Origin of the sequence: Panacagrimonas sp. (assembly GCF_965216805.1) — a bacterium.
Lineage (GTDB): Bacteria > Pseudomonadota > Gammaproteobacteria > Nevskiales > Nevskiaceae > Panacagrimonas.
On sequence record NZ_CBDCGN010000002.1, the window covers coordinates 57672 to 114757 of the forward strand.

46 protein-coding genes, 1 tRNA gene and 1 pseudogene (2 of these 48 cut by a window edge) are annotated in these 57086 nt (G+C 66.7%); 36 read left to right on the forward strand and 12 right to left on the reverse strand.

What is annotated here, in order from left to right; all coding sequences use genetic code 11:
• The 17 genes from mraZ to lpxC form a co-directional block, all read left to right on the forward strand.
• A protein-coding gene (gene mraZ, locus ACOOHP_RS00430; protein WP_420464497.1) for a division/cell wall cluster transcriptional repressor MraZ crosses the window boundary here: on the forward strand, positions 1–196 show its end. Its footprint begins 245 nt before the window's first position; the window shows 196 of its 441 coding nt (coding positions 246–441); its start codon lies off the left edge, out of view; the stop codon is at positions 194–196.
• A gap of 126 nt (positions 197–322) precedes the next feature.
• Positions 323–1267 (forward strand): 16S rRNA (cytosine(1402)-N(4))-methyltransferase RsmH, encoded by a 945-nt coding sequence (gene rsmH, locus ACOOHP_RS00435; RefSeq protein WP_420464498.1) that lies wholly within the window; start codon positions 323–325, stop codon positions 1265–1267.
• A complete protein-coding gene (gene ftsL, locus ACOOHP_RS00440) occupies positions 1264–1593 on the forward strand; it encodes a cell division protein FtsL (RefSeq protein WP_420464499.1) in 330 nt (109 codons plus the stop codon). The genes rsmH and ftsL overlap by 4 nt, the downstream gene beginning before the upstream one ends.
• Positions 1590–3347 (forward strand): peptidoglycan D,D-transpeptidase FtsI family protein, encoded by a 1758-nt coding sequence (locus tag ACOOHP_RS00445; protein ID WP_420464500.1) that lies wholly within the window; start codon positions 1590–1592, stop codon positions 3345–3347. Before ftsL ends, ACOOHP_RS00445 begins: the two co-directional genes overlap by 4 nt.
• Positions 3344–4849 carry a UDP-N-acetylmuramoyl-L-alanyl-D-glutamate--2,6-diaminopimelate ligase gene (locus ACOOHP_RS00450; protein ID WP_420464501.1) on the forward strand — a complete coding sequence of 502 codons (1506 nt, stop codon included), beginning with the start codon at positions 3344–3346 and terminating at the stop codon, positions 4847–4849. Before ACOOHP_RS00445 ends, ACOOHP_RS00450 begins: the two co-directional genes overlap by 4 nt.
• Entirely contained in the window at positions 4846–6207 is a 1362-nt protein-coding gene (locus ACOOHP_RS00455; RefSeq protein WP_420464502.1) for a UDP-N-acetylmuramoyl-tripeptide--D-alanyl-D-alanine ligase, read from the forward strand. Before ACOOHP_RS00450 ends, ACOOHP_RS00455 begins: the two co-directional genes overlap by 4 nt.
• 2 nt (positions 6208–6209) lie before the next feature.
• Positions 6210–7295, forward strand: coding sequence for a phospho-N-acetylmuramoyl-pentapeptide-transferase (gene mraY / locus ACOOHP_RS00460; RefSeq protein WP_420464503.1), 1086 nt, complete (start codon positions 6210–6212; stop codon positions 7293–7295).
• Positions 7295–8731 carry a UDP-N-acetylmuramoyl-L-alanine--D-glutamate ligase gene (murD, locus tag ACOOHP_RS00465; protein ID WP_420464504.1) on the forward strand — a complete coding sequence of 479 codons (1437 nt, stop codon included), beginning with the start codon at positions 7295–7297 and terminating at the stop codon, positions 8729–8731. Before mraY ends, murD begins: the two co-directional genes overlap by 1 nt.
• A complete protein-coding gene (ftsW, locus tag ACOOHP_RS00470; RefSeq protein WP_420464505.1) occupies positions 8710–9921 on the forward strand; it encodes a putative lipid II flippase FtsW in 1212 nt (403 codons plus the stop codon). The genes murD and ftsW overlap by 22 nt, the downstream gene beginning before the upstream one ends.
• On the forward strand, positions 9918–11000 hold the full coding sequence (murG, locus tag ACOOHP_RS00475; protein ID WP_420464506.1) for an undecaprenyldiphospho-muramoylpentapeptide beta-N-acetylglucosaminyltransferase: 1083 nt from the start codon (positions 9918–9920) through the stop codon (positions 10998–11000). Before ftsW ends, murG begins: the two co-directional genes overlap by 4 nt.
• A complete protein-coding gene (gene murC, locus ACOOHP_RS00480; RefSeq protein WP_420464507.1) occupies positions 10997–12418 on the forward strand; it encodes a UDP-N-acetylmuramate--L-alanine ligase in 1422 nt (473 codons plus the stop codon). Before murG ends, murC begins: the two co-directional genes overlap by 4 nt.
• Positions 12415–13407: a UDP-N-acetylmuramate dehydrogenase gene (murB, locus tag ACOOHP_RS00485; RefSeq protein ID WP_420464508.1), complete on the forward strand. Its 993-nt coding sequence runs from the start codon at positions 12415–12417 to the stop codon at positions 13405–13407. The genes murC and murB overlap by 4 nt, the downstream gene beginning before the upstream one ends.
• 184 nt (positions 13408–13591) lie before the next feature.
• Positions 13592–14566 (forward strand): D-alanine--D-alanine ligase, encoded by a 975-nt coding sequence (locus ACOOHP_RS00490; RefSeq protein ID WP_420464509.1) that lies wholly within the window; start codon positions 13592–13594, stop codon positions 14564–14566.
• Positions 14563–15312, forward strand: coding sequence for a cell division protein FtsQ/DivIB (locus tag ACOOHP_RS00495; protein WP_420464510.1), 750 nt, complete (start codon positions 14563–14565; stop codon positions 15310–15312). The genes ACOOHP_RS00490 and ACOOHP_RS00495 overlap by 4 nt, the downstream gene beginning before the upstream one ends.
• Complete coding sequence (gene ftsA / locus ACOOHP_RS00500; protein WP_420466919.1) at positions 15312–16544, forward strand: cell division protein FtsA; 1233 nt, start codon at positions 15312–15314, stop codon at positions 16542–16544. The genes ACOOHP_RS00495 and ftsA overlap by 1 nt, the downstream gene beginning before the upstream one ends.
• Positions 16545–16723: 179 nt before the next feature.
• The gene (gene ftsZ, locus ACOOHP_RS00505) at positions 16724–17935 is read left to right on the forward strand and encodes a cell division protein FtsZ (RefSeq protein ID WP_420464511.1); all 1212 of its coding nucleotides are present in this window, start codon (positions 16724–16726) and stop codon (positions 17933–17935) included.
• A 95-nt stretch (positions 17936–18030) separates the two neighbouring features.
• Entirely contained in the window at positions 18031–18948 is a 918-nt protein-coding gene (gene lpxC, locus ACOOHP_RS00510) for a UDP-3-O-acyl-N-acetylglucosamine deacetylase (RefSeq protein ID WP_420464512.1), read from the forward strand.
• 48 nt (positions 18949–18996) lie between these two features.
• Here the strand turns inward: lpxC and ACOOHP_RS00515 are convergent, their stop codons facing one another.
• Complete coding sequence (locus ACOOHP_RS00515; protein WP_420464513.1) at positions 18997–19317, reverse strand: DciA family protein; 321 nt, start codon at positions 19315–19317, stop codon at positions 18997–18999.
• Between the two features lie 33 nt (positions 19318–19350).
• On the opposite strand from ACOOHP_RS00515, the gene ACOOHP_RS00520 reads away from it, so the two are divergent.
• Both ACOOHP_RS00520 and secA read left to right on the forward strand, forming a co-directional pair.
• Positions 19351–20286 carry a M23 family metallopeptidase gene (locus ACOOHP_RS00520; protein WP_420464514.1) on the forward strand — a complete coding sequence of 312 codons (936 nt, stop codon included), beginning with the start codon at positions 19351–19353 and terminating at the stop codon, positions 20284–20286.
• Positions 20287–20422: 136 nt separating this feature from the next.
• Entirely contained in the window at positions 20423–23203 is a 2781-nt protein-coding gene (gene secA / locus ACOOHP_RS00525; RefSeq protein ID WP_420464515.1) for a preprotein translocase subunit SecA, read from the forward strand.
• Positions 23204–23206: 3 nt separating this feature from the next.
• On the opposite strand, the gene ACOOHP_RS00530 is transcribed toward secA, so the two are convergent.
• Positions 23207–23884 (reverse strand): hypothetical protein, encoded by a 678-nt coding sequence (locus tag ACOOHP_RS00530; RefSeq protein WP_420464516.1) that lies wholly within the window; start codon positions 23882–23884, stop codon positions 23207–23209.
• A 46-nt stretch (positions 23885–23930) separates the two neighbouring features.
• Between ACOOHP_RS00530 and ACOOHP_RS00535 the strand changes: the two genes are divergently transcribed.
• The gene (locus tag ACOOHP_RS00535; protein WP_420464517.1) at positions 23931–25991 is read left to right on the forward strand and encodes a S46 family peptidase; all 2061 of its coding nucleotides are present in this window, start codon (positions 23931–23933) and stop codon (positions 25989–25991) included.
• A 44-nt stretch (positions 25992–26035) separates the two neighbouring features.
• Here the strand turns inward: ACOOHP_RS00535 and ACOOHP_RS00540 are convergent, their stop codons facing one another.
• Together ACOOHP_RS00540 and ACOOHP_RS00545 are read right to left on the reverse strand one after the other, a co-directional pair.
• Entirely contained in the window at positions 26036–27019 is a 984-nt protein-coding gene (locus ACOOHP_RS00540; RefSeq protein WP_420464518.1) for an NAD-dependent epimerase/dehydratase family protein, read from the reverse strand.
• Positions 27020–27062: 43 nt separating this feature from the next.
• The gene (locus ACOOHP_RS00545; RefSeq protein ID WP_420466920.1) at positions 27063–28202 is read right to left on the reverse strand and encodes an acetyl-CoA C-acyltransferase; all 1140 of its coding nucleotides are present in this window, start codon (positions 28200–28202) and stop codon (positions 27063–27065) included.
• A gap of 249 nt (positions 28203–28451) precedes the next feature.
• Here ACOOHP_RS00545 and ACOOHP_RS00550 point away from each other — a divergent pair, with 249 nt between their 5' ends.
• A complete protein-coding gene (locus tag ACOOHP_RS00550; protein ID WP_420464519.1) occupies positions 28452–28964 on the forward strand; it encodes a hypothetical protein in 513 nt (170 codons plus the stop codon).
• On the opposite strand, the gene ACOOHP_RS00555 is transcribed toward ACOOHP_RS00550, so the two are convergent.
• From ACOOHP_RS00555 to ACOOHP_RS00565, 3 genes are read right to left on the reverse strand one after another with little or no spacing between them, the layout of a single operon-like run.
• Complete coding sequence (locus ACOOHP_RS00555; RefSeq protein ID WP_420464520.1) at positions 28954–31182, reverse strand: penicillin acylase family protein; 2229 nt, start codon at positions 31180–31182, stop codon at positions 28954–28956. The two genes, ACOOHP_RS00550 and ACOOHP_RS00555, sit on opposite strands and share 11 nt — an antisense overlap.
• A 51-nt stretch (positions 31183–31233) precedes the next feature.
• Positions 31234–32223 (reverse strand): MBL fold metallo-hydrolase, encoded by a 990-nt coding sequence (locus ACOOHP_RS00560; protein ID WP_420464521.1) that lies wholly within the window; start codon positions 32221–32223, stop codon positions 31234–31236.
• Complete coding sequence (locus ACOOHP_RS00565; protein ID WP_420464522.1) at positions 32214–32849, reverse strand: DNA-3-methyladenine glycosylase family protein; 636 nt, start codon at positions 32847–32849, stop codon at positions 32214–32216. Before ACOOHP_RS00565 ends, ACOOHP_RS00560 begins: the two co-directional genes overlap by 10 nt.
• Before the next feature lie 172 nt (positions 32850–33021).
• Here ACOOHP_RS00565 and ACOOHP_RS00570 point away from each other — a divergent pair, with 172 nt between their 5' ends.
• From ACOOHP_RS00570 to ACOOHP_RS00585, 4 genes are all read left to right on the forward strand, one after another.
• Positions 33022–35052: a sensor histidine kinase gene (locus ACOOHP_RS00570; protein ID WP_420464523.1), complete on the forward strand. Its 2031-nt coding sequence runs from the start codon at positions 33022–33024 to the stop codon at positions 35050–35052.
• 136 nt (positions 35053–35188) lie between these two features.
• The gene (locus ACOOHP_RS00575; protein ID WP_420464524.1) at positions 35189–37480 is read left to right on the forward strand and encodes a TonB-dependent receptor; all 2292 of its coding nucleotides are present in this window, start codon (positions 35189–35191) and stop codon (positions 37478–37480) included.
• Positions 37481–37550: 70 nt separating this feature from the next.
• Entirely contained in the window at positions 37551–37793 is a 243-nt protein-coding gene (locus tag ACOOHP_RS00580) for a CopG family transcriptional regulator (RefSeq protein ID WP_420464525.1), read from the forward strand.
• A complete protein-coding gene (locus tag ACOOHP_RS00585; protein WP_420464526.1) occupies positions 37771–38175 on the forward strand; it encodes a PIN domain-containing protein in 405 nt (134 codons plus the stop codon). Before ACOOHP_RS00580 ends, ACOOHP_RS00585 begins: the two co-directional genes overlap by 23 nt.
• A 234-nt stretch (positions 38176–38409) precedes the next feature.
• Here the strand turns inward: ACOOHP_RS00585 and ACOOHP_RS00590 are convergent, their stop codons facing one another.
• A complete protein-coding gene (locus tag ACOOHP_RS00590) occupies positions 38410–38580 on the reverse strand; it encodes a hypothetical protein (RefSeq protein ID WP_420464527.1) in 171 nt (56 codons plus the stop codon).
• Positions 38581–39081: 501 nt separating this feature from the next.
• Here ACOOHP_RS00590 and ACOOHP_RS00595 point away from each other — a divergent pair.
• Positions 39082–42663: a YadA-like family protein gene (locus ACOOHP_RS00595; protein ID WP_420464528.1), complete on the forward strand. Its 3582-nt coding sequence runs from the start codon at positions 39082–39084 to the stop codon at positions 42661–42663.
• A 68-nt stretch (positions 42664–42731) separates the two neighbouring features.
• On the forward strand, positions 42732–43436 hold the full coding sequence (locus ACOOHP_RS00600) for a response regulator transcription factor (protein WP_420464529.1): 705 nt from the start codon (positions 42732–42734) through the stop codon (positions 43434–43436).
• Between the two features lie 671 nt (positions 43437–44107).
• On the opposite strand, the gene ACOOHP_RS00605 is transcribed toward ACOOHP_RS00600, so the two are convergent.
• Positions 44108–46711 carry a protein kinase domain-containing protein gene (locus ACOOHP_RS00605; RefSeq protein ID WP_420464530.1) on the reverse strand — a complete coding sequence of 868 codons (2604 nt, stop codon included), beginning with the start codon at positions 46709–46711 and terminating at the stop codon, positions 44108–44110.
• Between the two features lie 247 nt (positions 46712–46958).
• Here ACOOHP_RS00605 and leuS point away from each other — a divergent pair.
• From leuS to lptE, 3 genes and pseudogenes are all read left to right on the forward strand, one after another.
• Positions 46959–48035, forward strand: a pseudogene (leuS, locus tag ACOOHP_RS00610) (leucine--tRNA ligase); the annotation flags it as partial.
• On the forward strand, positions 48021–50021 hold the full coding sequence (locus ACOOHP_RS00615) for a DUF559 domain-containing protein (RefSeq protein WP_420466921.1): 2001 nt from the start codon (positions 48021–48023) through the stop codon (positions 50019–50021). The pseudogene leuS and the gene ACOOHP_RS00615, both read left to right, overlap by 15 nt.
• A 136-nt stretch (positions 50022–50157) precedes the next feature.
• Complete coding sequence (gene lptE / locus ACOOHP_RS00620) at positions 50158–50697, forward strand: LPS assembly lipoprotein LptE (RefSeq protein WP_420464531.1); 540 nt, start codon at positions 50158–50160, stop codon at positions 50695–50697.
• Here the strand turns inward: lptE and ACOOHP_RS00625 are convergent.
• The gene (locus ACOOHP_RS00625; RefSeq protein WP_420464532.1) at positions 50606–51874 is read right to left on the reverse strand and encodes a (Fe-S)-binding protein; all 1269 of its coding nucleotides are present in this window, start codon (positions 51872–51874) and stop codon (positions 50606–50608) included. The two genes, lptE and ACOOHP_RS00625, sit on opposite strands and share 92 nt — an antisense overlap.
• A gap of 44 nt (positions 51875–51918) precedes the next feature.
• On the opposite strand from ACOOHP_RS00625, the gene ACOOHP_RS00630 reads away from it, so the two are divergent.
• The 5 genes from ACOOHP_RS00630 (at position 51919) to ACOOHP_RS00650 (ending at position 55076) form a co-directional block, all read left to right on the forward strand.
• Complete coding sequence (locus ACOOHP_RS00630) at positions 51919–52626, forward strand: DUF481 domain-containing protein (protein WP_420464533.1); 708 nt, start codon at positions 51919–51921, stop codon at positions 52624–52626.
• Positions 52627–52642: 16 nt separating this feature from the next.
• The gene (locus ACOOHP_RS00635; RefSeq protein ID WP_420464534.1) at positions 52643–52984 is read left to right on the forward strand and encodes a (2Fe-2S) ferredoxin domain-containing protein; all 342 of its coding nucleotides are present in this window, start codon (positions 52643–52645) and stop codon (positions 52982–52984) included.
• Entirely contained in the window at positions 52981–53697 is a 717-nt protein-coding gene (locus ACOOHP_RS00640) for a DUF481 domain-containing protein (protein WP_420464535.1), read from the forward strand. The genes ACOOHP_RS00635 and ACOOHP_RS00640 overlap by 4 nt, the downstream gene beginning before the upstream one ends.
• 85 nt (positions 53698–53782) lie before the next feature.
• A complete protein-coding gene (def, locus tag ACOOHP_RS00645; RefSeq protein WP_420464536.1) occupies positions 53783–54313 on the forward strand; it encodes a peptide deformylase in 531 nt (176 codons plus the stop codon).
• A 265-nt stretch (positions 54314–54578) separates the two neighbouring features.
• The gene (locus ACOOHP_RS00650) at positions 54579–55076 is read left to right on the forward strand and encodes a hypothetical protein (RefSeq protein WP_420464537.1); all 498 of its coding nucleotides are present in this window, start codon (positions 54579–54581) and stop codon (positions 55074–55076) included.
• 139 nt (positions 55077–55215) lie between these two features.
• Here the strand turns inward: ACOOHP_RS00650 and mltF are convergent, their stop codons facing one another.
• Positions 55216–56673 carry a membrane-bound lytic murein transglycosylase MltF gene (gene mltF / locus ACOOHP_RS00655; protein ID WP_420464538.1) on the reverse strand — a complete coding sequence of 486 codons (1458 nt, stop codon included), beginning with the start codon at positions 56671–56673 and terminating at the stop codon, positions 55216–55218.
• A 74-nt stretch (positions 56674–56747) separates the two neighbouring features.
• Here mltF and ACOOHP_RS00660 point away from each other — a divergent pair.
• Positions 56748–56837: transfer RNA gene (locus ACOOHP_RS00660), tRNA-Ser, on the forward strand.
• Positions 56838–56981: 144 nt separating this feature from the next.
• On the opposite strand, the gene ACOOHP_RS00665 is transcribed toward ACOOHP_RS00660, so the two are convergent.
• Positions 56982–57086: the 3' portion of a DUF1330 domain-containing protein gene (locus ACOOHP_RS00665; protein ID WP_420464539.1), read on the reverse strand. 309 nt of this gene lie beyond the right edge of the window; the window shows 105 of its 414 coding nt (coding positions 310–414); its start codon lies off the right edge, out of view; the stop codon is at positions 56982–56984.

Genomic DNA, 57086 nt, shown 5'->3' on the forward strand with positions numbered 1-57086 from the left:
CGAGATCGACAAACAAGGCCGCGTGCTGCTGCCGCCGATGCTGCGGCGTTACGCGCGCTTCAACGGTTCGGGCGTGTTGATGGGTCAGATTCGGCGCTTCGATCTGTGGCCGGAGGAACTCTGGAACGAGCGCTTCGGCGAGGGTTCCGCGCTCGGCGAGCGCGTGACCGATGCGTTCCGGACCTTGAAGCGGTGACGGGCGCCGATGCTGCAATCATCTGCCGCCATCCCCTGCGTCCCGGCGGTGCTGGGCCATTCGACCTCGTTTCGTGGCGGTCATGGCATCCCGGCGACGGTGCCCCGGCGCGGACGTATTGAGCCGATGCCTGCGCACCGCCCGGTGATGCTTGATGAAGCGCTCGCCGGGCTCGCGCTCAAGGCTGGCGGAACTTACGTGGACGCCACGTTCGGGCGCGGCGGTCATAGCGCGGCGATCCTGACGCAGATCGGCCCGCACGGCGTTCTGCACGCGCTGGACCACGACCCTGAAGCCTGTCGTGCAGCGGCCTCGCAATTCGCCGGGCGCACCCGCTTTCACTTTCACCGGCGCAATTTTTCGGCGCTGGGTGCCTGGGCGCGCGAACAGCAGCTGGTGGGAAAGGTCGACGGTCTGCTGCTGGATCTGGGCGTGTCCTCCCCGCAGCTCGACGATGCGGCCCGCGGATTCTCGTTCGTCCACGACGGGCCGCTGGACATGCGCATGGATCCGGACGCGGGCATGCCCGCCGCGCACTGGCTGGCCACTGCCGAGGAGGGCGAGATCGCCGAAGTCCTGTGGACCTACGGCGAGGAGCGTGCCAGCCGCCGCATCGCGCGAAGACTGGTGGCGGCGCGCGCCGAGGCGCCGATCACGCGCACCACGCAGCTGGCGGAGCTGATTGCGCGTGCGGTGCCGGGCCCGCGCCAGAAAATTCATCCGGCCACGCGCAGCTTCCAGGCCATCCGCATCCACATCAACGGCGAGCTCGACGCGCTCAAGACTGCGCTGGACGCCAGCCTCGACTTGCTGGCTGGCGGCGGCCGGCTCGCCGTGATCAGCTTTCACTCGCTGGAAGATCGCATCGTCAAGCGTTTCGTCCGCGAGGCCTCTAGCGCGAAGCATGAAGCGTTCGACCCGACGCAGGTCCTGTACGACGCGCGTCTCGGCTCGGGTCCGACGGCGCCGGCGTTTCGCGTCGTCGGGCGCGTGTTTCCGTCGGACGCCGAATGTGCCGACAACCCGCGTGCGCGCAGCGCGGTGCTGCGGGTGGCGGAGCGTCGCCCGTGAACTACACCTGGCAGCGGCTGTACCTGGGACTGATCGAAGCGCGGCCGCACGGGATGATGCTGCCGCTGGTGCTGGCCGTGCTGGTGATGGGTTCGGCGCTATGGGCGGTACGCATCAAGCACGACAACCGCAGCCTCACCGGCGCGCTCGAACAGGCGCGGGTGGAACGCGATCGCCTGCAGATGGAGTGGTCGCAGTTGCAGCTCGAGGAAGCCGCGCTGTCGCACCACGCGCGCATCGAGGCGACCGCGCGCGAAAGTCTGGGCATGTCGGAGCCGCGCAACTACGTCATCGTCAAGACCTCGCGGCTGGAGACCGCACCGTGAGCGCGCACATCCAGCACAAGTTGCGGCCGGTGGCGATCTGGCGTCGCCTGCTGGTGTTGTCGGTGCTGGCCGTCGGCGCGGTGGGCGTCACCGCCAGAGCGTTTCACTTGCAGGTGATCGAGCGGGACTACTTGACCCAGAAGGGCACCGAGCGACAGGTTCGCACGGTGACGCTGCAGGGCCATCGGGCCGCCATCCGCGACCGCCGCGGCGAGCCGCTGGCGTTGTCCGCCCCGGTGGATTCGTTGTGGTGCGTGCCCTCGGCCTTGCTGGCGTCGCCCGAACACCTGGCCGCGGTGGCCAAGGTGTTGCGTCAGCAGCCCGCGACCCTGATGCGCTTTCTGCAGGAACGGGCCAAGCGCCAGTTCGTCTACATCGAGCGCGGACTGCCGCCGGACGAGGCGCGCCGGGTGCTGGCGCTGAAAGCGCCTGGGGTGTTCTCCACACGCGAGTACCGGCGCTACTACCCGGCGGGCGAAGTGGCAGGTCAGGTGGTGGGTTTTGCCGACGTCGACGGCAGGGGTCAGGAGGGCATGGAGCTGGCGCACGACGACAGCCTGCGCGGCAAGGATGGCTCGCGCCGGGTGATCCGCGACGCCCGCGGGCGCATCGTCGAAGACACCACCGATGCGGTACCGGCGCATCCCGGCGAAGACTTGTACCTGTCGATGGACTTGCGGCTGCAGTACCTGGCCTATCGCGAACTCAAGCAGGCGGTGCGCGAACACAAGGCCAAGGGCGGGCTGGTGGTGGTCGCCGATGCGCAGACCGGCGAGATTCTGGCGGTGGCCAGCCAGCCCGGCTACAACCCCAACAAGCCGGAGGACCGCAAGCCAGGACGCATGCGCAACCGCGCCATTGTCGATTCCTTCGAGCCCGGCTCCACCGTCAAACCTTTGCTGGTGGCGCAGGCACTGGAAATAGGCGCGGTGGTGCCGGGCACCCGCATCGACACCGGCGATGGCTGGATGCAGGTGGCGCGCCTGACCGTGCGCGACATCCACGCGCTGGGCACTGCCGACATCGGGCTGATCCTGGCCAAGTCGAGCAACGTCGGCGCCGCCAAGCTCGGCATCCAGATCGGTGCCGAGAACATCTGGCAGGGCTATCAGAAGTTCGGCCTGGGCGATCGGGTCGCCTCCGGCTTTCCGGGCGAAACCGCGCCGCTGCTGCGCCCTCCCTCGCAGTGGGGGCAGATCGCCACCGCCACCGCCTCCTACGGATACGGGCTGTCGGTGAACGCCTTGCATCTGGTGCGCGCTTATGCGGCGCTGGCCAACGACGGCCTGATGCCGCAGCTCAAGCTGGTCAGCGACGGCCGCCAGGCGCCTCCGCAGCGGGCGGTGAGCGCGCAAACGGCGCGTCAGGTGCGGCACATGCTGGAGCTGGTTACCGCGCAGGGCGGCACCGGCACGCGCGCCAACATTCCCGGCTATCACGTCGCCGGCAAGACCGGCACCGTGCGCAAGGTGGCGGCCACCGGCGGTTACGACGCCAAGCGCCACCAGTCGGTGTTCATCGGCATGGTGCCGGCACGCAAACCGCGCCTGATCGGTCTGGTGATGATCGACGAACCGGCCACTGGCGATTACTACGGTGGCGTGGTGTCGGCTCCGGTGTTCTCCACCGTGCTGCAGGGCGCGTTGCGCCTGCTGCAGATTGCGCCGGACGAGTGTGCCGAAGACTGCATGCCGTCGCAGTCCGGCCCGCAGGTTGCGATGCCCGACACCCTGCCGACGAGGCCGCGTTCTTGAACGCGCAGTCCGCGTGCATGCTCAGCGATCTGCTCGCAGGCCTGACCCCGGTTGCGCCTGCGATCGCGGTGCGCGGGCTGGCGCTCGATACGCGGCAATTGCGGTCCGGCGAGGCCTTCCTGGCCGTGCGCGGCACGCACGGTCACGGTCTGGCGCACTTGCCGCAGGCGCTGGCGCGTGGCGCCAGTGCCATCGTCTGGGAGCCCGCCGATGACCAGTCGCCGCCGCAGGCGCCGGTCCCCTGCGTGGAGGTTCAAGGCCTGTCGGTGCATGTTGGGGAGATCGCCGCGCGGTTCTTCGGCAGGCCTTCGGAATCGATGTTCGTGGCCGGCGTCACCGGCACCGATGGCAAGACCTCGACCGCCCATCTGATCGCGCAGGCGCTGGACCTGCTCGGCCGTCGCTGCGGCTATGTCGGCACGCTGGGCAGCGGCAGCCTGCAGCAGCTCGATGCCGCCACGCACACCACGCCGGACCCGGTGAGCCTGCAGGGATGCCTGGCGACGTTGCGGGACCAAGGCATCGGCGCCTGCGCCATGGAAGTGTCCTCGCATGCGCTGGAACAGAACCGTGTCGGTGCCGTGCGCTTCGCCGCGGCGGTGCTGACCAACCTCAGTCGCGATCACCTGGACTACCACGGCACGCTGGAGCGTTATGCCGCGGCCAAACGACGCCTGTTCGAAGTGGCCGACGGCCGGGCGTTGATCCTCAATCGCGACGATGCGATGGGCGCCGTGTGGATCGAGGCGATCCGGCCTACGCCCGAGCGTTCGCGCCTGCGCGTGTATGGAATTGATGGCGACGCTCCCGCACAAACGATGCCGTATGCGCTGGCGCGCGATGTACGACTGCACCCGCAGGGGCTGAGTTTCGAGCTGCAGACCGAGGCGGGGCAGGTCGCCTTGCACTCGACCCTGCTGGGCCGCTTCAACGTTTACAACCTGCTCGCTGCGGTCTCGGTACTGCGCGAGGCGGGCCGTTCCCTGTCGGAAATCGCCGAGGTGCTGGCGCAGGTGAAGACCGTGCCGGGCCGTATCGAGGCGTTTCGCGGCTCCGCTACACCCGCACTGGCGGTGGTGGATTACGCGCACACGCCCAAGGCGCTGGAACAGGTGTTGGACGCGTTGCGCGCACATACCGCTGGTGCCCTGCACTGCGTGTTCGGTTGCGGAGGCGATCGCGATCGCGGCAAGCGCGCGCTGATGGGCGAGGTCGCAGCAAGGCTGGCGGATCGGGTGACGATCACCGACGACAATCCGCGCAGCGAAGATCCGGCGTTGATCGTCGAAGCGATCCTGCAGGGTGTCGCCGCCGCGGATCGCAGCCGCGTGGCGGTCCAGCACGAGCGTGCGCGCGCCATCGAGCAGGCGCTGCATCAAGCGCTCGCCGGCGACGTGGTGCTGATCGCCGGCAAGGGTCATGAAGCCACCCAGACGTATGGCGACCGTGTCGTGCCTTTCAGCGATCGCGAGTTTGTCGCGAACTGCATGGGGGCGGCATGAGCGGCATGGCGCCCCTGTCGTGGTTTGCGCAGGTCGCGCAGGCGCAGCTGATCGGCGCGGACGCCGACGTGCAGCGCGTGGTGACCGATTCGCGCGCAGCGCAGGCCGGCGACCTCTACGTGGCGCTGCGCGGCGAGCGTTTCGATGGACATGATTTCGTGGGCGGGGCTGCAGGGAAGGGCGCGGTCGGTGCAATCGTGGTTCGCAGGCTCAACGCACCGGCCGCGCAACTTCTTGTGGACGATCCGCTGCAGGCGCTGCAGGCGGTGTCCGTTGCCTGGCGACGGCGCTTCGAAGTGCCGGTGGTGGCGATCACCGGCAGCAACGGCAAGACCACCACCAAACAGCTGCTGGCCGCGGTATGCGCGGCACGCGGGCCGGTGCTGGCGACGCGCGGCAATCTCAACAATCACATCGGCGTGCCGCTGAGCCTGCTGGAACTGCGCGACTCGCATCGCACCGCGGTGATCGAAATGGGCGCCAATCGTGCAGGCGAGATCGCGCTGCTGACGTCGCTGGCGCAACCGCAGATCGGGGTGGTGACACAGGCGGGCGATGCACACCTGGAAGGCTTCGGCAGCCGCGCAGGCGTGGCGCGCGCCAAGGGCGAACTGTTCGCCGGCCTGGGTGCGGACGGCATCGCGGTGATCAATGTCGATGACGATTACGCCGATCTCTGGCGTGGCATGGCGCGCGGTCGCCAGATCGGGTTCGGTTTGAATGCGACCGCCGATGTCGGTGCCAGTGACATCGTGGCCACCGCCACCGGCACGCGCTTCGAGCTGCGTGTTCCCGGCAGCACCGCCAGCGCCGAACTGCCGCTGCCGGGTCGACACAACGTCATGAACGCGCTGGCAGCGGCGGCCTGTGCGGCGGCGCTGGGTATGGATGCACCGCAGATCGCATCAGGTCTGGCTCGGGTGCAGGCGCCGCAGGGGCGGGTGGCGTGGAAGCGCACGCCGCAGGGCGCGCGCGTGATCGACGACAGCTACAACGCCAATCCCACTTCGATGCAGGCGGCGTTGGAACTGCTGGCGCAGCAGCCCGGCCAGCGCTGGGCGGTGCTCGGTGCCATGGCCGAGCTGGGGACAGATTCGGCGGCGTTGCACCAGGCCTGCGGGGCCAGTGCCAAGGCGCTGGGGATCGAGCGTCTGTGCACGGTCGGCGCAGCCGGTGCGGACTACGCACGCGGTTATGGAGAGTCGGCCGAACGCTATGCCGACGTAACGGTATTGAGTCAGCGGTTGGCTGCACAACTGGGTGAAGGCATCACGGTGCTGGTCAAGGGGTCGCGCTCGGCGCGGATGGAATTACTGGTCGCCGCGCTGTGTGGCGAGACCGCGCGAGAGACGCACTGACGATGCTGTATCACCTTGCCATGTGGATGAAGGAGTCGGTCAGCGAGTTCAACCTGTTCGGCTATCTGACCTTTCGCAGCATTCTGGGCGTGCTCACTGCGCTGATCTTTTCGTTCATCGCCGGCCCCTGGATGATCCAGAAACTCCATGACTTCAAGTTCGGCCAGGTGATCCGCGAGGTCGGGCCGAAGTCGCATCAGGCCAAGACCGGCACTCCGACCATGGGCGGCGTGATGATCCTGGCGGCCATCACCATCGCCACCCTGGCGTGGTCGGATCTCACCAACCGTTTCGTGTGGTTCGCGCTGCTGGTCACGCTTTCGTTCGGCGCCGTGGGGTTTGCGGACGACTTCATCAAGATCAAGCACCGGCGCAACCTGGGCCTCACGGCGCGACAGAAATATTTCTGGTTGTCGCTAGCCGGCTTCGGCGTATCGGCGCTGATCTACGTCACCGCCCAGGCGCCGGTGGAAACCAGCCTGATCTTTCCGTTGCTGAAGGACGTGGCCGTCCCGATGGGACTGTTCTTCATCTTCTGGAGCTATCTGGTGATCGTGGGCACCAGCAACGCGGTGAATCTCACCGACGGGCTCGACGGCCTGGCCATCATGCCCTGCGTGCTGGTGGCTTCGGCGTTGGCGGTGTTCGCCTACTGCACCGGCAACGTCAAGATCGCGGGTTATCTGGGCATCCCGTACATCGCCGGGGTCGGTGAGCTGGTGGTCTTCTGCACCGCTCTAGCGGGCGCGGGGCTGGGCTTCCTGTGGTTCAACGCCTATCCGGCGCAGGTGTTCATGGGCGACGTCGGGGCCCTGGCGCTGGGCGCGGCGCTGGGCGTGGTGGCGATCCTGGTGCGCCAGGAACTGGTGCTGGTGGTGATGGGCGGCGTGTTCGTGGCCGAAACGCTGTCGGTGATGCTGCAGGTGGCCTACTTCAAGTACAGCGGCGGCAAGCGCATCTTCCGCATGGCGCCGCTGCACCATCACTTCGAACTCAAGGGCTGGCCCGAGCCCAAGATCATCGTGCGCTTCTGGATCGTGACCCTGATCCTGGTGCTGATCGGTCTGTCGACGCTGAAGGTGCGGTGATGGCCTCGGTCAGAAATCGGGAGTGGACCGGCGGGAGCCCCGAAGGAATCGGGAATCGCTACGACGGGGTTTCGCTGTTGATCGTCGGACTCGGTGCGTCCGGGGTCTCCGCACTCCGCTACCTCGCACGCGAAGGCGCGAAGCTGGTCGTTACCGATTCGCGTGCGGCGCCGGCTGGCGTCGAGGCGCTGCGTCGCGAGTTTCCGCAGGTCGAATTCCGGCTCGGCGCCTTCGACGCGCCGCGGCCACTGACGCAGTTTGCCGAGGCGGTGGTTTCACCGGGCGTGTCGCTCGACGAGCCCTTCGTGCACTCGCTGATCGCCGCCGGCATCCCCGTGATTGGCGACATCGAGTTGTTTGCGCGTGCGGTTTCGTCTCCCGTCTCCCGTCTCTCGTCTCCCGGCGTCATCGGCATCACCGGCAGCAACGGCAAGAGTACCGTCACCACCCTGGTCGGCGAGATGGCGCGCGCAGCCGGGCTACGTGTGAAGGTGGGCGGCAATCTGGGCACACCGGCGCTGGATCTGCTGAGCGACGACACCGAGCTGTACGTGCTGGAGCTGTCGAGTTTCCAGCTGGAAACCACCCACAGCCTGCGCTGCAGCGCGGCGGCCTTCCTCAATCTGGCGGAGGATCATCTCGACCGTCACCACGACATGGCGCGCTACGCCGCGATCAAGGCGCGCATTTTTCGCGGCTGCGAGGTGGCGGTGGTGAACCGGGACGATGCGTTTACGGGAATCGGGAATCGGGAATCGGGAGTCGCAAGAACGGTAGCGTTTGGTCTGGGCGCGCCGACACCCACGCAGCAATACGGTCTCGTGCAGCACCAAGCCGAAACCTGGCTTGCCTCGACGATTCCAGATTCCGGATTGCCGATTCCCGTGCTCCCATGTGCAGCGCTCAAGATCCACGGCCTGCACAACGTGGCCAATGCCCTCGCCACGCTGGCGCTGGCCGACGCAGTCGGGATCGCGCGCGAGGCTGCGCTGCAGGCCTTGCGCGAGTTCAGGGGTCTGCCGCATCGATGCGAGTTCGTTGCCGAACGCGGCGGCGTGACCTGGCTCAACGACTCCAAGGGCACCAACGTCGGGTCCACCCTGGCGGCGCTCAAGGGTTTGCCGGGCCCGATCGTCTGGCTCGGCGGCGGCCAGGGCAAGGGGCAGGATTTTTCACCGCTGGCGCAACCTTTGGCGGACAAGGGCCGTGCGGCGCTGCTGTTCGGCCAGGACGCACAGGCCATTGAAGACGCCATCTACGGCGCGCTGCCGGTGTATCGCGATCCCGACATGAACGCGGCGCTGTCGCGTGCCAAGACCCTGGCGCAGCCGGGTGATCAGGTGCTGCTGTCGCCGGCCTGCGCCAGTCTGGACCAGTTTCGCAACTACGTGGAGCGCGGTGAGCGCTTCAGCCGATGGGTGTGCGATCACGCATGAACCTGAGCCTGCCACGCTGGAACTCGCAGCCGCAGCAGTTGGTGTTGCCGTTGCCGCGTGCGCAGGTGGGTCTGGACCCGCTGATGTGCGCAGCGGTGGCCGCGGTGTTGTGTTGGGGTCTGGTGATGGTGGCCTCGGCTTCGGTGGCGCAGGCGCAGAAGCTCACCGGCGAGCCGTTCTATTTTTTCTATCGTCAACTGGTCTTCACCGGCATCGGCGGTCTGCTGGCCTGGGGCGCGTTCCTGGTACCGGCGCACGTATGGGAGCGCAAGAGCGGCTGGCTGGCGGTGGGCGGACTGATCCTGCTGGCGGTGGTGCTGATTCCCGGCATCGGCGTCAAGGTCAATCACGCGCGGCGCTGGATCGACCTGGAGTTCATCCGAATCCAGGCATCGGAACCGGCACGACTGGCGCTGATCACCTATCTGGCCGGTTATATCGTGCGCCGCCAGGGACGGCTGCAGAACACTCTCGGCGGCCTGCTGATTCCTTTTCTGCCGGTGCTCCTGGCCGGCGTGCTGCTGCTGTTGGAGCCCGACTTCGGCGCCACCGCCATCCTGATTGCGGTGGCCTTCATCATGCTGTTCCTGGGCGGCGCCCGCATGATCTATCTGATCGGGCTGGTGCTGGTGGCGAGTGTCGGGCTGGGCCTGCTGGCGATGGCCGAGGCTTATCGCGTGCGTCGCCTGATGAATTTCACCGATCCGTTCGCCGACATGGAGAACGGCGGCTGGCAGCTGGCCAACTCGCTGATCGCCATCGGTCGCGGCGAGTGGGTCGGCGTGGGCTTGGGCAACAGCGTGCAGAAGCTGTTGTACCTGCCGGAAATGCACACGGATTTCATCTTCGCCATCCTCGCCGAGGAGTTTGGTCTGTTCGGCGTGCTGGTGCTGTTGGGTCTGTTCTGCGTGATGGTGTGGCGCGGGTTTGTCATCGGTGCCAAGGCCGAGGCCCTGGGCGAACGCTTCAAGGCCTATCTGGTTTACGGCCTGACCACCTGGTTGGGCCTTCAGGCGCTGATCAACATGGCGGTCAACATGGGCGCGCTGCCGACCAAGGGACTGACCCTGCCCTTGATGAGCTACGGCGGATCGTCGCTGATCACCGTGATGATCCTACTGGCATTGATCCTGCGCGTGGACTACGAGAATCGCCAGGCCGAGTCGCGCAAGACGGTGCCGTCGTCATGAGCGACGCTCTGCGCTTTGTGATCATGGCGGGTGGCACTGGCGGCCACGTCTTTCCCGCCCTCGCGGTCGCGCACGAACTGCGTCGTCGCGGGCACGAGGTGGTGTGGATGGGCGCGCCGGACTCCTTCGAGGCGCGCACCGTTCCCCCGCAAGGCTATCCGCTGGAGCTGGTGCAGGTTGGCGGCCTGCGCGGCAAGGGCACTTGGACCCTGATCGGCGCGCCGCTGCGCCTGCTGCGGGCGGTCTGGCAGGCTTGGCGGATCCTGTCGCGACGGCGTCCACATGCCGTGCTCGGCATGGGCGGCTTCGCCGCCGGACCGGGCGGTCTGGCGGCCTGGCTGCGGCGCACGCCGCTGGTGATCCACGAGCAGAACGCCGCGCCGGGGCTGACCAATCGCCTATTATCGAAACTGGCGCGCCGGGTGCTCGAAGCTTTCCCCGGGACGTTCGTCGGCGCCACCACGGTCGGCAACCCGGTGCGCGACGGCTTTGCCGAACTGCCTTCGCCGTCGCGGCGCATGGTGGAGCGCGCCAGCGCGCCGCCGACGGTGCTGGTGTTGGGCGGCAGCCAGGGCGCGCGCGCGCTCAACGAGCGGATGCCGCAGGCGCTGGCATTGATGCCGCCGCAGTCGCGGCCGCAGGTGTGCCACCAGGCCGGCCGTACCCTGGAGCTGGCGCAACGCGCCTATGCCGATTGTGCGGTGCAGGCGCAGATCGAAGCCTTCATCCACGACATGCCCGCCGCCTACGCCGCAGCCGACCTGGTGGTGTGTCGTGCCGGTGCTTCGACCGTGGCCGAACTGTCCGCAGCCGGCTGTGCGGCGCTGCTGGTGCCGTTTCCGTTTGCGGTGGACGATCACCAGACCCGCAACGGCGAGCACCTGGTGCAGGCTTGCGCCGCACGCCTGATCGCCGAGGCCGAACTGAGCGCGCAGCGCCTTTGCGACGAGCTGACGGATCTGCTGTCCGACCGCATCAGGCTGATCGAAATGGCCGAGCGCGCGCGCACCACGGCCTGGGCGGACGCCACCGACACCATTGCCGACGTCTGCGTGGACGTCGCCGGGGCACGCTCATGATGGCGCCCCATCACGTGCATCCGGTGATGCGGCGGGTGCGACGCATCCACATGCTGGGCATCGGCGGCAGCGGTATGGCGGGCATCGCCGAGGTGCTGCTCAACCTGGGCTACCAGGTTTCCGGCACCGATCTGCGCGACAGCGCGGCCACGCGCAGGCTCGCCGGCCTGGGCGCGCAGATTTTCATCGGTCATGCGGAGTCCAACGCGCACGGCGCCGACGTGCTGGTGGTATCCACCGCGGTGCCGCCGGGCAATCCCGAACTGGAGTACGCCCGCGCACAGCGCGTTCCGGTGGTGCGTCGCGCCGAGATGCTGGCCGAACTGATGCGCTTCCGGCACGGCATCGCGATTGCCGGTACCCACGGCAAGACCACCACCACCAGTCTGGTGGCGGCGGTGCTGGCCGAGGGCGGACTCGATCCCACTTTTGTGGTCGGCGGCAAGGTCAAGAGCGCCGACACCAATGCACGCCTGGGCAGCAGCCAGTATCTGGTCGCCGAGGCCGACGAAAGCGACGCGTCCTTTCTGCATCTGAACCCGATGATCGCGGCCGTCACCAACATCGACGCCGATCATCTGGAGACCTACGGCGGCGACTTCGAACGGCTCAAGGACACCTTCATCGAATTCCTGCAGCGGCTGCCGTTCTACGGTCTGGCCGTGCTGTGCGCGGACGATCCGGTGGTGATGGAGCTGCAGACGCGCATCGGGCGCCCCATCCTCACCTACGGGTTCGACGCCGACGCCGACGTGCGCGCCGAAAGCGTCGTCGCCAGCGGCCATGGAAACGACTTCGTCGCGGTGTGGCGCGACGGCACGCGCGAAAACCTGCACCTGAACTTGCCCGGCCTGCACAACGTGCTCAACGCCATGGCGGCGGTGGCCATCGCGCGCGAGCTCGGCGTGAGCCTGCCCAGCATTCGCAAGGCGCTGCTGGAGTTTCAGGGCATCGGCCGGCGCTGCGAGTCGCATGGCTGGCTGACGCTGCCGCGGGGCCGCTGCTGGCTGGTGGACGACTACGGACATCACCCGCGCGAGCTCGCCGCCACCTTTCAGGCGATGCGCGCGGCGCATCCCGGCCAGCGCCTCGTGGCCGCGTTCCAGCCGCATCGCTACACCCGGACCCGTGACCTGTTCGACGACTTCTGCGAAATCCTGTCGCAGGTCGACGCGCTGCTGCTGCTGGAGATCTATCCGGCGGGCGAGGCGCCGATTGCCGGAGCCGACGCGCGCAGCCTGGCACGTGGCATCCGCGCGCGCGGCAAGGTCGAGCCGGTTTACGTCAAGGCGGTGGCAGAGCTGCCCGAAGCCCTGAGCGGGGTGCTGGAAGACGGCGACGTGCTGCTGACCATCGGCGCCGGTGACATCGGCAATGCACCGGCGCTGCTGCTGCAGCACTACGGGAGCGCTCCATGAGCGCGCGCGGCGGCGGCAAGTCGGGTCGCGGTACCGGCCTCAAGGCCGGCAAGCGCGCCCGCGCGGCATCGGCGCGGGCGTCGACGCCGGTGAGCCGCGCGCCGCAGCCGGCGTTGCGCGGCCGGCTGCTGCAGAACGAATCGCTGGCGACCCACACCAGCTGGCGCGTCGGCGGTCCCGCGGCGCGCTACTTCGAACCCGCCGACCGTGAAGACCTGATCGTGTTCGTGCGCTCGCTGCAGCCCGCCGAACCGCTGCTGTGGCTGGGTCTGGGCAGCAATCTGCTGGTCCGCGATGGCGGTTGGCCCGGCACTGTGATCTCCCTGCATGGCGCGCTTGACGGCCTCGCCGAAGCGGGTCCGTCGGAGATCTACGCCGAAGCCGGTGTGCATTGCGCGCGCCTGGCCAAGTTTGCGCAGACCCTCGGGCGCGCCGGGCTCGGTTTCATGGCCGGCATTCCGGGCACGGTGGGCGGCGCGCTGGCGATGAATGCTGGCGCCTGGGGCGGCGAGACCTGGCCGCATGTGGCCGCGGTGGAGGTGCTGTATCTGGACGGCCGCACCGCCTGGCTGGAAGCCAAGGACTTTCGCTTCGAGTATCGGCATATCGAAGCGCCGCCGGGCTTCTGCGGATTTCTCGGCGCGCGCTTTCGCGTCACCGAAGATGTCGACGGCGGCCATGAGCGCACCACGCGCGAGTGGCTGGCCCGGCGCAAGGCGACACAGCCGGTCGGCAAGCCCAGTGCGGGCAGCACCTTTCGCAATCCCCCCGGCGATTACGCGGCGCGGCTGATCGAGGCCTGCGGCCTGAAGGGCTATCGCATCGGCGGTGCCGAGGTGTCGAGCCTGCACGCCAATTTCATTGTCACCGACGACGGCGCCACCGCCGCCGACGTCGAACGTCTGATCGATCACCTCAGGCATACCGTACGCAGCCGGACCGGCGTCGATCTGAGCCCCGAAGTCCGCATTGTCGGAGCGCAGACATGAGCGCTCGTCGGCGTGTCGGCGATTCCGCCGAGTTCGGAAAGGTCGCCGTGCTCATGGGGGGGTGGGTGAGTCGCGCGTTTTGTGCGGAGCGACTCGATGTCGCTCCGCGCGCGACGAACGCCCGCGGACTTGTCCGTGGGCCGGAAGGCCAGACAAGGGTCCACCCCCACGCACGGAGGGATGCATGAGACCCAAGGTCTCCAATCCCGCCGAGTTCGGAAAGGTCGCCGTGCTCATGGGGGGGTGGTCCTCAGAGCGCGAAGTGTCGCTGAGCAGCGGTCGCGCCGTGCATGCCGCGCTGTTGGCGCGCGGGGTGGATGCGGTTGCAGTGGATGTCGACCGCGACAAGGTGCTGCGACTCGGGCAGGACGGTTACGCCCGCGCGTTCATCGTGATGCACGGCACCGGCGGCGAAGACGGCACGGTGCAGGCCGCACTCGAACTGCAGGGTCTGGCGTACACCGGCAGCGGGGTGCTCGCCTCGGCCCTGGCCATGGACAAGCTGCGCACCAAGGTGCTGTGGAAGGCCGCCGGCCTGCCGACCCCCGACTGGCAGCTGTTGCGCGGCAACGACGACGCTCTGCACGCCGGTGAAACGCTGGGCTATCCGTATTTCGTCAAGCCGGTGGCCGAGGGTTCCAGCGTCGGGATCGCCAAGGTCAAGTTTGCGACCTCGGCGGTGTCGGCGTACCGCCGCGCGGCGGGCGAACACCAGATGTTGCAGCGCGCGGTCATCGCCGAACGCTGCATCGAGGGCGGCGAGTACACCTGCGCGATCCTCGACGGCGCAGCGCTGCCGACAATCCGCATCGAGCCCGACGGCGAGTTCTACGACTACCACGCCAAGTACGTTTCCGAGCGCACCCGCTACGTCTGCCCGAGCGGCCTGCCTGCGGAGCTGGAAGCCCGCATCCAGGGCATCTGTCTGCAGGCCTTCGATCTGCTCGGCGCGCACGGCTGGGGCCGGGTGGATTTCCTGCTCGACGCGCAGCAGCAACCCTGGCTGCTCGAAGCGAATCTGGTGCCGGGCATGACCTCGCACTCGCTGGTGCCGATGGCAGCGGCGGCCGTCGGGATGGACTTCGGCGCGCTGTGCTGGGCGATTCTGGAAACGACGTTGCCGCAGGCGGTGTCGGATGCCGGCGGTGACGCGCCATGAGCCGCGCGCACAGCCTGCCGCGACCGTTGGCGCTGCCGAACTGGCGCCTGTCGCCGCTGCTGTCGTCGCTGCTGATGCTGGCATTGGTGCTCGCAGGCCTGTGGGCGCTGGTGCCGGAAGAGGCGCCGCTGACGCGTCTGGAAGTGCGTGGGCATTTCGAGCGCATGCAGGCGCACGACGTGCAGCGCGCGGTAGAGCCCTATCTGAGCAACAGCTTCTTCGCGCTGGACATGCACGCGCTGCGCGACGCGGTGGCGCAACTGCCCTGGGTGGCACAGGTCCGCGCGGAACGGCATTGGCCCGGAATGGTCAGTGTCCGCATCGTCGAGCGCCAGCCCTACGCACGCTGGAACGACGACGGCCTGCTCGATACCGAGGCGCGCGCCTTCGTGCCGCGTGCGGCACAGATTCCGGCCGGTCTGCCGTTGCTGGGCGGCAGCCCCGGACACGAGATCGAAGTGGCCCACACCTGGGAGCGGGTGTCGCGCGTGCTGGCGAACACGCCGGCGGCCCTGGCGGGATTGCAACTGGAAGCGCGCGGCGAGTGGACGGCGCGCACCGACAGCGGCATCGAGTTGCGATTCGGCCAGAGCCCGCCGGACGAAAAGCTGCCGATGTTGCGCGATGTGGTGCTGCGCACGCTCGACGGTCGCTGGCAGCAGGTGGAGTACGTGGATCTTCGTTACACCAACGGGTTCGCTGTCGGTTGGCGCGAGGCCGAAACAACCGGAGCTGATGAACCATGATGAACAAGCGCGAGTCGCGCGAGCTGCTGATGGGCCTGGACGTGGGCACGTCCAAGGTCGTTTGCGTGATCGGCGAGGTGATGCCAGGCGGGCAGATCCAGGTGGTGGGTCTGGGCCAGCAACCGTCGCGCGGACTCAAGCGCGGGGTGGTGATCAACATCGACGCCACCGTGCAGTCGATCCGCCGTGCGGTGGAAGAGGCCGAGATGATGGCCAACGCGCGCGTGCAGAACGTCTACGTGGGTCTGTCCGGCGCACACATCAAGAGCCACAACTCGGTGGGGGTGGTGCCGGTGAGTTCGCGCGAGGTGAGCCATCGCGACGTCGAGAAGGTGATCGAGGCCGGGCGCGCGATCGCGATTCCCGCCGACCAGAAAGTCATCCACGTGTTGCCGCAGGAGTTCGTGGTCGACAACCAGGAGGGCATTCTCAAGCCCGAAGGGATGTTCGGCGTGCGCCTGGAGGCCAAGGTGCACATCGTCACCGGTTCGATGAGCGCCGCGCAAAACCTGCAGAAGTGCGTGGAGTCCTGCGGGCTGCACGTGGAGAAGCTGTGCCTGCAGCACATCGCCTCCAGCAGCGCGGTGCTGTTGCCCGACGAAAAGGATCTGGGCATTTGCATGGTCGACATCGGCGGCGGCACCTCCGACATCGCGGTGTTCAAGGGCGGCTCGGTGCGTCACACCGCGGTGCTGCCGATCGCCGGCGAGCAGGTCACCAACGACATCAGCGTGGCGTTCCGCACGCCGACCGCGGCGGCCGAGGAGATCAAGGTCAAGTTCGGCTGCGCACTGCCGCAGATGGTGCAGCACGACGAGGAGATCGAAGTGCCGAGCGTGGGCGAGGGCCCACCGCGAAGGCTGTCGCGTTCGACGCTCGCGGAGGTGATCCGGCCGCGCTACGAGGAGCTGTTCCGCTTCGTGCGCAAGGAGCTGCATCGGGCGGATTGGTACGACGCCATCGCCGGTGGCGTGGTGCTGACCGGCGCGGCTTCGCTGATGCCGGGTGTCCCGGAACTGGCCGAGGAAGTGTTCGAGCTGCCCACGCGGGTCGGGCCGCCACACGAGGTCACCGGCATCCGCGACGTGGCGCACAGCCCGGCGTATGCGACCGCGGTGGGCCTGCTGATCTATGCCCGCTCTCAGACGCAATCGCGGCAGTCGCCCGGCGATCGCAACGCGCTGTCGTACTGGATCGAGCGGCTCAACAGCTGGTTCAAGGGCAATTTTTGAAGGGCGGTTTTCAGGAGCCGAGAAGGACTGCGGAATCGCGAAAAGAATGTTGTTAGAAGTGTTGCAATTAAATGATCGAGTAGTACACTTCAGAACAATCAAACTTTCTCGCTAAATCTAATCCGTTGTCACAATCGGATAGTCGAGTTCAACAAGGAATGGATCGGGCGGAGGTGGTCATGAATACGCGCACAAACGAGCTTTACGAGATCGTCGATGGGCAGCCGATGGACGCGGTCATCCGCGTCGTGGGTGTCGGCGGCGGTGGCTGCAATTCGGTCAACGAGATGGTGGTGGCGCAGATCGAAGGCGTGGAGCTGATCGCCGCCAACACCGATCGCAAGCACCTTGAGCGCTGCAAGACCACCAACATCCTGCAACTGGGACCGCGCACCACGCGCGGCCTGGGCGCTGGTAGCAACCCGGCCATGGGTCGCGAGGCGGCACTGGAATCGCGCGACCTGATCCGCGAGATGATCGAGGGCACCGATCTGCTCTTCATCACCGCCGGTATGGGCGGCGGCACCGGCACCGGCGCCGCGCCGGTGATCGCCGAGATCGCCAAGGAGCTGGGCATCCTCACCGTGGCGGTGGTGACCAAGCCCTACGCCTTCGAGCCGCCCAAGCGCACCCTGATGGCCGAGCGCGGCCTGCAGGAACTGCGCAATCTGGTGGACTCGCTGATCGTGATTCCCAACGAGAAGCTGCAGCTGGTGCTGCCGGAAGACATGACCGTGGTCGAGTGCCACCGCAAGGCCGACGAAGTGCTGAAGAACGCGGTGCAGGGCATCAGCGGCATCATCACCAGCCCGGGTGAGATCAGCGTGGACTTCGCCGACGTGCGCACGGTGATGTCCAACCGCGGCATGGCGATGATGGGCATCGGTACCGGCGACGGCGAGAATCGCGCGCTGCAGGCGGTGGAAGCGGCGCTGGCCTGCCCGTTGATCGACGACATCGAGCTGCACGACGCCAAGGGCATCCTGGTGACCCTGGCGCACAGCGGCTCGCTGAAGAAGAAAGAACTGACCGTAGTGATGGAGCGGGTCGGCCAGATCGGCAACGCCGACGTCGACATGAAGTTCGGCATCACCATCGACGAGTCCCTCGGCGACGAGTTGCGGGTGACCGTGGTCGCCACCGGCCTGGGCAGCAAGCACGTCGAACGCATGGCGCCGCCGCAGCCGCAGAAAGTGGTATCGATCACGACGCCGCGGCTGGAGCCCAGCGTGCCGCCGCTGCTGCAGCCGACCAAGGTGGACTATGAGAAGCCCGCGTTTGCCCGCGAAGGCAAGAAAGTGGCCGGCGGCGGCGGGGCACCCGCCTGGCTCAGCTCGCTGGACGAAAGCGTGCTGAACATTCCGACCTTCCTGCGGCAACAGGCGGACTGAAAAGCAGGCGCAAGGCGTCAGGACGCTCGCTGCGCGAGCTTTAGGCGTTAGCGTCACGACTAACGCCTGACGCCCGGCTGTTACACTTCGGTGCTATGGTCAGGCAACGTACGCTCAAGCAGTCGGTCCGCGCCGCCGGAATCGGCCTGCACTCGGGGCAGCGCGTGTTCATGTCGCTGCTGCCGGCGGGCCCGGACACGGGAATTCTGTTCCGCCGCGTGGACCTGTCGCCGCCGGTGGAAATTCCCGCCGACGCAGAGCTGGTGCGCGAGACCATGCTTTCCAGCAACCTGGTCAAGGACGGCGCCAAGGTCGGCACGGTGGAGCATCTGATGTCGGCGCTGGCCGGCCTGGGCATCGACAACTGCGTGGTCGAGTTGTCGGCGGCCGAGACGCCGATCATGGACGGCAGCGCCAGTCCGTTCGTGTTCCTGATCCAGTCAGCCGGGATTTTCGAGCAGGATGCGCCCAAGAAATTCGTTCGCATCAAACAACCGGTGCAGGTACAGGACGGCGACAAGTTCGCCCGTTTCGAGCCACACGACGGTTTCCGCCTTGGATTCAGCGTGGAGTTCAAGCATCCGGTGTTCAAGTCCGGCGTGCAGTCTGCGGTGGTGGATTTTTCCTCGACCTCGTACGTGCAGGAAGTGGCGCGTGCACGCACCTTCGGATTCATGCGCGAACTGGACCAGTTGCGCGCCAACAACCTCGGCCTGGGCGCCAGCCTCGACAATGTGGTGGCGCTGGACGAATTTCGCATCGTCAACACCGACGGCCTGCGCTATGAAGACGAGTTGGTGCGCCACAAGATTCTCGACGCCATCGGCGATCTCTACCTGATCGGGCACAGCATCATCGGCGCGTACACCGCCCACAAGTCGGGTCATGCGCTCAATAACAAGTTGCTGCGTGCGCTGCTGGCCGACACGTCTGCCTGGGAGCAGGTGACCTTCGAAGACGCCAAGCGGCCTGCTCCCATCGCCTACGTGCGCGGGGCCCTGGCGGGGGCCTGAGGGCCATCGGCGCCGGCCGCGTGTCTTGCGCCCGGTTTTCCGCCGCGCTTAGACTCCGGCCTTGGGGCGTCCCGGTCTCACCCTGGTCTCAAGTCGGTCGAACGGCAGTTGGTGGTGTTCTCGCAGGTAGCCCAGCAGGGCTTCGCGGCGGTATCGCAGGGCGGTCAGCGCCGCTGCGCTGTCGGAATGAGCCACTAGCGTGGTGCCGCGCAGATTGACCACGCGGATGGCACGCATCCACGGCTCGCCAGACCACTGCTGACAGGCACGATGGACCGCTTCGATGCGACGCACATGTTGTAGCAGCGGCTCAAGCTCTCCAGGGCTCCCAGCCAGTTTGCCGTGCAGCAAGGCGAGTTCGGCGCTCATTTGAAGTGGAATGACGGAAACAATATCGGCCAGATGGACATCATCGTAGTCAGCCGCAACCGGCAACGCACCTGGCGCCTTGCGCTGACCCCGCGAAACGTCCTGCTGTGGGCACCGCTGATCCTCGTACTGAGCGCAATCATGGTCGGCACCGGCACGCTGGGCTGGTTGCTGCGTGGGATCGGCCCCGGTCCGGCGGCGTCGCCGGAACTGGTGGAATTGTGGGCCCAGCAGGTTGCCGACCAGCGTCAGGAGCTGGCGCAGGCCAAGGCCCTGGCCGAACAGAACACCCGCGCGCTGTCGCAGAAAGTGGCGCAGTTGCAGGCACACGTGATGCGCCTGGACGCCGCCGGGCACCGCATGACCGAGGTTGCCGGCCTGGATGCGGATGAATTCAGCTTCGATAGCGCGCCCGCGGTCGGCGGGCCGGAAGTGGCGGAGGAACGCGAAAACTTCGATGGCGACCCGGTGCTTGGCGCGCTGGAAGCCTTCGAACGCAAGCTGCAGGCACGCGAACGACAGATGCGGGTGGTGGAGGACATCCTCATGGCCGGCCGCCTGCAGCGCGAACTCAAGCCCTCGGGATGGCCGGTGGTCGATGGCTACGTGTCGTCGATCTACGGTTGGCGCGCCGACCCGTTCAACGGACGCCGCGCACTGCATACCGGGATCGACTTTGCCGCCCCTGCCGGTGCCGAAGTACTGGCGGTGGCGGCCGGTATCGTCACCGAGGCCCTTGCCAAACCGGGCTACGGCCGCATGGTGGAGATCAACCACGGTAACGGCTATGTCACCCGTTACGGCCACAATCAGCGCCTGCTGGTAAAAGCGGGGCAGAAGGTCGGCAAGGGACAGAAGATCGCCACGGTAGGCAGTAGCGGCCGTGCCACCGGGCCGCACGTGCATTTCGAGGTGCTGCTCAACGGATACATGGTCAATCCTGCGCAGTACATCCGGGCTGCGCAGTAACCGCAGGGCGGCAAGATTCGGATCGACCGGGCTCGGATCCGCGCGACTTCGCCGCCACCGGCATAATGAGCGGGTAAAAATCCGCTCAATCCGGCGCGCCGAAGTTCGCCGCGCGCAACGCTCATTCAAGGTCAACATGCTCAACAACTGGCTCGCTCGCCTGTTCGGCAGCCGCAACCAGCGCATCGTTCGCGGCTTTCGCGGACTGGTCAAAACCGTCACCGATCTGGAACCGCGCTACGCCGCGCTCAGCGATGCCGAGCTCGCGCAGCAGACCGAGGTGTTCCGCGCGCGCCTGGCCAAGGGCGAGAAGCTCAAGGACATCCAGGCCGAGGCCTTCGCCTGCGTGCGCGAGGCCGGCAAGCGCGTGTTGGGCATGCGCCATTTCGACGTGCAGCTGATCGGCGGCGCGGTGCTCGACCAGGGCAAGATCGCCGAAATGCGCACCGGCGAAGGCAAGACCCTGGTTGCCACGCTGGGTGCTTATCTCAACGCCCTCGAAGGCCATGGCGTGCACGTGGTTACCGTCAACGATTACCTGGCGCGACGCGACTCCGAATGGATGGGCCGCATCTTCCGCTTCCTCGGTCTGAGCGTCGGCGTGATCGCCTCGGGTCAGAGCCAGGCGGAAAAACGCGAGGCCTACGCCTGCGACATCACCTACGCCACCAACAACGAGCTGGGTTTCGACTACCTGCGCGACAACATGGCCTTTCGGCCGGAGGACAAGGTCCAGCGCGGTCAGCATTACGCGATCATCGACGAAGTGGACTCCATCCTGATCGACGAGGCGCGTACGCCGCTGATCATCTCCGGCCCGACCGACGACGATCCGGACCTGTATCGCAAGATCAACGCCTTCATTCCCAAGCTGGTGCGCCAGCAGGCCGAGGACGGCGAAGGCGATTTCTGGGCCGACGAAAAATCGCGCCAGGCGATCCTGTCCGAAGCCGGGCACGAGAAGGTCGAAGACCTGATGCGCAGCAACGGCCTGCTCGGCGAGGACGACAGCCTTTACGACGCCGCCAACATCGTGCTGATGCATCACACCAACGCACTGCTGCGGGCGCATCATCTGTACCGCAAGGATGTCGAATACATCGTCCGCAACAATCAGATCGTCATCATCGACGAGTTCACCGGACGCATGATGCCGGGGCGGCGCTGGTCCGACGGTCTGCACCAGGCGATCGAAGCCAAGGAAGGGGTGAAGATCCAACAGGAAAACCAGACGCTGGCGAGCATCACCTTTCAGAACTACTTCCGCCTCTACAAGAAGCTGTCCGGCATGACCGGCACCGCGGATACCGAGGCGTTCGAGTTCCAGAGCATCTACGGTCTGGAAGTGGTCGTCATTCCCACCAACCGGCCGATGATTCGCGACGACCGTGGCGATCAGGTATTCATCTCGGCGCAGGAAAAATTCGACGCCGTCATTGCCGACATCAAGGAAGCGCACGCCAAGCAGCAACCGGTGCTGGTCGGTACCGCCAGCATCGAGACCTCCGAGTTGCTGTCGGGCCTGCTCGACAAGGCCGACATCAGGCATGAGGTCCTCAACGCCAAGCAGCACGAGCGCGAGGCCGAAATCGTCGCCCAGGCCGGACGTCCCGGCAGCGTGACCATCGCCACCAACATGGCCGGCCGCGGAACCGATATCGTGCTTGGCGGCTCGCTCGAAGCCGAGTTGAGCAAGATCGCCGAGGAAGACGTTGGCTCGCGGGAGGCAGCCAAGGCCGAATGGCAGCAACGCCATGACGCGGTCGTGGCCAGCGGCGGGCTGCTGGTGATCGGCTCCGAACGCCACGAGTCGCGGCGTATCGACAACCAGTTGCGCGGTCGCTCCGGTCGCCAGGGCGATCCCGGCGCATCGCGCTTCTACCTGTCGCTGGACGACACCCTGATGCGCATCTTCACCCCGCCGCGCATGCGCGCGATGCTCACCGGACTGGGTATGCAGCCTGGCGAGGCAATCGAGCACAAATGGGTGACCCGCGCCATCGAAACCGCGCAGCGCAAGGTCGAAGGTCACAATTTCGACATCCGAAAGAACCTGCTCGAATACGACAACGTCGCCAACGATCAGCGCAAGGCGGTGTACGAACTGCGCGACGAACTGATGGCCGCCGATCGCGTTACCCCCCTGATCGAGGAGATTCGCGGCGACGTCGTCAGCGCGGTGATCGACGCCCATGTGCCGCCGCAGTCGGTGGAGGAGCAATGGGATGTGCCGGCTCTGGAAGATGCGCTGCAGCGAGGCTTTTCGCTGTCGCTGCCGATCCGGCAATGGCTGGAAGAAGAGCAGGGCCTGGACGAGAAAGGGTTGCGCGCGCGCATCTCCGAACGCCTGCGCGAGGCCTACGAGCTGAAGAAGGAAAAGGTCGGCGCCCCGGTACTGGAGCACTTCGAGAAGGCCATCAGCCTGCAGGTGCTGGACAAGTTCTGGCAGGAGCATCTGGGTGCCATGGATTACCTGCGTCAAGGCATCCACCTGCGCGGCTACGCGCAGAAAGACCCCAAGCAGGAGTACAAGCGCGAAGCCTTCACCATGTTCAACGACATGCTGACGCGCTTCAAGCACGAGATCATTTCCATGGTCGCGCGCGTGCAGATCCAGACCGAGGAAGAAGTGCGCGCCATCGAAGAGAAGCGTCGCGCCGCCGAGGCCCGTCCCATGCAGTTCCAGCATGCCGAGGCGCCCGACGCCTCGCAGGTCGGCGCTACCGCGGCCGGTTCGGCCGAGACCGATACGACACCGCCGGCGCAGGCGCCGGGGCGTCCCTTGCCGGTCCGCGCTGCCGAGCCGGCACCGCGCCCGGAAACCTTCGTGCGCGAAGGGCGCAAGGTGGGACGCAACGACCCCTGTCCCTGCGGTTCGGGCCAGAAGTACAAGAACTGTCACGGCAAGCTCGGTTAGGCGCTAGGCGTTAGGTGCGGTGAAGTTCAAACGCACCCGGCGGCGCATCCACGCCATGCCCACCGCCGCAAAGGCTAGGCTCATCAGCAGGGCGTAGGCCCACTCCAGCGCGTTGAGCACCACGTCCTTGTCCGCCAGCAGGTGTTGCAACGGGATGCTGGCCAGACCCATCAGCAGCATCGCGGCGCACAGGGCGATCAGGGTTTTGCGCAGCAGGCCGCGATCCAGCACGCTGGCCAGCAGCATCTGCGCCAGCACCGTGAACGAGAAATACACGGTCACACCGTAACGACGCAGCCAGCGATAGAGATCGCCGTCGACGCCGAGGAATGTGGCGTAGAGCATCAGAAACAACGCGCCGATCACGCCCAGTGTCTGCATCGCAGCGATGCGCTTGCGACGGGACGCGGTCTGCGCACGCAGCCACTGCGCGGCCACCGACCAGTACACCAGCATCAGGCCCGCGATGGGCAGCATGGCCGCCTTGAACACGTGGTTGGCCATGCCGTGGCGTGCGGCACGCGAGATCGACGTGCAGCCCTCCAGGTAGGGCAGGCACAGCGGCACATGGCCGGCGTTGACGGAAATTGCATAGCACAGGTGGACGATCGCGATCGGCAGCAGGCCGATGGCCAGCGCCAGCCATGCCGGCGACAGCGCGGGAACTGCAGCCGATGCCATCGGTCTGCCTGGGCTAATCTTGCGTCCGATATCTTCAGGAGTCGTCATGCGTCGCCACCTCGCGGTCTCGATGCTGTTGTGCGTGCCCTCGCTCGTGCTCGGCGCCGAAGGCATGTGGACGCTGGACAAGCTGCCGCAGACGGCGCTCAAGGACAACTACGGATTCGAGCCCGACGCCGCCTGGATCGACACGGCGATGAAAGCCTCGGTGCGACTCGCCAGCGGCTGCTCGGGGTCCTTCGTCTCGGCCGACGGCCTGGTGCTGACCAACAATCACTGCGTGGTGGGTTGCGTGCAGGGCTTGTCGTCGGAGCAGCACGATTATCTGAACCAGGGATTCCTCGCCCACCGGCGCGAGGCCGAGCTGCAATGTCCGGCCACCGAGCTGAACCGGCTGGAGGCGATTGCCGACGTGACCGAACGCATACGCAAGGCCACCGACGGATTGCAGTCGCAGGCCTATCGCGAGGCCAAGGATGCCGAAAAGTCGCGCATCGAGTCCGAATGCGGCGACGACCCGCGCACCCGCTGCGACGTCGTGGAGCTCTACAACGGCGGGCGCTATCACCTGTATCGCTACTATCGCTACCAGGACGTGCGCCTGGTGTTTGCCCCGGAGTACGACATCGGTTTTTTTGGCGGCGATCCGGACAACTTCCAGTTTCCCCGCTACAACCTCGACGCTGCCTTCCTGCGGGCTTACGAAAACGGCAAGCCGGCGCGGGTCGCGCACTGGTTCCCCATCTCCACCAACGGTGTGGAGCCCGGAGAGCTGACTCTGGTGACCGGGCATCCGGGCCGCACCAGCCGCCTGCTGACCGTGGCGCAGCTCGAACGGCTGCGCGATCTGGATCTGTTCGAGCAGTTGCAGCACATGGCCGAACTGCGCGGCCTGCTCACGCGCTATCGCGCGGAGGGACCCGAACAGGCGCGGCAGGCGCAAGCCGATCTGACCTTTCTGGAAAATTCCATCAAGGTCTACACCGGCCAGTTCAAGGCGCTGCAATCCAGGCCGCGCATGCAAAGCAAACGCCAGGCCGAGGCCGCATTGCAGAAGGCGGCGAACGTCGAGGAGCGCGACGCCTGGCAGATCATCGCCGACGCCCAGCAGACCTACGCGGCGATGCGTGCGCCCTACGTGCTGATCGAGCGCGGCGATGGATTTCGCAGTCAGTACTTCCAGATTGCAAGGACGCTGGTGCGCGGTGCCGAAGAGCGCGACAAACCCAACGACGAGCGCCTGCGCGAATTCCAGGACGCCGGTCTGACCAGCCTGCAGCAGAAATTGTTTTCGCCAGCGCCGGTCTATCCCGCGTACGAGAAGGTCAAGCTCGGCTGGTCGTTGGCCAAGCTGCGCGAAAAGCTGGGACCCGACGATGCGTTCGTGAAGCTGGTGCTCGGCAAGGACGCGCCGGACGCGCTGGCGGCGCGGCTGGTGCAGGGCACTGCGCTTGGCGACGTGGCCGAGCGCAAACGGTTGTGGGAGGGCGGCAGTGCCGCGATCGCCGCTTCCAAGGATCCGTTCATCGAGCTGGCGCGCGCCATCGACACGCCTGCGCGTGCGATCCGCCGGAAGTTCGAGGACGAGGTCAAGTCGGTGGAGGAAAAACAGGCCGAGATCATCGCCGCGGTGCGCTTTCGCGAGCTCGGCACCGGCGTCTATCCGGACGCCACGTTCACCCTGCGGCTGTCCTACGGCGACGTACGCGGCTGGGACGAGGGCGAGCGCCGCATCGAGCCGTTCACCACCATCGACGGTTTGTACCGCCGCCAGACCGGTGCGCCGCCGTTTCGCATCAGCCCACGCTGGGCCGAGCGCGAGGCGCAGGTGGACAAGAGCACTCCGTTCAATTTCGTCACCACCAACGACATCATCGGCGGCAATTCCGGCAGCCCGGTGCTCAACCGCGACGGTCGCCTGATCGGCCTGGCCTTCGACGGCAATATCCACTCGCTGGGCGGCTCGTTCTGGTTTGACGAGGCAATCAACCGCTGCATCGCGGTAGACAGCCGTGCCATCGTCGAATCGTTGCGCCAGGTGTACCAGGCAGAAGCGCTGGTCAAAGAGATTGTGCCGACTGCGCCGGATGATCCCCCGGACCCGTAGCGCGGAGCGTGCCCGCGCCGCGATCCGCGCGCACCCCGAACGTCCTACAACAGACCCTCGGCGCGCAGCCAGGCGTGCGAGTCGCCGATCATCTTGCGCAAAGGACTCGAGGTGTAACCCAGCTCGGTCGTCGCGCGACGGTCGTTGCAGCGATAGGTGGCGGCGAAGACCTCGATGACTTCGGGTGTGTAGATCGGCCGCTGGCCGGTGTGGATGGCGATGTCCGACTCGATCTGCGCATAGCGCAGCACCAGTTCGCTCGGCAGGCGATGCGCCTTGAGCGGCATGCCCAGCAGTTCGGCCATGACGCCGAGCACCTCCCACAGGTCGGCTTCGGCACCGCCCAGGATGTAGTTGTGGCCACGTTGTCCTTTCTCGGCAGCGGTGATGTGCGCGGCGACCACATCGTCGACGTGGCACCAGGTCATCAGGCCGGTGTCCGGTACATAAGGAAGCAGGCCGTCGCGCACCAGGAAGAAAAAGGCACCCCAGGTCGTGCGATCAAAAGGACCGAAGATTCCACCGGGATTCATGATCACCGCGGGCAGGCCGCGCTGCACACCTTCACGTACCACTTCCTCTGCGGCCCACTTGGTACGTGAGTAGTTGATGCGGGACTGAGCCCCGAGCTGCGCGCTGCGCTCGGTGATTAGCCCCGGCCGATCGCCGTAAGTACCCAGCGTCGAGGTGTAGACCAAGCGCTTGGCCCCGCGTTGCAGCGCGGCTTCGACCAGATGGCGGGTGCCGTCGACATTGTTCGCCGTCTGCTGCGCATTGTTCTGCGCCCAGAAATTGAGATCGGACGCGACATGAAACACCGCGTCCACCCGCTCCGGCATCGCCGCCAGCAACGACGCGCTGTCGGTGAGATCGCCGGAGACCCGCTCGACCGGCAGGCGCTGCAGATAGGTCAGATCCGAGGACGGGCGGTGCAGCGCGGTGACCCGCCAGTCTTCCGCCACAAGCCGCCTGATGAGGTTGTGGCCGACGAAACCGCTACCGCCGGTGACGAATGCTGTGCGGGGCATGCCTGTCCTCCCGGGTTGCGGACCGCTGCCGGCAGCGGTCGGTTCAGAGCATTTCGATGGCCACGGCCACGGCCTCGCCGCCACCGATGCACAGGGTGGCGATACCGGTCTTGCCGCCGGTTTTCTTGAGCGCACCGACCAAGGTCGCCAGCACCCGCGCGCCGCTGGCCCCGATCGGATGACCCAGCGCGCAGGCGCCGCCGTGGATGTTGACCTTGGCGTGATCGAGCCGGTGCTCCTTCATCGCCGCCATGGTGACCACCGCAAAGGCCTCGTTGATCTCCCACAGATCCACATCCGGCGCTTTCCAGCCGAGCCGGTCCAGCAAGGTCTGCACCGCGTACACCGGGGCGATGGTGAACTCGCTGGGCAGGCGTGCGTGGGTGCTGTGACCGAGGATGCGCGCCAACGGCTTGATGCTGCGCCGGTCGGCTTCGGCACCGCTCATGACCACGATGGCGGCGGCGCCATCGGAGATGGAACTGGCGTTGGCCGCGGTAATGGTGCCGTCTTTCTTGAACGCGGGCTTGAGGCCGGGAATCTTGTCCGGCCGGCCCTTGGCCGGCTGTTCGTCCTGCGCGATCACGGTCTTGCCGTCGCGGCCGGTCAGCTCCACCGGCGCGATCTCGAACGCGAAACTGCCGTCCTCACCGGCGAGCTTGGCCCGGCGCAGGGATTCGATGGCGTACGCGTCCTGCTCTTCGCGGGTGAAGGAATACTTCTCTACGCAACGCTCCGCGAATACGCCCATCGGGGTGCGCTTTTCGTAAGCATCTTCCAGGCCGTCGAGCGCCATGTGATCCAGCAGTTCGCCGTGGCCGTAGCGATAGCCGGCGCGTGCCTTGGTCAGCAAGTGCGGGGCGTTGGTCATCGATTCCATGCCGCCCGCGACCATGACGCTGTTGGTACCGGCGCGGATCGAATCATGCGCCAGCATCACCGCCTTCAGGCCCGAGCCGCACATCTTGTTGATGGTGGTGGCCCCTGCCGAGTCGGGCAGCCCGGCGCCACGCGCGGCTTGGCGCGCCGGCGCCTGACCCTGCCCGGCGGGCAGGCAGTTGCCCATGATGACCTCCTGCACGTCCTCGGGCTTGAGGCCAGCGCGCTGGACCGCGGCCTGGATGGCGGCGGCGCCGAGCTGCGCGGCGGTGAATGGGCTGAGCACGCCCAGCATGCCGCCCATGGGGGTGCGGGCGACGGCGGCGATGACAATGTCTGAGGTCGACACGAGTGAATCTCCGGTGCGAATGACAAGACCTGCATTATCGCCCGCCCGCGGCGCCGATCCGCACCCCAGGCGGGTAGGGCGATGCCTCCCGGAGTGGGCGTCGGTGCCGCGCTGCGCTAGGCTTCGCGGTCTTGATTTCGTCGCGCGTATCGCCGGGCCGGTGTCCGCGTCGCTCAAAGGGGGCAGATCGATGGAGACAGATCGATGATTCGGTTCGTGGGCGGTGCAGGCCGGCTGAAGCGGGCCCGCCTGCTGGCCGCGGCGGGTGTGCTGTGCGGGATTCCCGCGCTGGTATCGGCGTCGCCGGATATCCGGCTGCAGGCCGCGGTACTGCAAGAAACCCAGGTCGCCAGCGTTGGTGGTGTCAGCCGCCCGGGCCTGGTGCCGGCCTCGCGCGTGACCCCCGGCAGCGAAGTGATCTACCAGGTTTCCTACACCAACACCGGCGCCGAGCCGGCGCAGCTGATCATCACCAACCCGTTGCCCGACGGCCTGCTGTACCAGCATGAAGCCTCTGCGGCGGCAGGATCGCGACTGGAGGTCTCGATCGACGGAGGGGCGCACTTTGGCGAACTGCCCTATCTGCGCCTGAACCAGGCCGGCGGGCAGACCCGCGCCGCGACGGCCGCGGACGTCACCCATGTGCGCTGGGTGCTGGACAAGCCGCTGCAGCCGGGCGAAGGCGGACGGGTCAGTCTGCGGGCAGTTATCCGCTAGTTTGCGGTTGCGTCGCCGACGGCATCGCGACCGGCGCGCGCTGCGACTTGTGCGGCGCATCGCTCGTCGCTGCTGCGACCGGGCGCAGCAGCGTGAGCCGGGAGAACGCCGACTCGACGCCGGCGGCGCGCAAGGGCATGTGCACGTAGGTCCGGTTGCGCCATCGGCCGAGCTGGTCGGCGTAGTTGTCGCTGCCGATCCAGCCATCGTTGCCGCCGAGCAGGACGAAATGGTTGGCATCCGGATCCGCCAGATCCGACACGTGGCGCGCCTGCGCGCCGTACTGCACGCGATGACGACCCGCCACCAGGCCATGCGAATTCTTCATCGGCGACTCGCGCGTTCCGCCCGCCCCCCATTCGGCCACCACCAGCCCGCGCCCGAACATCGGGATCAGACTCAGCAGGTGACCGACGCGCAGGCGATGCATGTCGCCCCAGCGCGGGTAGCGCCGCCGCGCCGCCAGCGCGCGTTGTGCCGCCCGGCGCAGCAGTGGATTCAGGCTGGCGCTGGGCAGGGCGTCGAGATCGTCGATCAGCAAGCGCGTGTGGCGGCCCCATTCGTCGTCGAGATCGACCGCACGATGCAGCGCGCGCTGCGGCCGCAGTCCGCTTGCCAGCGCATGCAGCAAGGATTCGAACAGCACCGGTGTACCGGCGTCGGCCGCGTAGTCGCCGTCCCAGTCACGCAAGGCGGCAACGACCTCGGCGTCGGCGTCGGCGCGCTCCAGTCTCAGCGCTAGCGATGCCGCCAGCCTGGCCGCGCCGGGCACGCGCGTATCGTTCTGCAGCGCGATCAGATCGGCCAGGCTCAGGCGTTCGCCGGCGGCCAGTTCGGCGAGGCGTGCGGCGCGGTCGCCTTCGCTGAAAAAGAATCCCAGCGGCGCCCGATCGAACTGCGGCCGATCGTTGGCCGACACGCGAAAGCCCGCCGCAGGGTCCACCGTCAGCGGCAGCGACAGCGCATCCCAGCGCTGCTGCCAGGCCTCGTCGGCCTGCAACGGGCTCAGGATGGGGCTGGTCTGCGGCAGTGCCGATCGACGCGGCAGATGCGCGGCGTAGACGTGGCCGATGTGGCCGTCGCGCGAGGCGAACAGGATGTTCTGCGCGCACACGCCGAAGTCGGCGAACGCCGAGCGGAACTGCTCCACCGTCCGCGCCCGCGCGGCCCCCAGAAACGCGCCGATCTCGTCCGAGGTCCGCGCTCCGACCCAACGCAGGGCGACATCGCCGCCGGCCACCCGCAGCACCCGCGCGTCGTTGAGGATGGGTCCCTGCGCGGTGCGGCGGATGCGGCGTCGGCGCGTGCCCATGCCGCGTACGCGGATGTCGGTGTAAGTGGTGTGGACTTCGGCGTGCGGCAGTTGGGAGACGTCCACCAGGTCGCTGGAGGCGGCGCGCATATTGGTGCCGCCCCAGGCGAAATGTGGGCCCACGCCCACACCCACGAACGGCAGGCCAGTCGGCATCAGACCGACCATGTGGTAGCTCGGACTGCGCACACCGGCCAGCACCCAGAAGTTGGGCAACTGCTGGCCCAGGTGTGGGTCGTTGGCCATCAGCGGCGCGCCGCTGGCCGAACGCGATGCGGCGATGACGACGCTGTTACTGCCCCCGCGCACCAGTTGCGTCATCGCCTGGCCGGCGCGACCCGCCAGCGCAGCGCCGCCGACCGCGCACAGGCGCTGCCACAGGCTTGCAAAGCCCGGATGCGCGCGTGTGCGCAGCAGACCCAGATAGCTCGACCAGTTGACGTCGGCGCCGGCCAGTCGCCCCAGGGTCAGCACGTCGACCAGCGTCCACGGCTCCGGTTTCAGGGCCAGCCAGCGGAACTCGGGCGGCCGCCGGCGCAGCCGCTGCTGGTAGTCGTTGAGGCCGCGCACGAAAGGCTCCACCCAGGCGCGGGTGTCGGCCGCCAGGGTCGCGGCACAGCGGGTCGCCACGCCCGGCAGGTCCAGCAGGCGCAGGGCGTGGTCCAGATTCACCGCCGGCGGTCCGAACATCTCCGCCACCCGGCCCTGGGCGATGCGCTTCATCAGGTGCAGTTGCGCCAGCCGCAAGTGGGCGTGACACAGGCCCAGCGCGTAGGCGGCATCGACGTCGTGCTCGGCCTCGATGTAGGGCACCGCGTGTTCGTTCCAGCGCAGATGCACCGGCGCCTGCAGGTCCAGGTCCGCGGTCGGAAAATCGGCCAGTCGTTGTTCTAGCGTCAGAGGCATCCGCCCAGTGTGGCCGGCGCAGATTGCAACGCGAAGAAGCTCCGCGGCCTGTCAGCGCGCAGCGGTCTGCTCGCCGGGGTCCAGCAGCGTCTCGCCATGCTGCAGCACGCGAAAAGCGGCGGCCGGGATGCCGGCTGCGGCCAGCGCCGCTGCGAGTCGGCGCGGCGGTTCGTCCAGCGACTCCAGGGTGAGGCGGAACGTGCCCCAGTGCATGGCCAGCGACTGCCGGCTGCCGACGTCCCCATGGATGCGCACGGCCTCCTCGGGGTCCACGTGGACCGGGCGCATGAAGTCGCGCGGGTCGTAGGCGCCGATCGGAATCATCGCAAGGTCGATCGGCGCGAAGCGGCGGCCGATCTCGACGAAGTCGGGCCCGTAGCCGGTATCGCCGGCAAAGTAATGCCGCCGGCCGCCGCATTCGTACACATACCCGCACCACAGCGTACGGTTGCGGTCGCCGGCCCCACGACCGGAAAAGTGTTGCGCGGGTACCGCATGCACGCGCAAGCCGCGCACCTCGGCGTGCTGCCACCAGTCCAGTTCGATCGCCTGCTCGATGCCGCGCCGTGCCAGCCACGCTTTCAGGCCCAGCGGCACCACGAATGCCGGGGCGTCGCGACCGGCCAGCTGGCGCACCGTGGCTTCGTCGAGATGGTCGTAGTGATTGTGCGAAATCAGCACCACGTCGATCTTCGGCAGCTCCGCCAGGCTCAGCCCCAGCGGCGCGATGCGCGCCGGTCCCGCCCACTGTACCGGCGAGGTGCGCCGCGACAGCACCGGGTCGGTGAGCAGGTTGATGCCGCCCAGCTGCACCAGAAAGCTGGCGTGCCCGATCCAGGTGATGCTGGTCTGGCTGCGATTGGCGGCCAGCCAGGCCGGATCGTTGTGCGCCTTGGGAAAGCCCGGTCGCGTCCAGCCGGCCTTGCGCCACTCGCGCAGAAACGCCAGCAGCGACTTGCCGCCGTGCGCGCTGTTGCGGTGGTTGTTGCGAAAGCGCCCGTCGCGGCTGCGCGGTGCGCCGGCCCCGGATTTCAAGTCCATGCGTTGAGATCGCTGTCGGTCACGCGCCACAGGTACCAGCTCGCGAGCGAACGATAGGGTGCCCAGCGCTGCACGATCTCCAGGGTGGCGGGCTCGTCGAGCTTGGCGCCCTGATTGAAGAGCCGGTTCACCCCATTGCGCAGGCCGACATCGCCCATGGAAAAAATATCCAGCCGGTCGAGCGCGAAGATCATGAACATTTCGGCGGTCCACAAGCCGACGCCGGGTAGATCGTCCAGGGTCTTGAGGGCAGTGGCGTCGTCAGCCTTGGCGAGCTGCTTGAAGTTGAGCTCGCCGGCCAGAACCTTCTCGCTCGCCGCGCGCAGCCATTTGACCTTGGCATTGGACAGGCCGCAGGCGCGCAGTTGTTCGGGCGTCACCGACAGCAGCTGCGCAGGCGTGAGCCTGGCCTTGGCACCGACCAGCGCATGCACGCGTGCCTGGATCGTGTCTGCCGCCTTGGATGAGAGCTGCTGGCCGATGATGGAACTGACCAGCACGTGAAACGGATCGCGTCGGCGCGCCCCCAGGGTGCAGGGGCCATGGGTGCGGATCAGTCCCCGCATGTGCTTGCAGCGTCGCGACAGATGGCGCTCGGCTGCAGCAATGATTTCGCGCTCGATCATGACAGGACGACTCGGAAGTTCGGGGTCGCGGCACCGCAGGGTGCCGTCTGATCGGCAAAGTATAAGGACGCCCGACGCGATTCAGGTGAGCCCGATGAGGGTCGGTCATCATGGGCAAGCGGACAGGACGAAGGCACACTCCGGCACTCGACACCGCCCATTCGCTGACTCGATGCTCAAGAAAAATGGCGGAATCCGGGCTCCGCGGCTGCTGGTGGGTCTGGCGCTGTACGTGTTGTCGGTGTCTGCAATGGCGGCGCCGCTGCTACTCGACGCGCAGGCGCGGTCTGTCGGCGGGCTGGAACTGGCCGGGCATCTGCAGGCCCTGCATGACGCCAGCGGTGAACTGACGTTCGAGCAGGTCAGGTCGACCGAACACGTCGCCCGCTTCGAGCCTTTGCGCGCCAACTTCAATGGTGGCTTTGCCGGTCGCGGCGCGTGGTGGCTGCGCTTTGATGTGCAGGCGGCGCCGGGTTCCACCCAGGACTGGTGGCTGCAATTGCGCTCGCCCTACGTCGACTACATCGACGTCTGGTTGCCGCAGGTGGGCGCAGACAGCGAGCCGACCTGGCGTCACCGTGCGCTCGGCGGTCTGCGGCCGGTATCGCAGCGTGACCTGGCCTCGCCGATCAATGTGCTGCGCATGGACGCGCTGCCGCAGAAGGGTCCGCACACGGTGTGGATCCGCCTGGCCGGTCATCGCACCCTGAGCCTGGCCGGCGCGGTGTGGCGGCTGGACGCGCTGGTCAGCGACCTGCAACGCATCATGCTGCAGGTCGCCGCGGTGATCGGCATGACCCTGCTGATGGCAGTGGTCACCCTGTTCCTCGGCGCTACGCTGCCGGACCGCAAATTCCTGTGGTACTCGGCCTATCTGGCCGCCAGCGCACTGCTGTTCGCCTGTTCGGAGAATCTGCTGTCGGTGCTGGTGCTGCCGGAACAGCCGGCGCTGGCGGTGCGCATCCACAACCTGTCGATGTGCCTGGGTCTGCTCACGGCACTGATCTTCGCGCGCAGCGTGCTGGACATGCCGATGCAGTTTCCGCGCATCGCCCGCGCGTTCCAGGTCATGGCCGCGCTCAGCGGCCTGGCCTTGCTGATGTCGCTGGCCGGCCACTACGGCAAGATCGCACCGCTGATCAATCTGCTGCGCCTGGGGACCGCGGTGCTGATCATCAGCTTGTGCGTGATCCTGGTGCGGCGCCACGCGCCCTCGGCCTGGCCCAACCTGATCGGCTACTCGGTGTACGGCACGGTGGGCGCGCTGCACTTCGCCAAGAACCTGGACTGGCTGCCGTTTTCCGCGTTCAACCAGTACAGCTATCTGGTCGGAATGATGGTGCACATGATCGCCATCTTTGTCGGTCTGGGGCTGCGCGTGAGGTTGCGCGAACGCCAGGCCCTGGCCGACTCGCAGGCGGCCGGCGCACGCCTGGAAACCACCGTCGCCGAGCGCACGCAGGCCTTGAACGCCGAGATCGCGGGGCACGAGAAGACCGAGGCGCAGTTGCGGGTGGCGATGGATGAACAGCGGAATTTCCTGTCCATGGTCTCGCACGAATTCCGCACGCCCATCAGCATCATCGGGGCCTCGGCGCAGATGATCGTCGACGAGCGCCTGCCACCGGGCCCCGAAGACGTGCAGCGCGAGGCCGGCAAGATCAACCGCGCCGCGCAGCGCATGACCGCGCTGGTCGACACCCTGCTGGCGGACGAGTGGCTGGAGTCCTCGGCCATGCAGCTCAACCCGCGCGAACTGGAACTGTCGGCGGCGCTGTACCAAGTCGGGCAGCGTTACGCGCGCGGCAGCGGCCGCGACGTGGCTTTCGACCTGCCATCGCCGGCGCTGACCGTGCGCGCCGACCCCATGCTGCTCAACATCCTGTTCGACAACCTGATCGAGAACGCCATCAAGTACTCGCCGGCCGGGGGCAGCATCGACCTGCGCGCTTGGCGCGAAGGCAACACGGCGTGCTTTTCGGTGCGCGATCGCGGCGCCGGCATCAAGGACGCCGACGTGACGCAGATCTTCGAGCGTTTCTATCGCGCGTCCACGGTCAAGCGCCAACCCGGCATCGGGCTGGGGCTGTTCATGGTGCGACGCATCGCGGAATTGCATCGCGGCCAGGTGACCGCCGCCAACGCGGAGGGTGGCGGCGCGGTTTTCACCGTGCGTCTGCCAATCAACAGCCCGCATGACTGAGAACCTGTTCCGATCAACCTCGCGCGCCGGTAGGTCGGGTTTCAACCCGACACCCTGCGCTCGATCACCTGCGCGTTGCCGGCCTGAAGGCCGACCTACACGAATCCAAACTCGGGGCGCGCGCATCGTCGTCGCAATGCTGCTCATGCTGGCCGCTGCGGTCCCGCGCCCTGCGGCTGCAGACACGACCACCGACCCCGCGCCCTTGTCATCCGCGGCTGGCACCGCCCGCGCCGAAGACATCTTCGTCACCGCGCGCAAAGTCGAAGAAAAATTGCAGGACGTGCCGCTGGCCGTCACCCACCGCGATGCCGACCAGTTGCGCGATGCGGTGCTGACCGAGGTCGAGGACCTGCAGCGCACCGCGCCCAGCCTCTACATCCGTCCGGCTTCCGGTCAGGGCACCGCGCTGGTCCTGCAGATGCGCGGCCAGACCCAGTTCGACACCCTGGGCACGCTCGATCCGTCGGTGGCGGTGTACCAGGACCAGCTCTATCTGGCGCGACCGTTCGGCACCAACCTGTCCTTTGTGGATGTCGAGCAGGTGCAGGTGCTGCGCGGCCCGCAGGGCACGCTGTTCGGCCGCAACACCACCGGCGGCGCCATCCTGCTCAACACCCGCGATCCGGAGTTGAATGGCTGGAGCGGCAGCCTGCGCAGCAGTGTCGGCAGCGACGAAACTTTCGGCACCAGCGGCGTGCTCAACCTGCCGCTGCTGCGCGACACCTGGGCGCTGCGCGTGGTCGGCCAGCGCACGCGCTCCGACGGCTACGCGGTGGATACCATCAACAGCCAGGCACTGGGCGACAAGGACGACACCCTGCTACGGATCAAGTCGCTGTGGCAGCCACATCGCGCCTTCAGCCTGTTGCTGACGCACGAACACATCGACATCGACCGGCTCAACGGACCCGCCGAGCTTGCCTTCGCCGCGCAACCGAGATTCGTGGACGCCGACGGTGACGGCACGCCGGAGACGCCCATCGACGGCATCGGGCGGCTGGTGGTGGCCAATGCCTCGCAGGGCATGGACTCCATCGACAATTACCTTGGCGATCCGTATCGCGCACAGAACAATCCGGGTCTGGACCTGGCCTCCACCGCCCGCGTGCGCCTGTGGTCGGCCACCGCCAGCCTGGATCGCGACTGGGGGCGCATCCAGATCATTCTGGGCCGGCGCGACGCCGACGACATCGCCAACACCGTGGACTTCGACAGCACGCCGTATCCGGTGATCGGCACCACGTTTGAAGCCGACTACCGCCAGCACAGCGCGGAGCTGCAACTCACCGGCGAGCTGGTGCGCCTGCAGTGGGCCGCCGGCGTCCATGCCTTCGACGAGGAAGCCGTCGAGGCCACCGGCGGACAGGCCGCAGGCGGCGGCAACATCACCGACTTTGCCGGCGACGCCGAGGCCGACAGCGTCGGCATCTACGCGCAGGGCAGCTATCCCCTGCGCCCGGCGCTGAACCTGACCCTGGGCCTGCGACATTCGGCGGATCGCAAGTCGCTGGTGTCGCGCAACCGCGTCGGCACCGCGCAGACCGGCCTGCGCTGCGCGGTACCGGGCGTGCTAGAGGGCGCCCCCTGCGAGCGACGCTTCTCCAACCAGTCGAACCGCCTCAACTACCTGGTCGGGCTGGACTACCGGCTGGACGATGACTGGCTGATCTATTCCACGCTCACCACCGGGTACCGCTCCGGCGGACAGAACCTGCGCGGCCTGTCCGAGGCCACCTATCAGCCCTTCGAACCCGAGGACGTCACCCAACTCGAAGTCGGCGCCAAGGCCGAATTCCTCGACCGGCGCCTGCGCGCCAACCTGGCGCTGTACCGCTCTGAAGGCAAGGACGTGCAGCGTTCCATCCTGCTGCGCGTGAACGGATTTACCTCCACCTACACCGGCAACATCGCCGAGGTGTTGATCCACGGCGGCGAGCTGGAACTGGACTACCGCCCGTGGCCGAATCTGGCGCTCGGCGCCGTGGTCGGCATCGTGCGGCCCGAGTACGAAAGCTATGTCGATCTCAACGGCATCGATCGGTCCGATGAAGAGTTCGCCGGCATCCCCGAAACCCAGGTCGCGCTGAGCGCTGCGCACACCCAGCCATTCGCGCGTCTGGACTGGCGCAACAGCCTCAACTGGTCCTGGCAGGACCGCGTCTACAACTCCCAGGCCAACATCCGCGACTTCGCCCCCAATGAGCAGGCCGCCGCCGAACGCGCCTTGACCCAGTCCGCGCTGGGCCTGCTCAACGCACGCAGTGCGCTGGATTTTCGCAACGGCTTTGAACTCGCCGTGTGGGGCCGCAACCTCACCGACGAGATCTACGCCACCGGCGGGCTCGGCTTCAACGGTCTGGGCATCGCCGTGCGCTTCCCGCAGCCGGACCGGCAGGTGGGCGTGGAGGTGGGTTACCGATTTTGATCAGGCCTTGACGCCGAGCGCTCGCCCGCTCGAGACTTCTCACAGTTTCACAGTCATCGTTGGAGCACAGATGAAGAACATCACGCTGGCCGTGGATGACGCCACCTATCGCCGAGCGCGCCGCAAAGCAGCGGAGCGTGGAACTTCCGTGAGTGCCCTGGTTCGCGAGTGGTTGCAGACGCTCGATACTACGGACGCCGGGTGCAGCGAAGCGTCCAAGGCGCTGTTCGACGCCATGGATCGCGTCAAGGGCTATTCGGCGTCGACCCGGCTGGATCGTGATCGCGTGCATGACCGTGCGCTGCTTCGTTGATACCAATGTCCTGCTTTATGCGCTGTCTGATCGCGCCTCGGAACGGTCCAAGCGTCAGCGTGCTCGTGCGCTGCTCGCGTCCGAGCCGTTCGGGCTCTCTGTTCAGGTCTTGCAGGAATTGTTCGTCAATGCGCGCAAAGGCGGTGTCGACCCGGACGCGTTGGACGCGGTACTGGCAGAGCTGCGTCGAGTGCCCGTGATTGAATCGAGCCTGTCGCTGTTCGACACTGCTGTGGCGCTGCATCGGCGTTATGAAATTTCCTATTGGGACGCCGCCATCGTGGCCGCTGCACTGGAGCTTGGCGCACGAACCCTGTACTCCGAGGACCTCTCTCACGGCCAGCGCTATGCTGCAGTGCAGGTCGTCAATCCGTTTCGATAGCAAACCCGTCGTGCAGCGGCGACGCCCTTGCCGTCCGGCATCTCTTTCCAGGTGAGGCCGGGAACTGCAAGTGGACTCAAGGCCTGCGGCCGTCGCCTTGCCCGGAATGACCGCCCCTTGTTTGTCCGGCGGTTACGGCCCATCCGCGGGGCGAAACGCTCCAGCGAGCAAGTGATCGTGTAGGAGCGGCCCGTGGCCGCGACGATTCGCGCGCTTCTCATAAAGCCGCAGCGTTCAGACCTTGATGACGCCGTGGCCGTAAGCCATCAGTTGCGGGTCCTGGGTGAGCAGCAGCAGCGGCTCGGTGCGCGCCTGGGCCAGCAGCAGCCGGTCGAAAGGGTCGGCGTGCAATGTCGGAAGGCCCTCGACGGCGGCGGTGTGTTCCGGCCGGATGTCGAGCAGCAACCGTAGCCCGGATGAAATCCGGGGGCTGTTCTGGACCGAGCTTGCAATCCCGGATTTCATCCGGGCTACGCCGGCGCATATCTGAGGTCCGGTGCCGCCATCTCTGACGGCCGCAAGATTGCGCAAGAAATGCAAGAAAAGTGGCTCTGCGTGAAACAGTCGGAAACAAATATTTATTAGGCTTTACAGAAGCTTGGAAATAGTCTGAACCCCTCGCCGAAACGGCGATTGCGCGAGGGGAAAGCCAATGGCGGCAAGCGGCAAACGGGGTCGGGAGCGTGGCCGCGGATGCGCCTTGCGGCACCTGATGGCGCTGGCCGTACTGGTCCTGTTTCTGCCGGACACCTCCGCCCTTTCCCGTTTCGACCCCTACGGCGCCAACGTGCCGTGCCTGCCGGCTGCCGTCTTCTTTCGACTCGCCCACCTGTTGCAACCCATGCCGGGGCACCCGCCAGCCGGCACGTCATTCCTGTGTCTGCCGCCCCATTCTGGAGAGAATTCATGAAGCGTCTTGCCCCTGCCGCCCGTCACGGTGTCTTCGTCCGTAGCGCCCTGTCTGCTGCAATTCTGCTGGCTTTCGCTGCGCAGGCGCAGGCCGAGGTCTGCGATGCCGACGGCGCCGGCGGGACCGGCGGCAGCACCACCGATATCGGGACCTTCGCCTGCGGTATCCAGAACAGCGCGACGGGCGGCGCCGGCGGAGTACCCGAAAGCAGCGCGGTCGGCGTGCGCAATATTGCGAGCAACGCAGGCAGTGCGATTGGGCGCCTCAACACGGCGACCGGCCTTCAGGGCAGCGCGATCGGCGACGGCAACTTTGCAACCAACGAGCTCACTTCTGCGGTGGGGGTCGGCAATACGGCCAGCGGCGTGAACGCCACCGCACTCGGCACACTGAACTTTGCGCAGGGCCGGCTCAGCAGCGCCGTGGGCACCGACAATCAGGCGCTCGCAGATGGCAGCAGCGCCTACGGCCGCGGCAATATCGCGAACGGACTGGACAGCGCCGCGCTGGGTTTCGGCAACGGCACCCCCGGGGACGGCAGTAGTGCGGTGGGCTCCAACAACGTGGCGGCCGGAAACGCCAGCACCGCCCACGGCCGCGGCAATAACGCGAACGGGGGGAGCAGTGTTGCGCTGGGTCTGGGCAACACCACCGACCTCCTCGGGGTTAACAGCAGCGCCATAGGCGTCGTCAACACCGCAGCGGGTGAGGACAGCAGTGCGATCGGCCGTGGCAATGGCGCGCTCGGCGTCCAGAGCAGCGCCGTTGGTTTCGCCAACGAGGCGACGGTCATGGGCAGTAGTGCTTTCGGCAACAGCAATAGCGCGACCGGCGTCAACAGCACCGCGGTGGGTTTCAGCAACCAAGCCGCGATGCAGGACAGCAGCGCCATCGGCTTCGACAACTTCGCCAACGGCGTTGGCGCCAGCGCGGTCGGCTACTTCAATAACGCGCGAGCCCAATTCAGCGCCGCCGTGGGTTACGACAACGACGCGGACGCTTTTGGGAGCAGCGCGCTGGGTTCCTCCAACCAGGCAACTGGGGTTGTCAGCACCGCCGTCGGTGCCAGCAACGAAGCCGCGATGGCGCAGAGCAGCGCGATCGGCTTCGACAACTTCGCCAACGGCGTCGCCGCCAGCGCGGTGGGCAACTCCAATGCCGCGAGAAACGACTTCGCCACGGCCGTGGGCTTCGACAACGGCGCGGACGGGGAAGGGAGCAGCGCGATCGGCTTCAACAACCTTACAAACGCCGAGGACAGCAGCGCGATGGGTCACCAGAACGAGGCCAACGGCACCGCGAGCACGGCGTTCGGCTATCAGAATGAAGCCAACGGCGATTTCAGCACCGCACTGGGCGCCAACAGCACGGCCGCCGGGGACTTTTCGCTGACCATCGGCAACTCGGCCGATGACGAGGCCGGCACGTCCGTGGCCGCCACCGCCACCAACGGCATGGCGATCGGCCGCAATGCGACGGTCACGGCGGCCGGCGTGAATGCCATCGCGATGGGCACGGGCGCCTCAGCGTCGGCCGCCAACAGTGTCGCGCTCGGCGCCGGGTCAGTCGCCGACGTTGCCAACACGATCTCCGTCGGCGCAGCCGGTGCCGAACGCCGGATTGTCAACGTGGCGCCCGGCACGCTGGGCGCCGCGAGCACCGACGCGGTCAACGGCTCTCAGTTGTTCGCGACCAATCAGAACGTGGCGGCCAACACAGCGAATATCGCGACGAACACTGCAAGCATCGCCGCCAATACTGCGAATATTGGCACCAACACCACCAACATCGCCGCCAACACCGCCGCCATCGCCGGGCTCGACACCCGGCTCGACACGGCCGAGACCGGCATCGCCAGCAACACGGCCGCGATCGCCGCCGTAGCGGCCGACGTCGGCGCCATTGATGGCCGCCTGGACACCGCCGAGGCTGACATCGACAGCCTGGAGGGCCGCGTTACCGTCAACGAAGCCGACATCGCTCAGAACACCGCCGACATCGGCGTTCTCGACGGCCGTGCCGACGCCGCCGAGCTGCGGCTGGACGACGCTGAGGACCGCCTGGATACGGCTGAGCTGGACATCGACACCCTGCAAACCGACGTGGATGCGGTGGAAGCCGAGGTGGACAACCAGGGTGCCGGTCTTGCCGCCGCCCTGGGTGGCGGTGCTGAGGTAGATCCGGCCACCGGCACCGTCACCGCGCCCGACTACGCCGTACAGGACGGCAACTTCAACAACGTCGGCGATGCCCTGGGCGCCCTGGACACCGGCGTGACCAACGCCCAGGCCAGCGCCGACGCCGCCCAATCCACCGCCAACACCGCCCTGGCTGCTGCCGGGGCTGCCCAGGAGACCGCCGACACCGCCCTGTCGCGTGCCAACACCAACAGCAGCCGCATCACCGTGCTGGACGAGCGCGTCACCACCAACGAAGGCGACATCGTCGTGCTCGACAGCCGTCTGGATGACGCCGAAGACGACATCCAGGAACTCGACGGCCGTGTGGGTCTGAACACCTTCAACATCGCCCAGAACGCCGAGAACATCACCGACCTCGACGGTCGGGTCACCACCAATGAAGGCAACATTGTTCTCAACACTGCCGGCGTTGTGCAGAACCGCGCCGACATCGGCGCCCTGGGTCAACGAGTCAGCGTCAACGAAGGGGCCATCGGCAGCAACACCCAGAACATCTCGGTCAACACCCTGCAAATCGACCAGAACCTGACCTCCATCAACAGCCTTGAGGATCGTGCCACCGCCACCGAAGCCGACGTCGTCAATCTGGATCAGAGGGTCAACACCGCCCAGGGCACCGCCAACACCGCCCTGAACACCGCCCAGAGCAACGCCGCCTTCTGCGGCCGTGGCAGTGCCAGCGGCACCATCGAGTGTGGCGACAACGCCCAGTCCGGAGATCAGGCCATCAACAGCCTGGCCATCGGCACCAACGCAGAAGCCCAGTCTGCCGGGGGCATCGCCGTCGGCTTCAACGCCACCGCCGTGCAATCCAACTCCGTGGCCATCGGCAGTGGCGCGGTGGCTCAGTCCTCCGTCGCCGTCGGGACCGATGCCCAGGCAACGGGAACCAACACCACCGCCATCGGCGACAACGCCATCGCCTCCGGCGAACAAGCCGTCGCGGTCGGCAACAACGCCAACGCCAGTGCCGCCAACAGCGTCGCCGTGGGCAACGGCTCGGTCGCCGATCAGGCCAACACCGTCTCGGTAGGGTCGGCGGCCAATCAGCGGCGGGTTACCAACGTGGCAGCGGGGGTGGAGACGACCGATGCCGTCAACATGGGCCAGCTCGGCGCGCTGATGGAATCCGTGGATGACTTCCGCAAGGATCTCAACTCCGGTATCGCCTCGGTCGCGGCCATGGCAGCGCTGCCCGACCCGGCGCCGGGCAAGCGGTTCTCGGTGGGCGTGGGTGCCGGTTCCTACGACGGCGAGCAGGGCTATGCCATTGGCATGAAGGCGCAGTTCACCCACAACATCCGTCTCACCGGCGCTATCGGCGGCGGTGGCAGCGGTTCCACCAGCGCCTCGGTTGGCGCAGGATTCAGTTGGTGAGCGCGGAGTTCGACCTTGCGACCCGCGTCGCGTCTCCTCTCGTCGAAGTCCGGAGCCGGAACGATTCCATGAACGTACGTGTGCTGGTCATCGAGGACGACGAGGACCTGCGGGACACGCTGTGCCGCTACCTGTCGGGCATCGGCATGGAAGTGCACGGCCTGGACAGCGCAGAGCATCTGGACGAGCACCTGGCGCAGCATTCCGCGGACCTGCTGATCTGCGACGTCAATCTGCCCGGCGAGAACGGCTTTTCGATCGTGGCGCGCCTGCGCCAGAAGACGCGCGCGGGCATCGTCATGCTCACCGCGCGCGGGCAGGAGGACGACCGCATGCTGGGGCTGTCCTTGGGCGCCGATCATTACCTGGTCAAGCCGGTGAACCTGCGCGAACTGGAGTTCGTCATCCGCAACCTGCACCGGCGCCTGAGCGAAACCCCGGTGGCGGAACCGGAGCCGGCGGCGCAGGGCGTCTGGAAGTTCGACTCGATGGTGTGGGCGCTGACCGCACCCAACGGCGCCACCGCGCAACTGACCATGGCCGAATTCCGCATGCTGCAGTGCCTGGTCGCGCATCCGGGCGAGGTGGCCACGCGCGAACAACTGCTGGCAGCGATGGACCGGCCGAACCTGGAGATCTACAGCCGCAACCTGGATGTAACCGTGTCGCGCCTGCGCAAGAAGGTGGAAGACGCCTGCGGCCAGAAGCTGCCAGTGACCTCTGCCCGCGGCATGGGCTATGTGTTCAACGGGCGCGGAGAAGTGGTGGCCTGAGGTCGGCTGCCAACCAGTGAGAAGAAACGGCAGTTCGGGCTTTTGGGAGTATCGGGGATGTCGTCATAGCAAATGATCCCTGAGTAAAGCGCGCCGGGGCAGATTTCCCCGGTATCCGCTGAAGCAACCATAGTCTGGCGTCGATAGTTGGCGGACGGGCGGGGACGCCGGTACGGTCGGTTTCGCATCTCACGCCCGCGGAGAGCCGCAAGGGATTGCCGCCCCAACCCGCATTTCTCAGGGGTCGCCGGAGAATCCCTTGCCATTGCCAATCCGCACAGCGTTCTTCAACTTCGGTTCCGAAACAGACTGTAGAGAGATTCTCCGTCTGGATCGGCGCTGGCCTGTCTGCGGTGCGCAGGGCTTGGGGTTCACTCACCCCATGGGCAGTCCCGCCACGGTGTCGGGAGCGCAGCGAGCGCGGGCGCGGGCGGGACTGCAGCGTCGGCTCCCGCACCCCGGTTGGGTTTACGTGGGAGTGACTCAATGGCACTCCCACGCTGGGACCCAACCGCTGCGCAGGCACCGTGTCGCCGGCGCACTATGGGGTTCGCTCCACCCCGGCGCCCGCGTTCGGCCACGGCGGGGAGTGACTCAATGTCACTCCCCGCTAAGCCAAACGCCGTCCTCGACCTACGGCCTTCGCCCGATCCCCCCGTGAGAAATGCAGGCTATGGGATGGCGAGAAACTCCTCGTATTGCTTCATCACCCGCGGATAGACCTGGTTGCTGGGTTCCAGATGCGCGCGGACCAGCGGCATCGCCTGCTCGAACAGGGGCGCCGCCTCATCGCGGCGGCCGAGCCGGGTCAGAACGTAAGCCAGTCGCGCGGTCGCGATGCCGATCACGGCATGCGCGTCGGGCGTCAGCGCCTGCGCCTCGGCCAACGCCGCGCGGGCGTCGGCTTCGGCGGTGTGCCATTGCCCGGCGTCGACGACCGCATCGGCCACCAGTTCCAGCGCCTTTGCGGAGAACACCAGATCGCCCTGTGCTGCGCGCAAGGGCGCGACCAGTGCACGCAGCTCGGCAATGCCTTCGTCAAAGCGGCCATGCCGGGTTTTCATGCCGGCAAACATCATGCGGGTTCTGAGCGTTTCCGCGTTGCCGGCCCCGTAGACGGCAGTGAACCGCGCCAGTGCCAGCGGCGCCTCGGCCCCGGCTTCTTCGCGCTGACCCGCGTCGGAGAGCATCAGGACCGTCAGGCGATGCAGGTCGGCGGCCTCGCCCAGGTTGCGGGCACTGCCGTGTTCCAGTCGGGGCATCAACTCCCGCGCGATGGCCACGGCCTCGGCACTGCGCCCGAGGTTGCTCATCATCGCGAGCTGTTCCATTCGCAGTCTCACACGGAATCCGTCGTCCGCCGGCAGCCGCTGCGCGACCTCCGCATGAAGCGGGTCGAGTATCGCCAGCGCCTGGGTGTTCTCGCCTTTCCAGGCGTGGAGACGAGCGCGCAGAAAGCGCACCTGGGCGGCGATCTTCCAGCTTTGCAGGTCGTCCCGGCCCGCGACCAGGGCCTGCGCACGATCCAGGAGAGGGGCGTAGTCCTCGATGCCGCGCACCGCCAGATTGCGGCTCAGCGCCAGGTGGGCGCGCGCGGTCTCCAGGCGCGCCTCTTCGCCCAGCGGCGCCAGCACGGCGACGGCGCGCCTCAGATGGCGTTCGGCGTCCATGTCGTTGCCGATCAGGTGCCAGGCCGAGCCCAGCGTGGTGCGTACCGCGCCTTCCTGCAGCGGCTGTCCGCCAAAGCGCTCGGTGATTTTGGCGTCGGCGGCCTCGAGCACCTCGCGCATGCTCGGGTCCGGCTTGCCTGCCTGGCCGGGATCGGCGGCGGCTAACAGGTCCTTCTGCACGAAGTCGTTGACGGCGGAAGCGACCTCGCTCTGGCGCCGCGCCTGGTCCAGTGCGGCGCGCAACTGCCAGCTCAGAACGCTGGTCACAGCCAGGCCTGCAATCAGTACCAGCCCAATTCCGATCAGCAACGGCCGTCGCTGCCGGTATTGGTCCAGCTGCCGCTGCAGCGCAGCCGCGCGCAGCGCTTCCCGATGCTCTTGCGCGCGCCGCTCGCGGCGCTCCGGCAGGCTGCGCAACCGCCGTGCGAATTCCGCCGCATCGCTCAAGCGGCGCAACGGGTCGCCGGCCGCGGTCTGCGCGATGTCGTCGCGCAGGACTTCGTCCGGCACGTCGGCTTCCCAGCCCGCCGCGAGCGGCCGGCGAAAGTCTCCGACCACCAGTTGGTACAGCAGGATGCCCAACGCGTAGAGATCCGAACGTTCGGTCGAAGGCTGGCCGGCCAACACTTCCGGCGCCATGTACAACGGAGTGCCGCTGGAGGAGTCGACGTTGGTGACGGTAGGCGTCAGACCCAGCCGGGTCATGGCGAAGCGGCGCAGGCGTTCGCGATCCATGATCGTGGCGCTGCCGAAGTCCGTCAGGCGGATTCGGGGCGACGTCCCACTGTCGTCAACCAGCATATTGGCCGGCTTGAGGTCTTTGTGCAGGATGCTGGCGCCATGCGCGATGGCCAGCGACTCGGCGCACTGCGCGGCCAGCTCCAGCCGCTGTTCCAACGGTATCGTGGCCAGGCCGCCACGCGCCTGCGTCCACTGATCCAGATTTCCGCCGCCGATCCATTCGCTGGCGATGAACGCCGGCAGATGCTCGAACTGGCCGTCCAGCACGCGCACGAAACCGGCCGCGGCGATATCGCCGCCTGCGACTTCCTTCAGCAGCCGGCTGATCGCCAATTCGCGCTTCAAGGCCGCCACGGCGCGCATGTCGACTGCAAATTTGAATACCCGAAGCCGGTTTTCGCCATCGCGACCCAGCCACAGATCGGCCTGCCCGCCGACACTGAGAGGCTCGATCAATCGCCATTCGGCACGATCGGGTGGATGGTCGCCGGCCTTCAGGTCCAGCCGCGGGGCCGCCGGTGGCACCGGTCCGTCGAAACTCACCGGCACGGCCAGCCGGTAACCCAGGCCCCTGACCACCTGAATCGCTGCTGCCTCCGTTTCCCCCAACGCCGCCCGAAGGCGGCCGATGGTGGTGGTCAGCACCGTCTCCGACAAGATACGGCGGGGCCAGCAGCTCTCCGCCAACTCTTCCTTGCTCACCACTTCACCGGCGCAGTGAAGCAACTCGCGCAGCACCTGCAGCACCTTCTTCGGGGCTTCCGCCTCGACGCCGCGTACCGTCAGCCGCATGTTGCGTTCGTCGAACCGCACGTTGCCGAAACGCCAACTGCCGGCAACCGGCGCCGCCGGGGGGTGTCGCATCGGTGTCTCGGGTGCTGTCGGTTCGGCGGGCATGTGTAACTGTTCCGCTGTGGGTGGGCCTTCGGGCCGACATCCCACCCTTGATCGAGCGCACGCCGTCGGCCTGAAGGCCCACATATTTTAATCGGCGTCCCTTGTGGACACCCATCAGCGTGGACCGCGACGTTCCCGCCCGGAAAACCGCGCAGGTTAAACTTGCTGGCCGTGCGGCACAGGCCACACGCTCGAACTCAGCCGCCAACGCCTCGTGAACCCAGACTACGATCCGCGCACCGTAGAGCGCGCCGCCCAGGACTACTGGCAGTCCACCCGCGCCTTCGAGGTCACCGAAGACCCAAGCCGCGAGAAATATTACTGCCTGTCCATGTTCCCCTACCCCAGCGGCAAGCTGCACATGGGGCATGTCCGCAACTACACCATCGGCGACGTCATGAGCCGCTACCAGCGCATGCTGGGCAAGAACGTACTGCAGCCGATGGGCTTCGACGCCTTCGGCCTGCCGGCAGAGAACGCGGCGATTGCGAACAACACCGCGCCGGCCAAGTGGACCTACGCGAACATCGAGTACATGAAAGTCCAGCTCGCGGCGCTGGGCTTCGGCTACGACTGGACGCGCGAGGTGCAGACCTGCCGCCCGGATTACTACCGCTGGGAGCAGCTGCTGTTCACGCGCCTGATGAAGAAGGGCCTCGTCTACCGCAAGAACGCGGTCGTGAACTGGGACCCGATCGACCAGACCGTACTCGCGAACGAGCAGGTCGTGGAAGGGCGCGGCTGGCGCAGCGGCGCGCTCGTCGAGCGCAAGGAAATCCCTCAGTGGTTTTTGAAGATCACCGCCTACGCGCAGGAACTGCTCGACGGCCTGGATACGCTCAGCGGCTGGCCGGACTCGGTCAAGACCATGCAGCGCAACTGGATCGGGCGCTCGGAAGGTCTGGAGTTCCAGTTCGAGGTGCCGGGCCACGCGCCGCTGACGGTCTACACCACGCGCCCGGACACGATCATGGGCGTGACCTACGCGGCCGTGGCTGCGGAGCATCCGCTAGCGCTTGCGGCCGCTGCAAATAATCCTGAACTCGCCGCGTTCCTCAAGGACGCGGGACGCAGCGGTGTCGCCGAAGCCGAGATGGAGACGATGGAGAAGCGCGGCATGCCGCTCGGCATTTCTGCGATCCATCCGATCAGCAGCGAGCAGGTGCCGGTGTGGGTCGCGAACTTCGTGCTGATGGGCTACGGCTCCGGCGCGGTCATGGCCGTGCCGGGACATGACGAGCGCGACTTCGCGTTCGCGCTGAAATACGGGCTGCCGATCAAGCAGGTCATCGCGCCTCTGCTCCCCTCTACCGCAAGCGGGAGAGGGGCCGGGGGTGAGGGTCTGTCAGAGCGGCACGACTCTCGCTCAACGGCACCCGCACGACATTCCCCCGCGCCTCTACCTCCCGATCTACTGAACTTCGCGCGACAACTCCGCGGTAACTCCACGGACGCTGAGCAACGCCTATGGTTGCTGCTGCGGGACCGTCGATTCCGCGGACTGAAGTTCCGGCGCCAGCATCCCGTGGCGCCGTACGTACTCGACTACTACTGCGACGAACTGAAACTTGCCATCGAACTCGACGGCGGCCAGCACGCCGAAAATTTGCAAGCTCGGCGCGACGAACAGCGAACGGCTGCTCTGGCCGGGCATGGCATCACTGTGCTGAGATTCTGGAATGACGATGTGCTGCTGCGAACGGAGTCCGTTCTTCAGGCACTCTGGGATTGGTGCGAAGAACGGAGTCTGGTGCAGCCAGCGAGGCCCTCACCCCCGGCCCCTCTCCCGCTTGCGGGAGAGGGGAGCCAGGACGGCGCGTACACGGAGCACGGCATTCTCATCAACTCCGGCGAACTCGACGGCATGACTTACGAGCAGGCGTTCGATGCGCTCGCCGCACGCTTCGAAGCGCAGGGGATCGGCAAGCGCCGCGTGAATTTCCGGCTGCGCGACTGGGGCGTTTCGCGCCAGCGCTACTGGGGCTGCCCGATTCCGGTCATCTACTGTGCGAAGTGCGACGCACAGCCGGTACCCGAAGACCAGTTGCCCGTCGTGCTGCCGGAAGACATCGAGTTCACCGGCGTGAAGTCCCCCATCAAGGCCGACCCGGAGTGGCGCAAGACAACGTGCCCGAACTGCGGCGGGCCGGCGGAGCGCGAGACCGACACCTTCGACACCTTCTTCGAATCGAGCTGGTACCAGGCGCGCTACACCTCGCCAGGTGCGCAGCAGCTCTGCGACGAGCGCGCGAACTACTGGCTGCCGGTGGACCAGTACATCGGCGGCATCGAGCACGCGATCCTGCACCTGCTGTACTTCCGCTTCTTCCACAAGCTGATGCGCGATGAGGGCTTCGTGCCGGGCGACGAGCCGGCGACGAATCTGCTCACGCAAGGCATGGTGGTGAAGGAGACATATTTCACGGAAGACCAGGGCAAGAAAACCTGGATCAACCCGGCCGACGTGGAACTGACCTTTGATGCGAAGGGTCATCCGACGTCGGCGAAGCTCAAGACCGATGGGTCCACCGTGCAGATCGGCGGCGTGGAAAAAATGTCGAAGTCGAAGAACAACGGCATCGACCCGCAGCTGCTGATCGACCAGTACGGCGCCGACACCGTGCGCCTGTTCGCGATGTTCGCCTCGCCGCCGGATGCTTCGCTGGAGTGGAACGATGCCGGTGTGGAGGGCGCGGCGCGCTTCATGCGCCGGCTGTGGCGCGGCGTGCATACGCATATCTCTCAAGGCCCGGCGCCGAAGCTCGACACGTCCGTGCTCACGCAGCCGCAGAAAACGCTGCGCGCCGCGCTGCACGACGCCATCGCCAAGATCGGCGACGACTACGGCCGCCGCAAGCAGTACAACACCGCGATCGCCGCGGTGATGGAACTGATGAACACGGTCGCGAAGTTCGAGGACGCGAGTCCCCAGGGTCGCGCCGTACTGCAAGAGGTGTGGGAGAGCATCGTGCTGATGCTCAACCCCATCGTCCCGCACGCTGCGCACGCGCTGTGGCAGGCGCTCACCGGTAACAACAACGCGCTCGACGCGCGCTTTCCGGTTGCCGACGACGGAGCGCGCGTGAAGGACGAGCTCACGCTCGTGGTGCAGGTCAACGGCAAGCTGCGCGGCCAGATCACGGTGGCGCGCGAGGCGACTCAGGAGCAGATCCTGGCAACCGCTCTGGCTGACGACAACGTGCAGAAGTTCGTCAACGGTGCCGAGCCGAAGAAGAAGATCCTGGTGCCGGGCAAGCTGGTGAATCTGGTCGTATGAAGCCATGTGTACCGTTGCGGCACACGGCGGTGGCGCGTGACGCGAAACCGTTGATGCAGGAGAGCGAGAATTGAAACTGCACGCGGTTCGGGTCGCGCGACCGACTGACGGGCTCTGGCGTTTGCCGCACGCCGCGATGTTGGCGTTGACGCTCACCGCCTGTGGCTTCCAGCCGGCCGGCAGCCGCCCTCTGCCCGAACCCTTGCGCCTGGTGCGTATCGACATGGTGGCGCCGTTCCGCGTGTCGGAACCGCCGGTGGAGGCGGCGCTGCGAGACCGGTTGCTGCGGCGCGGCGCCGAGGTGGTTGAGAAGAGCGACACCGGGGTCACCGTGATCCGCCTGACCGATCTCAAGGGCTCGCGCGAGGTGCTCTCGGTCGGGCCCGACGGCAAGGCACTGGAATACGAACTGATCCTGCGGGTGAACTACGACGTGCGCACCGGCCAGCGCGTGTGGATTGCGCCGCAGCAGGCGGAGGTGCGACGCGATTTCAGTTTCAACGCCGACCAGATTCTGCCCAAGGAGCAGGAGGCCGATCGCCTGCGCGAATTCCTGGAGGGCGAGATGGCGGAGATCCTGATGCTCAGGATCGAGGCGGCGGTCGCCCGAGCTGAGCGGCAAGCACCAGCGCCGGATGCAGCACCGGCGGCGCCTGCGGCCGACCCAGGCGGGTAAGCCCTGCCTGCAGATGCAGGCGGCAACCGATGTTGCTGCTCAGCACCAGATCGGGCCGCAGCTGCTGCAGCGCATCCAGTTTCGGGGCCAGCAAGGCGTCGGCGGCCTGGGGATGCGTCAGGAAATGACTGCCAGCGGCACCGCAGCAAGCGGCGTTGCCGTCCAGCTCCACCACGTCCAGCTCGGGAATCGCGTGCAGCATATGGCGCAGGTCGCCGTCCGCCTTCATCACGTTGCACAGCGTGCAGGGCAGGTGCAGCACAGCCCGCATCGGCAGCGCACGAAACTGCAGATGCTCGATGCGGGCTCGCAGCAGGGTCGTGAGGTCTTGCACGCGTGCGGCGAACGCGGCGCCGCCGGCCACGCCGCAGGTCCGGTAATCGCGCAGGCTGGCCGCGCATCCGGAGGTGAAACTGGCGACGATGGCGTCCGCCGGGAATGCCGCGAGGTTGTGCTGCGCCAGCTCCAGCGCCCGCTCGCGCAGACCGGCGTGCTGGTGCAGGGCGCCACAGCAGGTCTGCGCAGGCGCGCCCACCAACTGGTAACCGGCGGCGCGCAGCAGGGCAGCGCTGGCATCCCGCACGTCGCGTTCCAGCACACTGCTGACGCAGTCCTCGAACAAGGCGACCCTGGGCGCATCGGCGCCAAGCTCGGCGGGTACCGGCAGCGCCCTTCTGGGGCGCCACCGGGCAGCCGCGGGCAGCAGCGATTCCAGTCGTGCCAGCCGGCCTGCGCCGAGCACACCGCTGGCGCGGACCAGTCGTTGCAGACCGCTCCTCCTGTACAGCGCGATCAGGCCGCGCAGCAGGCGGCGTGCGGCGCGCGGCACCAGCACGGTGGCGAGCCCGCGGGTCAGGCGGGTGCGCTGCGGCTGCTGCGCTGCCAGTTCGGTGCGCGCGGCGTCCAGGATGCGGCCGTACGGCACCTGCGCAGGGCAGACCACCTCGCATTTGCGGCACGACAGACAGCCATCGAGATGAGTCTGCAGCGAGGCCGTCGCCGGCACTGTTGCGCCCAGCAGCCCCTGCGTCAGGGCGATGCGCCCGCGCGGAGAATCCGCTTCGTGGCGGGTCAGACCGTAGGTTGGGCAATGCGGCAGGCACAGCCCGCACTTCACGCACAGGTCGGCGTCCTGCAGGACCGCAAGGCGGTACTCGGCTTGGGATGGTCCGGACATGGCCGGTATCATCGTCGATCCCCCGGCAAAAAACGGAGTTATTGATGATCCGCCGTCTTGCATTCGCGTTCCTTGCACTTGCGCCGTCGGCTGTCGCGGCCAGCGAATGGAAGGGCGAAGCCGCCGCCGGACTGCTGACCACCAGCGGCAACTCGGAAACGCAGTCGATCAACGGCAAGTTCAACCTGGAATATCTGACCACCAAGTGGAAGAACCGCTTCACCGCCACCGCGCTCAACAACAGCGACGAAGAAGAAAGCACCGCTGAGCGTTACACCGTGGGCGACCAGCTCGACTACAACTTCAATCCGAAGAACTACGCCTTTGTCGCGGTGGACTGGGAAAAGGACCGGTTCGGTGGATTCCGGGAACGCACGGTGCAGAGTCTGGGCTACGGCCATCGATTTCTGACCGGCCCCAAACACCTGCTGGATGCGGAGATCGGCGCCGGTGCGCGCCAGACCGAGGCGCAGGATACCGGCGAGCGCGAGGACGAGTTCATTGGCCGCCTCAGCAGTCGCTACCAGTGGGTGATCTCCGAAACCAGCACGTTCTCGCAGTCGATCAAGGTCGAAAGCGGCTCCGAAAACACCTTCAGCGAGGCGGTCAGCGAACTCAAGCTGTCCATCATCGGCAACGTGTTCGCCGGCATCTCGTTCACCGCGCGCAACAACTCCGACGTGCCGCCCGACACCAAGAAGACCGACACCTACACGGCCGTGAATCTGTCATATACCTTCGGCTCCAAGTGATCGCGACACGCCTCCAGTGAGCTACTACGAACACCACCTGTTCTTCTGCAACAACCAGCGCGCGCCGGGCGAGCGCACCTGCTGCAACGACAAGGGCGCAACCGCGGCGCGCGAACACGCCAAGGCGCGCATCAAGGCCTTGCGACTCAACCGGCCGGGCAAGGTGCGGGTCAATCAGGCCGGCTGCATGGAGCGCTGCGAGGAAGGGCCTTGCCTGGCGGTTTATCCGCAGGGCGTCTGGTACACCTACCGCAACGCCGCCGACATCGACGAGATCATCGACCGGCACGTGCTCAAGGGCGAGATCGTGGAACGCCTGTGCCTGCCCGACCAACCGCCCTGGATCAAGGCTGGATGAGCGGCCGTTTTTTCTCGCGATTTCTGCTGGTGACATGGATGTCGGCCGGGCCTGCCAGCGGCGCGCAGTGGACCGGCGAGGCGGGCATCGGCCTGCTCGCAACGCGCGGCAATTCGGACACCGAATCGCTCAGCGGCAAGTTGCTGCTCGACACGGTCCGGGAACGCTGGAAGAACAGCTTCACTGCCACGGCCATCAACAGCGGCGACGACCAGGGCCGCACCGTGGAGCGTTACGCAGTCGGCGACAAGCTGGACTACCACCTGAGCGAGCACAACTACCTGTTCGCTGCACTGGACTGGGAGAAAGACCTGTTCGGTGCCTACCGTGAGCGCACCTCGCAGGTCATCGGCTATGGCCGCCACCTGCTGACCGGGCCGGTCCATCTGCTGGATCTTGAGTTCGGCGCCGGCGCGCGCCAGACCGAAGAGCAGAACACGGGCCAGCGGGAAAGCGAGGCCATCGGCCGTCTCGGCGGCAAGTACATCTGGACCGTGTCGGACACCAGCGCGCTGGCGCAGTCGATCAAGATCGATACGGGGTCCAGCAATACCTCCACCGAGGCGATCACGGAGCTGAAGCTGACGGTGGTCGGCAACCTGTTCACCGCGCTTTCGTTCACCCTGCGGCACAACAGCGACGTGCCGGTAGACACCGATAAGACCGACACGGTGACGGCGGCGACCTTGTCTTACGCCTTTGGCGGCCGCTAGCAGACAGCCGCGCCGCCGGGCATGCTGCGCCCATGAGTAACCCGTCTCACCTCGTTACGCGCGGCTCTTCACCGCGGCAGCCACGATGATTCGCGAAGTCCTGCGCATGGGCGATCCACGCCTGCTGCGTCGCGCACGTGAGGTCGAACGCTACGACACCCCCGATCTGCATGCCCTGGTCGCCGACCTGTTCGACACCATGCGCGCACTGGACGGTGCCGGCCTGGCCGCGCCGCAGATCGGTGTGGACCTGCGCGTAGTGATCTTCGGCTTTGGCCGCAACGCCCGCTATCCGGATGCGCCGGCGGTGCCGGAAACGGTGCTGATCAATCCGGTATTGACGCCGCTGTCCACCGAGATGGAGGACGGCTGGGAGGGTTGCCTGTCGGTCCCCGGCCTGCGCGGCGTGGTGCCGCGTCACCAGCATTTGCACTACACCGGCGTCGACGCTCAGGGGCACGTCGTCGACCGCGAGGTGGAAGGTTTTCACGCCCGCGTCGTGCAGCACGAATGCGATCACCTCGACGGCATTCTGTACCCCATGCGCATCGTCGATTTCTCCCGCTTCGGCTTTCAAGACGTGCTGTTTCCGGGCCAGCCCGACCGCGACGAATAGCCCGCAGGTTCGTCTCCTGACCGGCCGGATGAGGGGATTGGCGCCCGCATCGCGCTTTGAAGGTTGAGGCGCCCCGATCAACGGTGCGCCCGGCCCTCACCCCGGCACGGAGAGCCGCCGACGCACACGCACATCCGAAATCAATCCTGTTCGGCCGCGCCTGACTTCCATGGCCGCCGTCCTCCCGCTGCTGCCGGTATGCCCGCGGCGCAGGCCGACGCCATTGGGGTGGGAAATCGCATTTGAACTTGTCTAGGAGATACGTATGAATTACCCCAACATGTATTTGATGCTCGCTGACGGGACGTTCAGCCAGCAAGCGCAAAATATTGATGTGGCGGTCGACGTCAGGATGATAACCAGTTCGGTATCGGGCGCAGCCCGGTGGGGTCAGATCATTGGCACCACTGGCATGAGCGATTGTGTAGGCGTTTTTTATTGCAACCGTTCTGGCGGAATGCTGTTTCATCATCTCTGTAACGACCCGTTGCCTCCCGCCCCTGCACCATTCGATTCTCAAGATACAAATGTGTTCGCCCTTTCGGGCAGCCAGTACAACAGTCGTCGCGGACCCCTGAGTGGACGCTCGGATTACGCATTTCATTTGGACCCTGACAAAGGCCTTTCGATCTACGCCTCGCAGTATCTCGGGCGGGATCCGGCTCCTCCGGGAGCGCCAATACCTAGCCGGGTGGCGCTTTCGGGGAGCGCCGAGATGTATTCCGAAATTGACTGGGAAGCGCACAAGGTCCCCAAGACGTGATGGTGCTGGGCCACGTGATGAAAGTTATGCTTATGGACAATTCCGACGTGGATGTAATTGTTGGCGCTTGATGAATGAGCCAGACAGCGAACAACGCCCGCCCGTCTGCAGCCGCCCCGGGTAGCGCGGCCTGCCGCCGTCAAAGCACCGGTGTACGGATGTTCAGCGGGTCGGGCTGCACTTCGGGCTGTGCCGGTGCGTCCGACTCGCCCGCCGGGCTTGTGGGCGCATCGCCAAAGATATAAACCAGCATGTCGTAGTAGGTGCGCACGTTGCCGACATAGGTCTCGGCCTCGTGTCCACGCGCGTAACCGTGCTTGGTCTGCTGATGCCAGCGCGGTTGCGTGAGCAGGCGCAGATTGGCACGCACGTCCACCCAGCGGCGTGAATCGCCGCCGCGTCGGCGGGTCAGTTCGCGCACGTCGATGACGTGCCCGTAACCCATGTTGTAGGCCGCCAGGGCGAGCCACACGCGGTCGGGATGCGGCACCTCGTCGGGAATGATGTCGATCAGCCGGCGGATGTAGCGTGCGCCGCCCATGATGCTCTGGGTGGGGTCTTCGCGATCGGAGACCTTGAGGAACTTGGCCGTCTGCAAGGTGAGCTGCATGATGCCCTTGACCCCGGTGGGACTGACCGCCGCCGGGTCCCAATGCGACTCCTGGTAGCCGATGGCCGCCAGCAGACGCCAGTCCAGGTCGAACTCCTGGGCGGCGCGCTCGAACACCTCGCGGTAGCGCGGCAGGCGCGTGTCGACATGGGTGGCCAGGGTCACCGCGCTCAGGTAATCCACCTGCTCGATATGTCCGAAATAGCGGTCGCGCAACTGCGCCAGCTCGCGCTCCGACAACCCGCTGAGGTAATGCTGGGCCGGCGTGAACAGGCTGTTGTCGATGGCGATCGGGAACGCCCAGGCGACGTCCTGCGCCCCGGTCAGATCGAAGGCCACGCGCAGTTGCGGGTAGTAGCGCTTGTTGATTGCCACCAGGTCCGACGGCGCCACGGTGTAGGTGATTTCGCCGTTGGCCACCTGCAGCAGCAATTCTTCGGTATCCAGATCGGGGCTTTCGGTCCAGACCAGACCCGGGTGCTGGCTTTGCAGATTGGCCAGGTAATCCGCCGCCGCGCTGCGCGCCGGCACCACCAGCCCCTCGCCGATCCGCGATGCGTCTGCCGGCGACGAGCGTCCCATGCGATACACCAGTTGTGGCACCACCTTGAGCAGCGGCCGGCCGAAACGTACCTCCTTCGAGCGGCGCGGCGTTACCACAACCCCCGCCGCCGCCAGATGCGCGCGACCGTTGCGGACCATGTCCAGGGCCTCGGTGGGCGTGGCCGCCAGAACCAGTTCCAGCCCGACCCCCAGCGATTCGGCAAAGCCATGAGCCAGGTCGTACTCGAACCCGGTCGGACCCGCGGGCCCCTCGTAGTACGTGGTGGGGCTGTTGATGGTGGCCACGCGCAGCGCGCCCAGCGCCTGTACCTGCTCCATCATGCCGATGCGCAGGGAACAGGTGCTGAGCAGACCGTAGAGGGCCAGGGCCGCACTCCAAGCGGCGACCCGCAGCCAACGAACCCTCGCGACGAAGTCACGCATCCACTAAGATACCGGCCGTCTGGAAAGCGCGAAACGCTAGCACAGACCCCGGCCGCAACGGCTCGGGATGCCCCGGAGAGGTGGCAGAGTGGTTGAATGTACCTGACTCGAAATCAGGCGTACGTGCAAACGTACCGGGGGTTCGAATCCCTCCCTCTCCGCCACACAAGCGAAAAAGCCCCGTGAATTGGGGCTTTTTTGTTTGTGCCGGGTCCGGTACGAGGGAGGGTTTCGAAGCCAGGCCCGCAGCACCTGCCCGTTACCGAGACGAAAAAGCTCGATCCGGGCATCCAACCCGCTTTGACGCCTCAGAGCGACTCGGATGCGCTGACCGGAATCAGTCGCGAATCCTGCAGGGCAGCGGTTCGGTGATGCGCGAAGGAGCGGTAGCGATCCGATTCCAGCATCTGGCG

Excerpts from the sequence above, each read along its gene's own strand:
- rsmH (WP_420464498.1), top strand. The coding sequence starts at position 323 with ATGCCTGCGCACCGCCCGGTGATGCTTGATGAAGCGCTCGCCGGGCTC.
- ACOOHP_RS00455 (WP_420464502.1), top strand. The coding sequence starts at position 4,846 with ATGAGCGGCATGGCGCCCCTGTCGTGGTTTGCGCAGGTCGCGCAGGCG.
- mraY (WP_420464503.1), top strand. The coding sequence starts at position 6,210 with ATGCTGTATCACCTTGCCATGTGGATGAAGGAGTCGGTCAGCGAGTTC.
- murD (WP_420464504.1), top strand. The coding sequence starts at position 7,295 with ATGGCCTCGGTCAGAAATCGGGAGTGGACCGGCGGGAGCCCCGAAGGA.
- ftsW (WP_420464505.1), top strand. The coding sequence starts at position 8,710 with ATGGGTGTGCGATCACGCATGAACCTGAGCCTGCCACGCTGGAACTCG.
- murG (WP_420464506.1), top strand. The coding sequence starts at position 9,918 with ATGAGCGACGCTCTGCGCTTTGTGATCATGGCGGGTGGCACTGGCGGC.
- murC (WP_420464507.1), top strand. The coding sequence starts at position 10,997 with ATGATGGCGCCCCATCACGTGCATCCGGTGATGCGGCGGGTGCGACGC.
- murB (WP_420464508.1), top strand. The coding sequence starts at position 12,415 with ATGAGCGCGCGCGGCGGCGGCAAGTCGGGTCGCGGTACCGGCCTCAAG.
- ACOOHP_RS00490 (WP_420464509.1), top strand. The coding sequence starts at position 13,592 with ATGAGACCCAAGGTCTCCAATCCCGCCGAGTTCGGAAAGGTCGCCGTG.
- ACOOHP_RS00495 (WP_420464510.1), top strand. The coding sequence starts at position 14,563 with ATGAGCCGCGCGCACAGCCTGCCGCGACCGTTGGCGCTGCCGAACTGG.
- ftsA (WP_420466919.1), top strand. The coding sequence starts at position 15,312 with ATGAACAAGCGCGAGTCGCGCGAGCTGCTGATGGGCCTGGACGTGGGC.
- ftsZ (WP_420464511.1), top strand. The coding sequence starts at position 16,724 with ATGAATACGCGCACAAACGAGCTTTACGAGATCGTCGATGGGCAGCCG.
- lpxC (WP_420464512.1), top strand. The coding sequence starts at position 18,031 with ATGGTCAGGCAACGTACGCTCAAGCAGTCGGTCCGCGCCGCCGGAATC.
- ACOOHP_RS00515 (WP_420464513.1), bottom strand. The coding sequence starts at position 19,317 with ATGAGCGCCGAACTCGCCTTGCTGCACGGCAAACTGGCTGGGAGCCCT.
- ACOOHP_RS00520 (WP_420464514.1), top strand. The coding sequence starts at position 19,351 with ATGGACATCATCGTAGTCAGCCGCAACCGGCAACGCACCTGGCGCCTT.
- secA (WP_420464515.1), top strand. The coding sequence starts at position 20,423 with ATGCTCAACAACTGGCTCGCTCGCCTGTTCGGCAGCCGCAACCAGCGC.
- ACOOHP_RS00530 (WP_420464516.1), bottom strand. The coding sequence starts at position 23,884 with ATGGCATCGGCTGCAGTTCCCGCGCTGTCGCCGGCATGGCTGGCGCTG.
- ACOOHP_RS00535 (WP_420464517.1), top strand. The coding sequence starts at position 23,931 with ATGCGTCGCCACCTCGCGGTCTCGATGCTGTTGTGCGTGCCCTCGCTC.
- ACOOHP_RS00540 (WP_420464518.1), bottom strand. The coding sequence starts at position 27,019 with ATGCCCCGCACAGCATTCGTCACCGGCGGTAGCGGTTTCGTCGGCCAC.
- ACOOHP_RS00545 (WP_420466920.1), bottom strand. The coding sequence starts at position 28,202 with ATGGGCGGCATGCTGGGCGTGCTCAGCCCATTCACCGCCGCGCAGCTC.
- ACOOHP_RS00550 (WP_420464519.1), top strand. The coding sequence starts at position 28,452 with ATGATTCGGTTCGTGGGCGGTGCAGGCCGGCTGAAGCGGGCCCGCCTG.
- ACOOHP_RS00555 (WP_420464520.1), bottom strand. The coding sequence starts at position 31,182 with ATGCCTCTGACGCTAGAACAACGACTGGCCGATTTTCCGACCGCGGAC.
- ACOOHP_RS00560 (WP_420464521.1), bottom strand. The coding sequence starts at position 32,223 with ATGGACTTGAAATCCGGGGCCGGCGCACCGCGCAGCCGCGACGGGCGC.
- ACOOHP_RS00565 (WP_420464522.1), bottom strand. The coding sequence starts at position 32,849 with ATGATCGAGCGCGAAATCATTGCTGCAGCCGAGCGCCATCTGTCGCGA.
- ACOOHP_RS00570 (WP_420464523.1), top strand. The coding sequence starts at position 33,022 with ATGCTCAAGAAAAATGGCGGAATCCGGGCTCCGCGGCTGCTGGTGGGT.
- ACOOHP_RS00575 (WP_420464524.1), top strand. The coding sequence starts at position 35,189 with ATGCTGCTCATGCTGGCCGCTGCGGTCCCGCGCCCTGCGGCTGCAGAC.
- ACOOHP_RS00580 (WP_420464525.1), top strand. The coding sequence starts at position 37,551 with ATGAAGAACATCACGCTGGCCGTGGATGACGCCACCTATCGCCGAGCG.
- ACOOHP_RS00585 (WP_420464526.1), top strand. The coding sequence starts at position 37,771 with ATGACCGTGCGCTGCTTCGTTGATACCAATGTCCTGCTTTATGCGCTG.
- ACOOHP_RS00595 (WP_420464528.1), top strand. The coding sequence starts at position 39,082 with ATGAAGCGTCTTGCCCCTGCCGCCCGTCACGGTGTCTTCGTCCGTAGC.
- ACOOHP_RS00600 (WP_420464529.1), top strand. The coding sequence starts at position 42,732 with ATGAACGTACGTGTGCTGGTCATCGAGGACGACGAGGACCTGCGGGAC.
- ACOOHP_RS00605 (WP_420464530.1), bottom strand. The coding sequence starts at position 46,711 with ATGCGACACCCCCCGGCGGCGCCGGTTGCCGGCAGTTGGCGTTTCGGC.
- lptE (WP_420464531.1), top strand. The coding sequence starts at position 50,158 with ATGTTGGCGTTGACGCTCACCGCCTGTGGCTTCCAGCCGGCCGGCAGC.
- ACOOHP_RS00625 (WP_420464532.1), bottom strand. The coding sequence starts at position 51,874 with ATGTCCGGACCATCCCAAGCCGAGTACCGCCTTGCGGTCCTGCAGGAC.
- ACOOHP_RS00630 (WP_420464533.1), top strand. The coding sequence starts at position 51,919 with ATGATCCGCCGTCTTGCATTCGCGTTCCTTGCACTTGCGCCGTCGGCT.
- ACOOHP_RS00640 (WP_420464535.1), top strand. The coding sequence starts at position 52,981 with ATGAGCGGCCGTTTTTTCTCGCGATTTCTGCTGGTGACATGGATGTCG.
- def (WP_420464536.1), top strand. The coding sequence starts at position 53,783 with ATGATTCGCGAAGTCCTGCGCATGGGCGATCCACGCCTGCTGCGTCGC.
- ACOOHP_RS00650 (WP_420464537.1), top strand. The coding sequence starts at position 54,579 with ATGAATTACCCCAACATGTATTTGATGCTCGCTGACGGGACGTTCAGC.
- mltF (WP_420464538.1), bottom strand. The coding sequence starts at position 56,673 with ATGCGTGACTTCGTCGCGAGGGTTCGTTGGCTGCGGGTCGCCGCTTGG.